Source organism: Pseudoalteromonas sp. P1-8, assembly GCF_001399985.1.
Classification (GTDB): domain Bacteria; phylum Pseudomonadota; class Gammaproteobacteria; order Enterobacterales; family Alteromonadaceae; genus Pseudoalteromonas.
The window spans coordinates 203,704-261,374 of the sequence record NZ_LJSO01000004.1 but is presented as its reverse complement, the minus strand read 5'-3'; the positions used below and the strand labels follow the sequence as shown (position 1 = coordinate 261,374).

General features: G+C 42.2%; 50 protein-coding genes (2 of these 50 only partly in view). 32 read left to right on the top strand and 18 right to left on the bottom strand.

Features of this window, described 5'->3' with window-relative positions:
- Positions 1-1,066: the 3' portion of an NRAMP family divalent metal transporter gene (locus AN213_RS08070; RefSeq protein ID WP_408002931.1), read on the top strand. Its footprint begins 107 nt before the window's first position; only the last 1,066 of its 1,173 coding nucleotides appear in the window; its start codon lies off the left edge, out of view; it ends in the stop codon at positions 1,064-1,066.
- 137 nt (positions 1,067-1,203) lie between these two features.
- Here AN213_RS08070 and AN213_RS08065 read toward each other — a convergent pair whose 3' ends face one another.
- Genes AN213_RS08065 through AN213_RS08055 form a run of 3 tightly spaced genes read right to left on the bottom strand, consistent with a single transcriptional unit; the run spans position 1,204 to position 3,527 of the window.
- A complete protein-coding gene (locus AN213_RS08065; RefSeq protein WP_055198217.1) occupies positions 1,204-2,391 on the bottom strand; it encodes a VWA domain-containing protein in 1,188 nt (395 codons plus the stop codon).
- Between the two features lies 1 nt (position 2,392).
- Positions 2,393-3,241, bottom strand: coding sequence for a MoxR family ATPase (locus tag AN213_RS08060; protein WP_055021018.1), 849 nt, complete (start codon positions 3,239-3,241; stop codon positions 2,393-2,395).
- A 52-nt stretch (positions 3,242-3,293) separates the two neighbouring features.
- Complete coding sequence (locus tag AN213_RS08055; protein ID WP_370626052.1) at positions 3,294-3,527, bottom strand: DUF1653 domain-containing protein; 234 nt, start codon at positions 3,525-3,527, stop codon at positions 3,294-3,296.
- Between the two features lie 63 nt (positions 3,528-3,590).
- Between AN213_RS08055 and AN213_RS08050 the strand changes: the two genes are divergently transcribed.
- Genes AN213_RS08050 through rpoS form a run of 11 tightly spaced genes read left to right on the top strand, consistent with a single transcriptional unit; the run spans position 3,591 to position 11,166 of the window.
- Positions 3,591-4,073, top strand: a complete 483-nt coding sequence (locus AN213_RS08050) for a DUF2947 domain-containing protein (protein WP_054560905.1) — start codon at positions 3,591-3,593, stop codon at positions 4,071-4,073.
- Between the two features lie 59 nt (positions 4,074-4,132).
- Positions 4,133-4,759, top strand: coding sequence for a hypothetical protein (locus tag AN213_RS08045; RefSeq protein ID WP_055198212.1), 627 nt, complete (start codon positions 4,133-4,135; stop codon positions 4,757-4,759).
- 27 nt (positions 4,760-4,786) lie between these two features.
- On the top strand, positions 4,787-5,077 hold the full coding sequence (gene ftsB, locus AN213_RS08040) for a cell division protein FtsB (protein WP_054560903.1): 291 nt from the start codon (positions 4,787-4,789) through the stop codon (positions 5,075-5,077).
- A complete protein-coding gene (ispD, locus tag AN213_RS08035) occupies positions 5,067-5,768 on the top strand; it encodes a 2-C-methyl-D-erythritol 4-phosphate cytidylyltransferase (protein ID WP_055198210.1) in 702 nt (233 codons plus the stop codon). The genes ftsB and ispD overlap by 11 nt, the downstream gene beginning before the upstream one ends.
- Positions 5,765-6,247 carry a 2-C-methyl-D-erythritol 2,4-cyclodiphosphate synthase gene (gene ispF, locus AN213_RS08030; protein WP_055198208.1) on the top strand — a complete coding sequence of 161 codons (483 nt, stop codon included), beginning with the start codon at positions 5,765-5,767 and terminating at the stop codon, positions 6,245-6,247. The genes ispD and ispF overlap by 4 nt, the downstream gene beginning before the upstream one ends.
- Positions 6,244-7,272, top strand: coding sequence for a tRNA pseudouridine(13) synthase TruD (truD, locus tag AN213_RS08025; RefSeq protein ID WP_055198206.1), 1,029 nt, complete (start codon positions 6,244-6,246; stop codon positions 7,270-7,272). Before ispF ends, truD begins: the two co-directional genes overlap by 4 nt.
- The gene (gene surE, locus AN213_RS08020; protein ID WP_054560899.1) at positions 7,273-8,037 is read left to right on the top strand and encodes a 5'/3'-nucleotidase SurE; all 765 of its coding nucleotides are present in this window, start codon (positions 7,273-7,275) and stop codon (positions 8,035-8,037) included.
- Positions 8,027-8,665, top strand: coding sequence for a protein-L-isoaspartate(D-aspartate) O-methyltransferase (locus AN213_RS08015; protein ID WP_054560898.1), 639 nt, complete (start codon positions 8,027-8,029; stop codon positions 8,663-8,665). The genes surE and AN213_RS08015 overlap by 11 nt, the downstream gene beginning before the upstream one ends.
- 11 nt (positions 8,666-8,676) lie before the next feature.
- Positions 8,677-9,255, top strand: a complete 579-nt coding sequence (locus tag AN213_RS08010) for a YqaA family protein (protein WP_054551145.1) — start codon at positions 8,677-8,679, stop codon at positions 9,253-9,255.
- A 42-nt stretch (positions 9,256-9,297) separates the two neighbouring features.
- Complete coding sequence (locus AN213_RS08005; protein ID WP_055021015.1) at positions 9,298-10,122, top strand: peptidoglycan DD-metalloendopeptidase family protein; 825 nt, start codon at positions 9,298-9,300, stop codon at positions 10,120-10,122.
- Positions 10,123-10,182: 60 nt separating this feature from the next.
- Positions 10,183-11,166 (top strand): RNA polymerase sigma factor RpoS, encoded by a 984-nt coding sequence (gene rpoS, locus AN213_RS08000; RefSeq protein ID WP_054551147.1) that lies wholly within the window; start codon positions 10,183-10,185, stop codon positions 11,164-11,166.
- A gap of 368 nt (positions 11,167-11,534) precedes the next feature.
- Here rpoS and mutS read toward each other — a convergent pair whose 3' ends face one another.
- Positions 11,535-14,108, bottom strand: a complete 2,574-nt coding sequence (mutS, locus tag AN213_RS07995; protein WP_055198204.1) for a DNA mismatch repair protein MutS — start codon at positions 14,106-14,108, stop codon at positions 11,535-11,537.
- Between the two features lie 21 nt (positions 14,109-14,129).
- Here mutS and AN213_RS07990 point away from each other — a divergent pair, with 21 nt between their 5' ends.
- A complete protein-coding gene (locus AN213_RS07990; protein WP_054560895.1) occupies positions 14,130-14,627 on the top strand; it encodes a nicotinamide-nucleotide amidohydrolase family protein in 498 nt (165 codons plus the stop codon).
- Between the two features lie 58 nt (positions 14,628-14,685).
- On the top strand, positions 14,686-15,732 hold the full coding sequence (gene recA / locus AN213_RS07985; RefSeq protein WP_054560894.1) for a recombinase RecA: 1,047 nt from the start codon (positions 14,686-14,688) through the stop codon (positions 15,730-15,732).
- 436 nt (positions 15,733-16,168) lie between these two features.
- Here recA and AN213_RS07980 read toward each other — a convergent pair whose 3' ends face one another.
- Complete coding sequence (locus AN213_RS07980; RefSeq protein ID WP_055198202.1) at positions 16,169-18,292, bottom strand: TonB-dependent siderophore receptor; 2,124 nt, start codon at positions 18,290-18,292, stop codon at positions 16,169-16,171.
- A gap of 191 nt (positions 18,293-18,483) precedes the next feature.
- Positions 18,484-19,650 carry a DcaP family trimeric outer membrane transporter gene (locus AN213_RS07975; protein ID WP_054560892.1) on the bottom strand — a complete coding sequence of 389 codons (1,167 nt, stop codon included), beginning with the start codon at positions 19,648-19,650 and terminating at the stop codon, positions 18,484-18,486.
- Between the two features lie 282 nt (positions 19,651-19,932).
- Between AN213_RS07975 and acs the strand changes: the two genes are divergently transcribed.
- Together acs and AN213_RS07965 are read left to right on the top strand one after the other, a co-directional pair.
- Positions 19,933-21,873: an acetate--CoA ligase gene (gene acs, locus AN213_RS07970; protein WP_054560891.1), complete on the top strand. Its 1,941-nt coding sequence runs from the start codon at positions 19,933-19,935 to the stop codon at positions 21,871-21,873.
- A gap of 96 nt (positions 21,874-21,969) precedes the next feature.
- Positions 21,970-22,620, top strand: a complete 651-nt coding sequence (locus AN213_RS07965) for a response regulator transcription factor (protein WP_054551155.1) — start codon at positions 21,970-21,972, stop codon at positions 22,618-22,620.
- Positions 22,621-22,672: 52 nt separating this feature from the next.
- Here AN213_RS07965 and purU read toward each other — a convergent pair whose 3' ends face one another.
- Complete coding sequence (purU, locus tag AN213_RS07960) at positions 22,673-23,503, bottom strand: formyltetrahydrofolate deformylase (protein WP_055198200.1); 831 nt, start codon at positions 23,501-23,503, stop codon at positions 22,673-22,675.
- Positions 23,504-23,843: 340 nt separating this feature from the next.
- Between purU and AN213_RS07955 the strand changes: the two genes are divergently transcribed.
- Both AN213_RS07955 and AN213_RS07950 read left to right on the top strand, forming a co-directional pair.
- Complete coding sequence (locus AN213_RS07955) at positions 23,844-25,205, top strand: hypothetical protein (RefSeq protein WP_054560889.1); 1,362 nt, start codon at positions 23,844-23,846, stop codon at positions 25,203-25,205.
- A 104-nt stretch (positions 25,206-25,309) separates the two neighbouring features.
- Entirely contained in the window at positions 25,310-27,913 is a 2,604-nt protein-coding gene (locus tag AN213_RS07950; RefSeq protein ID WP_055198197.1) for a DUF2339 domain-containing protein, read from the top strand.
- Positions 27,914-27,949: 36 nt separating this feature from the next.
- On the opposite strand, the gene AN213_RS07945 is transcribed toward AN213_RS07950, so the two are convergent.
- The gene (locus tag AN213_RS07945) at positions 27,950-31,390 is read right to left on the bottom strand and encodes a PAS-domain containing protein (protein WP_055021006.1); all 3,441 of its coding nucleotides are present in this window, start codon (positions 31,388-31,390) and stop codon (positions 27,950-27,952) included.
- A gap of 387 nt (positions 31,391-31,777) precedes the next feature.
- Between AN213_RS07945 and AN213_RS07940 the strand changes: the two genes are divergently transcribed.
- The 12 genes from AN213_RS07940 to AN213_RS07885 all read left to right on the top strand — a co-directional run bounded on the left by AN213_RS07940 (position 31,778) and on the right by AN213_RS07885 (position 45,271).
- Complete coding sequence (locus AN213_RS07940) at positions 31,778-32,041, top strand: DUF4212 domain-containing protein (RefSeq protein WP_054551160.1); 264 nt, start codon at positions 31,778-31,780, stop codon at positions 32,039-32,041.
- Positions 32,042-32,051: 10 nt separating this feature from the next.
- Entirely contained in the window at positions 32,052-33,776 is a 1,725-nt protein-coding gene (locus AN213_RS07935) for a sodium:solute symporter family protein (protein WP_054560886.1), read from the top strand.
- A 119-nt stretch (positions 33,777-33,895) separates the two neighbouring features.
- Positions 33,896-35,734: a DUF294 nucleotidyltransferase-like domain-containing protein gene (locus AN213_RS07930; RefSeq protein WP_055198322.1), complete on the top strand. Its 1,839-nt coding sequence runs from the start codon at positions 33,896-33,898 to the stop codon at positions 35,732-35,734.
- A gap of 8 nt (positions 35,735-35,742) precedes the next feature.
- Positions 35,743-36,366, top strand: coding sequence for a 3'-5' exonuclease (locus AN213_RS07925; RefSeq protein WP_055021005.1), 624 nt, complete (start codon positions 35,743-35,745; stop codon positions 36,364-36,366).
- The gene (locus AN213_RS07920; protein WP_055021004.1) at positions 36,363-36,824 is read left to right on the top strand and encodes an isoprenylcysteine carboxylmethyltransferase family protein; all 462 of its coding nucleotides are present in this window, start codon (positions 36,363-36,365) and stop codon (positions 36,822-36,824) included. The genes AN213_RS07925 and AN213_RS07920 overlap by 4 nt, the downstream gene beginning before the upstream one ends.
- Positions 36,825-37,120: 296 nt before the next feature.
- Positions 37,121-38,137: an erythrose-4-phosphate dehydrogenase gene (gene epd, locus AN213_RS07915; protein ID WP_054551164.1), complete on the top strand. Its 1,017-nt coding sequence runs from the start codon at positions 37,121-37,123 to the stop codon at positions 38,135-38,137.
- Positions 38,138-38,179: 42 nt separating this feature from the next.
- Positions 38,180-39,355 carry a phosphoglycerate kinase gene (locus AN213_RS07910; RefSeq protein ID WP_054551165.1) on the top strand — a complete coding sequence of 392 codons (1,176 nt, stop codon included), beginning with the start codon at positions 38,180-38,182 and terminating at the stop codon, positions 39,353-39,355.
- Between the two features lie 197 nt (positions 39,356-39,552).
- On the top strand, positions 39,553-40,617 hold the full coding sequence (gene fba / locus AN213_RS07905; RefSeq protein WP_054560883.1) for a class II fructose-bisphosphate aldolase: 1,065 nt from the start codon (positions 39,553-39,555) through the stop codon (positions 40,615-40,617).
- A 419-nt stretch (positions 40,618-41,036) separates the two neighbouring features.
- Complete coding sequence (locus tag AN213_RS07900; protein WP_055198196.1) at positions 41,037-41,987, top strand: porin; 951 nt, start codon at positions 41,037-41,039, stop codon at positions 41,985-41,987.
- Positions 41,988-42,133: 146 nt separating this feature from the next.
- On the top strand, positions 42,134-42,823 hold the full coding sequence (gene phoB / locus AN213_RS07895) for a phosphate regulon transcriptional regulator PhoB (protein ID WP_054551169.1): 690 nt from the start codon (positions 42,134-42,136) through the stop codon (positions 42,821-42,823).
- A gap of 56 nt (positions 42,824-42,879) precedes the next feature.
- Positions 42,880-44,211, top strand: a complete 1,332-nt coding sequence (gene phoR, locus AN213_RS07890; RefSeq protein WP_055021003.1) for a phosphate regulon sensor histidine kinase PhoR — start codon at positions 42,880-42,882, stop codon at positions 44,209-44,211.
- A gap of 91 nt (positions 44,212-44,302) precedes the next feature.
- On the top strand, positions 44,303-45,271 hold the full coding sequence (locus tag AN213_RS07885; RefSeq protein WP_054560880.1) for a PstS family phosphate ABC transporter substrate-binding protein: 969 nt from the start codon (positions 44,303-44,305) through the stop codon (positions 45,269-45,271).
- 52 nt (positions 45,272-45,323) lie between these two features.
- Here AN213_RS07885 and mdoH read toward each other — a convergent pair whose 3' ends face one another.
- The 10 genes from mdoH to sfsA form a co-directional block, all read right to left on the bottom strand.
- Positions 45,324-47,306: a glucans biosynthesis glucosyltransferase MdoH gene (mdoH, locus tag AN213_RS07880; protein WP_055198194.1), complete on the bottom strand. Its 1,983-nt coding sequence runs from the start codon at positions 47,304-47,306 to the stop codon at positions 45,324-45,326.
- A complete protein-coding gene (locus AN213_RS07875; RefSeq protein WP_055021002.1) occupies positions 47,278-48,996 on the bottom strand; it encodes a glucan biosynthesis protein in 1,719 nt (572 codons plus the stop codon). Before AN213_RS07875 ends, mdoH begins: the two co-directional genes overlap by 29 nt.
- A 346-nt stretch (positions 48,997-49,342) precedes the next feature.
- Entirely contained in the window at positions 49,343-49,543 is a 201-nt protein-coding gene (locus AN213_RS07870; protein ID WP_370625252.1) for a hypothetical protein, read from the bottom strand.
- A 96-nt stretch (positions 49,544-49,639) separates the two neighbouring features.
- Positions 49,640-50,491, bottom strand: a complete 852-nt coding sequence (gene panC, locus AN213_RS07865) for a pantoate--beta-alanine ligase (RefSeq protein WP_055021001.1) — start codon at positions 50,489-50,491, stop codon at positions 49,640-49,642.
- On the bottom strand, positions 50,492-51,286 hold the full coding sequence (panB, locus tag AN213_RS07860) for a 3-methyl-2-oxobutanoate hydroxymethyltransferase (RefSeq protein ID WP_054560876.1): 795 nt from the start codon (positions 51,284-51,286) through the stop codon (positions 50,492-50,494).
- 29 nt (positions 51,287-51,315) lie between these two features.
- Positions 51,316-51,804, bottom strand: coding sequence for a 2-amino-4-hydroxy-6-hydroxymethyldihydropteridine diphosphokinase (gene folK / locus AN213_RS07855; RefSeq protein ID WP_054560875.1), 489 nt, complete (start codon positions 51,802-51,804; stop codon positions 51,316-51,318).
- A gap of 2 nt (positions 51,805-51,806) precedes the next feature.
- Positions 51,807-53,093 carry a polynucleotide adenylyltransferase PcnB gene (gene pcnB / locus AN213_RS07850; RefSeq protein WP_236702902.1) on the bottom strand — a complete coding sequence of 429 codons (1,287 nt, stop codon included), beginning with the start codon at positions 53,091-53,093 and terminating at the stop codon, positions 51,807-51,809.
- 292 nt (positions 53,094-53,385) lie between these two features.
- Positions 53,386-54,330, bottom strand: a complete 945-nt coding sequence (gene gluQRS / locus AN213_RS07845) for a tRNA glutamyl-Q(34) synthetase GluQRS (protein ID WP_055198192.1) — start codon at positions 54,328-54,330, stop codon at positions 53,386-53,388.
- Positions 54,331-54,350: 20 nt separating this feature from the next.
- A complete protein-coding gene (dksA, locus tag AN213_RS07840; protein ID WP_054551179.1) occupies positions 54,351-54,794 on the bottom strand; it encodes an RNA polymerase-binding protein DksA in 444 nt (147 codons plus the stop codon).
- Positions 54,795-55,046: 252 nt separating this feature from the next.
- The gene (gene sfsA, locus AN213_RS07835) at positions 55,047-55,766 is read right to left on the bottom strand and encodes a DNA/RNA nuclease SfsA (RefSeq protein WP_055198318.1); all 720 of its coding nucleotides are present in this window, start codon (positions 55,764-55,766) and stop codon (positions 55,047-55,049) included.
- 149 nt (positions 55,767-55,915) lie between these two features.
- Here sfsA and pepB point away from each other — a divergent pair, with 149 nt between their 5' ends.
- Positions 55,916-57,211, top strand: a complete 1,296-nt coding sequence (gene pepB / locus AN213_RS07830; protein ID WP_054560873.1) for an aminopeptidase PepB — start codon at positions 55,916-55,918, stop codon at positions 57,209-57,211.
- Positions 57,212-57,410: 199 nt separating this feature from the next.
- Positions 57,411-57,671, top strand: the beginning of a protein-coding gene (locus tag AN213_RS07825; RefSeq protein WP_054560872.1) for a phosphoribosyltransferase. Its footprint extends 306 nt past the window's final position; the window shows 261 of its 567 coding nt (coding positions 1-261); it begins with the start codon at positions 57,411-57,413; the stop codon falls past the right edge of the window.

Genomic DNA, 57,671 nt, shown 5'->3' with positions numbered 1-57,671 from the left:
GTATCCGTTCTTTCGATTTGGCATGGAGTACACGCTCGCGACTAAACAAAGTTTAGTTGAGGGCTACAAGCAAAAAGGGCCGGGGTATTTCTATAGCTTTATTGCGCTTAATATAGTCGCCGCCGTAGTGAATACTGCGGGGGTTTTATTATTAACGGCCAGCCTACTGCACTATGCATTACCTGTCACAATTTCTGTGACCTTATTATGCTGGCTGATTTTAGCTGTGTGTTTGCTTATTTTGTTGTTAGGGCATTTTAAAGCGCTCGATAATGTCTCAAAGCTCATTATGGGGCTGTTAACGGTTACAACTGTGGCAGCGTTGGTAGTGGCAATTAATAATGGTGCTATGGCGCCAGTTGACTATGTGGGTCCGTCGCCGTATGAGCTTGCTATGCTCGGCTTTATGGTCGCGCTTATGGGCTGGATGCCTGCGCCTATCGAAATATCAGCAATTAGCTCATTGTGGCTAAAAGAAAAGCAGCACCAACAACCAGTGACAAAACAACAAGGCTTGTTTGACTTTAATTTGGGCTACTGGCTTACCGCAGCACTTGCGCTCGTGTTTTTCTCGTTAGGTGTGTTAGTACAATATGGCCAAGCACAAGCTGTGCAATTAGGTGGAGTCGCTTTTGCAAAGCAGCTAATTGATATGTATGCCCTTACTGTGGGCGAGTGGGCAAGACCGCTGGTTTCAGGTATTGCTTTTTTATGTATGTTTGGCACTACGCTAACTGTGCTTGATGGCTACGCTAGAACATTAAATGAGTCACATAAACTGCTACCGATTAAACAATCTAAACACAGTTTAAATATGTGGTTATTACTACAAGCATTTGCAGGTATGGCAGTGATTTTATTCTTTAAATCAGCCCTTGGCCCAATGCTTACTTTTGCTATGACCCTCGCTTTTGTAACCACTCCCGTATTTGCATGGCTGAACTTTAGTTTAGTACGCTCAGAACCCAGCATTCATCACTCACCTTTATTACGCACCCTCAGCTGGCTAGGTTTGCTTTATTTAGTGGGCTTTGCGCTGGTGTTTTTAGTTTGGAAACTCGCTTAGTTAGCGAGTTACAAGGGGAAAGAGTAAAGTTAGAGCTGTCAGATTGACAGTTAGCGAGTTACTAGGGGTAAGAGTAAAGTTTTCGAGCTGCTTGACTTAGATAGTGGCCAGTTTAGGGTTTCTAACTTTCTAACTTTCTAACTCAACTCCCTAATCGCATTACTAATCCCATCTAGCGTGAGTGGGTACATGCGGTTGTCCATTAACTGCTTTATAAAATCAATTGATTGATAATAGCGCCAGTGTTCAACGGGTTGTGGGTTGAGCCAAGCGACTTTATCAAAGTGATTGGTTATGCGGTTTAGCCAAGCGCTGCCGGGCTCTTCATTCCAATGCTCAACGCTACCACCAGGGTAGGCTATTTCGTAAGGGCCCATGGTGGCGTCACCAACAAAGATCACCTTGTAGTCGCTGGTGAACTTGTTAATCAAGGTCATGGTATCAATGACGTTAGAGTGACGACGTTCGTTGTCTTGCCAAACATGCTCATACAAACAGTTATGAAAATAGTAAAACTCAAGGTGTTTAAACTCGCTGTGGGCGGCACTAAATAACTCTTCGCAGGTATGAATGTAATCATCCATTGAACCGCCGATATCAAACAGCATCAATACTTTTACCGCATTATGGCGCTCTGGTGCCATTTTTACATCGAGCATGCCGCCTTGTTTTGCAGTAGCGCGAATTGTTTCGGTTAAATCGAGAGTATCGCTGGCGCCAGTACGGGCAAATTTACGCAGTTTTTTTAGAGCAAGTTTAATGGTGCGCGAGCCGATTTCACGGTCACTATCAAGGTTTCGGTAGCTGCGTTTATCCCATACTTTTACCGCACGGCGATGTCGGTTACCGTCTTGGCCTATGCGAACACCTTCAGGGTTATAGCCATAGGCACCAAATGATGAAGTGCCACCGGTACCCACCCACTTATTACCTCCAGCATGGCGCTTTTGCTGCTCTTCAAGGCGTTGCTTGAGGGTTTCCATGAGTTTATCAAGGCCGCCCATGGCTTGTAATTGCGCTTTTTCTTCTTCGCTTAGGTGCTTTTCAAACTCTTTGCGTAGCCAATCATTAGGCAAGTCGTGTTGCTGTTTTAAACTTTCGAGCAGATCAAGGTCGGCCACGCCACTAAAGTAATCTGCAAAGGCTTTATCAAAACGATCAAAGTGGGTTTCGTCTTTTACCATGATGGTACGCGCCAAATAATAAAACGCGTCAACGTCGGCAAAAATAACCCCTTGCTTGAGCGCATTGATCAAATCAAGTAGCTCTCGCAAACTAACAGGTAAGCGGTATTCGCGAAGCTTGAAGAAAAACGCAATTAACATATTAACGGCGGCTCATAAACGCAAGTTTTTCGACTAAGCTAATGTCTTGCTCGTTCTTTAATAACGCGCCAAACATGGGCATTAAGCCGCCTTTTTGGCTTTTATCATGCAGTGTTTTAGCGTCTATATCTTCGGCCATCAGTAGCTTTAACCAATCAAGCAACTCGCTGGTTGATGGTTTTTTCTTAATGCCATTAACTTCACGTAGATTAAAGAACACCTCAAGTGCTTGGCGAACTAAATCTTGTTTAACGTGAGGGTGATGCACATCGATAATTTGTGCCATTTCTTCACTACTTGGAAAATCAATGTAATGGAAAAAACAACGACGTAAAAAGGCATCTGGCAGTTCTTTTTCGTTATTCGACGTGATGATCACAATCGGACGTTGCTTTGCAATAACTCGCTCGCCGGTTTCATAAACGTGAAACTCCATTTTGTCGAGTTCTAATAGCAAGTCGTTGGGAAATTCAATATCGGCTTTGTCTATTTCATCAATCAATAGTACAGGACGTTTGTTATGTTGCTCACCATAAGTAAAGGCTTGCCATAATTTCCCTTTTACAATGTAGTTGCTGATATCGTGCACACGCTCATCACCTAACTGGCTGTCGCGAAGGCGCGATACTGCATCATATTCATACAGACCTTGCTGCGCCTTAGTGGTTGATTTGATGTGCCATTGAATTAGCGTGGTGTCTAAGCTTTTCGCAAGCTCTTCGGCCAGCATGGTTTTACCTGTGCCGGGTTCACCTTTTATAAGCAGCGGCTTTTCGAGCAAGATCGCTGCGTTAACCGCTTGTTTTAATGAGTTACTGGCAATGTAGTTATCGGTTGAATTAAAAAGCACGATGTCACCTTATCTGGTCTGAGCAGTGATTAATAACGTCATGATGCCACAGTTAGTCGGCGTCTGAAAGGTATGCAAAACGCGGTACTGTTTTACCCTCGACAGTGACGGTTTCTGTAAACATACTAAGCGGGCGTGCCCACATGCCAAATTCGCCATATAGCGCTTGATAAATTACCAGTGGCTCATTCGTTTCGCTGTGGGTGGCAACATATTCAACTTTGTATTTTGGACCTTTGTAATGTTGGTAAATACCGGGTTTGATTGTCATGTGTTTATCTCGCATCTTGGAGTCATTTGGGTATAATTGCAGTTTGCACATTTTACGCTGAAACAAACTGCCTAAACTATGAATTATATTTCGTTAGATGAATACAAAAAAGCCTGGGTTTTTCGTCATAAAGATATGCCGATAAGCAGCGAAGACGCAGCACAAATTAAACCAATGAGCGCTGAACGCGCTGCGGTTTTATGGACTACTATGGTGAGCCGCGAGCATGATCACCCTGACTTTTTTGATAAAACAGATTGGTGCGGCAAAGACGACAGCTTTTCAGAGACCATTAACTGGGAAAGTGCATGGGAAGCGGGCGATGAGCAGTTACCAGAAGAAATCCTTAACCACTTAGAGTGGGAAGCAAACACCACTGTTTATTTTTGCATGGCTCGCGACAACATCATTGAAACCAGCTTTGCTGTTTTTAAACGTTGTTGGCAAAACTTTATGTTTTTAGCTGATGGTAGTTTGCTACTAGGTAAAAAGCGTGATGCAATGGTGCAGTTTTTAGAAACTGGTAATGCAAAATTGGGTAAAAAAGGCGCAGTAAAGTAGCGCTCAATAAACGCTCTATGCTATAAAACAGTCAAGCAATTGTTTTATAAGAGCGCGCATTGTCTAAACCAACTCCACAGAGCGAACACTCGCAACAAGCCGAAATTTGGCAAACTGATGCCGAGCGAGCTTTGTATGCGCAGTTATGTAATGCATTTTATGCTCGTGAGATCCCGCGTTTAGTTGATGAACCTGATACAGCAAGGCTAAAACGTTTATTAGCAAGCCTGCCTTACTATATTGAGCGTTTAGCTATGCGTATTGTCAGTGGTGATGCGCCACTACAGCTCGATTCACAAAATGGCAGTTGGCTTGAAAAACAAAAAACAACGCCGCCTGTTTATAATAAAAAAGACTCAAAAGACTTTTATAGTCAATATGCTAAGCGCGGGTTAATTGTTCCCGTGCTAATTAATGACAAGCAATGTACAACCGTGCGCATAGACAGCTTAGATCAAGTAAGCGACAATAAGGTACATTGCAACGAGCTTGGTTGGTTTGATACTTCCGGTGAATCGCTAGAAAACACGCATATTCAATTGCTTAAGCCTGCAAAGGCGGTGATGGCAGCGGCGTGTTGCGGTCATCAATGGCAATTTAATAAACGCATCACACCTAAGCGTTTGTCATTAAGAGAAATGCTGTTAGCAAGCAATATAAATTGGCGTAATTTAAACGCCCTTTGACTTAATTTAACCGCGAAGGAGTGTTCAATGCGGGTTTTTCAATTCGCCTTGTTGTGTTTGGCTTTATTTATTCAGTACCGCTTATGGTTTGGCCATAATGGGGTGCAAGACTACACTCGTTTAAAACAAGCGGTTACCTCTCATCAAGACACCAATGCGAAATTATTAAAGCGCAATAAAGTGCTCAAAGCCGATATTGAAGACTTAAAGCTCGGTCAAGAGGGCATTGAAGAACGGGCGCGTAATGAATTAGGAATGATTAAACCTGGCGAAACCTTTATTCGCGTATTACCAGGTCAACAGCAAAATGAACACTAAGCAATCTATCACCGCCATTGTTCCCGCTGCGGGAGTAGGGAGTCGAATGCAACATTCGGTGCCAAAGCAGTATATTGAACTTGCGGGTAAAACTATTTTAGAACATACCCTAAGTAAACTTGCAGAACTTAACGAATTAAACACCATCAAAGTAGCAATTAGCGATGATGACGGCTACTTTGCTGATTTACCACACATAGATAAGCGTATTGAGCGCGTGTCTGGTGGTAAAGAGCGCGCTGATTCTGTGCTTAACGCCTTGCTATCACTTGCTGGAAACCCACCTGATTGGGTGCTTGTTCACGATGCGGCAAGGCCGTTAGTGTGTCTTGCTGATATTCAGCGTTTAATAACTGAATGTATCGCTGCCAATGAAGGCGGTATTTTAGCGTCAAAAGTAAAAGACACCATTAAGCGCGGTCATACCCACAGTGAGCAAACGGTGCCACGTGATGATTTATGGCAGGCACTCACCCCTCAGCTTTTCCCTTATCAAGCGCTGACTAATGCGCTATCAAGTGCCCTTAAAAATGGTGTGACTATCACTGATGAGGCATCGGCAATTGAATGGGCTAAGCAGCCTGTTAAGCTGGTTGCAGGTCGCAGTGATAATATTAAAATCACCACCCCAGAAGATTTAGATTTAGCAGCATTTTTACTGCAAAAACAACAAAACGAGAGTACCTCATGATTCGAATTGGCCATGGCTTTGATGTACACAAATTTGGCGGCGAAGGCCCGTTGGTAATTTGTGGTGAAAAAATAGATTACCCACAAGGCTTTTTAGCTCATTCAGATGGTGATGTTGCCATTCACGCATTGTGCGATGCTATTTTAGGCGCATTGGCAATGGGTGATATTGGCAAGCATTTCCCTGATACTGCTAGCGAATACGAAAATATTGATAGCCGAATTTTACTACGCCACGTGGTTGGGCTTGCTAAAGAGCAAGGTTATGTACTTGGCAATGCCGACGTCACGATTGTTGCGCAAGCACCAAAAATGTTGCCACATATTCAAGCTATGCGTGAAAACTTATGCCAAGACCTTGAAGCTGATATTTCACAAGTTAATGTGAAAGCAACAACCACTGAGAAGCTTGGGTTTGAAGGTCGTAAAGAAGGTATCTCAAGCCACGCAGTGGTGATTATGAGCAAACAAAGCGCATGAGTGAGTTAAACTACCTATACGGTAAACCTCTTTCTAAGGCTGACTTTAAAACTCACGCCGAAGACTTCATGGTTGATGAAGATTTAGGTATTGAGTTTACCGGTTCTGGTGAACATGTTTGCTTGCAGGTTGTAAAAAAAGGCGAAAATACTCAGTTTATTGCGAAACGCATTGCCGAAAAAGCAGGGGTATCTCCACGTGATGTGAGTTATGCAGGCTTAAAAGACCGTCATGGCGTGTGTACCCAATGGTTTAGCGTGCCAGTTCCAATTAAGAAGCACATAGAATTTAGCGAACTGAATAACGATCAGTTTTTTGTAATATCGCAACAGCGCCATAACCGTAAGCTCAGAACCGGTTGTCATAAAGGCAATCGCTTTACCATTACATTACGTAATGTAACTGAGCCGCTGGATATTTTGTGCCGTATCAACGCGGTGCGTGCAGGGGTGCCTAATTACTTTGGTGAGCAGCGCTTTGGCCATGGTGGTCACAACCTTGAAATGGCAAAGCGCATGTTTGCTGGAGAGCGTATCCGCGATAAAAAATTGCGTGGCTTAGTTATTTCAGCTGCGCGCTCTTATGTATTTAATGAAATCGTGAGTATGCGGGTTGCCGAGCATGGCCTTGCGAAAACAATGCACCGCGAAGTGTTTATGCTCAGCGGCAGCAATGCTTTTTTTGAAGACAACATTAGTGATGACAATATTGCGCGCTTAGCGTCTGGCGATATTGTGATGTCGGTACCTATGGTTGGTAAAGGCGAAAAAGGCCTGACCGAAACTGAAAAAGTGTGGCTCGAACCTTATCAGCCTTGGATAGATGGCCTTAGCGAACTTGGCCTTAAGAATGAGCGTAGAATGTTACGACTTATTCCTGACTCATTAGCTGTTGAAACGATTGATGAAACTACTTTAAAGTTAAGTTTTGGTTTACCAAAAGGCTGTTTTGCTACCGCCCTGCTGCGTGAGCTGGTGGACTATCAAGATGCAAGCCCCAGAGAACAAAAACAAAAGGATGCGTAAATGAAAATCTTATTGAGCAATGATGATGGCGTACATGCTAAAGGGATTGCGGTTTTGTATCATGCATTGACGCAAATAGCAGATGTGACCTTAGTAGCGCCAGATCGTAATTGTAGTGGCGCAAGTAATTCATTAACGCTCATGAATCCACTTCGTGCAACCACCCTTGATAATGGCTTTATTTCGATTAATGGCACGCCGACTGACTGTGTGCATTTGGGAGTTAATGAATTAGTCGAGCAGCAGCCAGATCTAGTGGTTGCAGGAATAAACCACGGCGCCAACCTAGGTGATGATACCTTGTATTCAGGTACAGTAGCAGCGGCCACTGAAGGGCGCCACTTAGGACTGCCGGCGATTGCTGTGTCGTTATGCTCTAAAGAAGGAAATCACTTTGAAACTGCTGCAGCGGTTGCGGTGAGTATTATCAAAGAGTTGGCATCGCACCCGTTACCGAAAGATCAAATCATCAACTTAAACGTGCCAGATATTCCGCTTACAGAGCTTAAAGGAGTTAAGGTAACCCGTTTAGGTTCGCGTCATAAAGCTGAAACCATGACGAAACAACAAGACCCATGGGGCCGTGACATTTATTGGTATGGTACCCTTGGTGCTGAAAGTGATGCAGGTGAAGGCACTGATTTTTATGCCATTAATAATGGTTATGCATCAGTGACCCCGCTTAGTGTTGATATGACGGCGAAAGAGAGCTTACAAGCCGTCGATAGCTGGTTAGCAAATATGGAGATTAATAGTGCTGACTAATTATAATCGTAGTGCACTGGCATTAGCTGAACTATTAAAACGCGAGGGTGTAGAAGATAGTACTGTGCTTGAAGCGATAGCCTCAACACCCAGACACATTTTTATCGATGATGTTTTGCAACACAAAGCTTATCAAAATACCGCACTGCCAATCGGTCAAGGACAAACGATTTCGCAGCCATATATTGTCGCACGTATGACTGAGCTGCTCCGCTTAGCGGGTGTACGTGATAAAGTGCTCGAAATTGGCACAGGCTCTGGCTACCAAACAGCAATACTGGCAAAAACCTTCACTAAAGTGTGCTCGGTAGAGCGTATTAAAGCATTGCAATGGCAAGCAAAACGTCGTTTGCATAAGCTTGATTTATATAATGTCACCATGAAACACGGTGACGGTTGGCAAGGCTGGCAGTCGCAAGCTCCGTTTGAGGGGATTATTGTCACAGCAGCTGCGGCTACTATGCCAAAAGGACTTCTGGCACAACTTGCTGATGGGGGCGTTATGATTGCACCTATCGGTGAGCAAGATCAGCAATTAATGATGGTCGTTAGAAATGGCGACACTTTTACAGAACATAAAGTTGCACCAGTACGATTTGTACCTTTGGTACCTGGTGATATTGAATAGGACGTTATACTTTGAAGTTGTTTACTAAGTTATATGATATGGCGCTGGTATGGGCTAAACACCGTCATGCGGAGCGTTATTTAGCAGGGATGAGTTTTGCTGAATCTGTTTTTTTTCCGGTGCCACCGGATGTCATGCTAGCCCCTATGTCGCTTGCTCAGCCAGATAAAGCATGGCGCTTTGCCAGCTTTACGACTATTGCTTCAGTGATTGGTGGTATTTTAGGTTATTTACTTGGCTTTTGGTTATTCGAACCGGTAGTTGAACCGCTGATTGCGCAAATGGGTTGGCAAGCTAAATTTGACACAGCGCTAAGTTGGTTTGAAAACTATGGTGTATGGGTGGTGTTTTTAGCGGGCTTCTCTCCTATACCTTATAAGGTTTTCACCATAGGTGCAGGTTTGATGCAAATGGCATTCTTGCCATTTTTAATTGCCTCGGCAATAGGTCGTGGCGCGCGTTTCTTCTTAGTGTCGGCTTTAATGAAGTGGGGCGGCGTTAAAATGGAGCAAAAATTACGTCAATATGTTGAAGCGCTTGGCTGGGGATTAGTTGTTTTAGTTGTGGTTGCGTACTTTTTACTACGATAACCCGTAAAACCATTAAACTAGTACGATAAGGAGCATTTTACGATGAGCAGGCAGTTAACAGTCTATGTTACTTTGTTTCTTAGTATTTTGCTCTTTGGTTGTACTTCTCGCGAAGCACCGGCACCGGTTAGTAGTTTAGATAATAAAGTTAAACCCGCCACACGCAAAGTAAATATCTCTGGCTCAAAATATGTAGTCAAAAAGGGCGATACTTTGTATTCAATTGCTTTTAGCGCTCAGCAAGATTTTCGAACGCTCGCAAAAATAAACGATATTCCAGCACCTTATACGATCTTCCCTGGGCAGAGTATTTCGCTCACAAAATCGGCACAAAAATCAAAAAAGACGAAAAAGTATACGAATTCGAGTAAAAAGTCTACTGTTTCTATACAAAAAAATAACAAAAAATTAAAGAAAGGGCTTGATCAGCCAAAACAACGAGAGTATGTTCAGAAACAAGCCAACAAAATAATTAGTGAAAAAAAGCGTAATTCTAATGCTAAAGTTGTATGGGGCTGGCCTGCAAAAGGTAAAGTCACAAAACGCTTCTCTAACAAAGAGAATGGCTTTAAAGGATTACAGATCACTAATAAACAAGGGGCTTCTGTTTTAGCTGCTGCACATGGAACTGTGGTATACGCGGGCAACGCATTGAGGGGATACGGTAATTTAATCATATTGAAACACAATGATGATTACCTAAGCGCTTACGCGCACAATTCAAAGTTGCTTGTAAAGGAAAAACAGGAAGTAAAGGCAGGGCAGAAAATAGCAGAAATGGGCAGTTCAGACTCTTCGGTTACGGCTTTGAGATTTGAAATTCGTTATCGGGGTCAAGCAGTCAATCCTGCTAAGTATCTACCTTAGCCATTTAGGGTATTGATAAAGTGATTTAGCTCAATCACATATTTGCTCGGGAGGACGCTTATGGGTCACACAGCAAAACTAGAGAAAAAAACTGACGCGATTGACGATAAATTTGATGACACGGTAGTCGAAGAAGAGTCTTCTGAATTACTTGAAGAAGTCGACAACGAAGATGAAATTTTTGCAAAAGAAGAAGTTGCCAAGAATTTAGATGCTACGCAGCTGTATCTTGGTGAGATTGGTTTTTCTCCGCTGCTAAGCGCAGAAGAAGAAGTTTATTTTGCTCGAAAAGCACTGAAAGGCTGCGAAGCCTCTCGCAAGCGAATGATTGAAAGTAATTTACGTTTAGTGGTGAAAATTGCCCGCCGCTACAACAACCGTGGCCTTGCGCTACTAGACCTTATTGAAGAAGGTAATTTAGGCCTTATCAGAGCCGTTGAGAAATTTGACCCAGAACGTGGTTTTCGTTTTTCAACTTATGCAACTTGGTGGATACGTCAAACCATTGAACGTGCCATCATGAACCAAACACGTACGATTCGTTTACCTATTCACGTGGTTAAAGAGCTTAATGTTTATTTAAGAACAGCCCGTGAATTAACGCAGAAACTTGACCATGAACCAACCGCAGAAGAAATTGCAGAGTGCTTAGATAAGCCGGTTGAAGATGTCACTAAGATGCTGCGTTTAAACGAAAAAATCACCTCGGTGGATACACCTATCGGCGGTGAAAATGACAAAGCGTTACTAGATATTATCGCCGATGAAAAAGACTATGGTCCAGAAGGCGAAGTACAAAATAATGACATCAACAAGCACATTGTTGATTGGCTTGGAGAGTTAAACCCGAAACAGCGTGAAGTACTTGCTCGTCGTTTTGGTTTACTAGGCTATGAGCCATCAACCCTTGAAGATGTTGGTCGTGAAATAGGCTTAACACGTGAACGTGTAAGACAAATTCAAGTGGAAGCATTACGTCGCTTAAAAGACATTTTGCAACACGAAGGGTTAAGTACAGATAGCCTATTCGACCAATTCACCTGATTTGACAACAATGTATACCCAAACCACCTCAAGGTGCGAGTTTCAGTTGGAAAAGCGATTTAGGCAAGGCATTGATTGCAAGTAATAGTGGTTCTATTGCTAAAATCAATAACGCAGTATAAATCGCTTTTAAACCAACCCGTTGGGCGCTTCACAGGTACTTACTCTCATCGTTGTTACTTCTTAAAAGGGAATGCCATTCCTGCAAAGTAACGCCTTGATATTAAGCACCTGTGACGCCTTGATATTAAGCACCTGTGAAACGCTGAATTCTGCATCTTGAGGAGGCTTGGGTATTAGGCCTTCGGGTCTAGAACACACAAAAAAGCTGACATTACGTCAGCTTTTTTTATAGCTCTTTTATTGCACTACAGTAAATCTTTTAATTGATACAGTAGTTGGTGTGCTTGTCTTGGCGTTAAGCTGTCTGGATCAAGCTGTTTTAAGGTTAATTCAAGCTCAGAAGGCTCATCATCAAAACTTAACGTTTGTTGTTGTTGCTCAATGGGGGCAGTAACAGGTTGATGGTTCTCAAGCATTTTAAGCTTTTGTTTTGCTTGTTGGATCACCGCTTTTGGTACACCAGCCAAGGCAGCAACTTGTAAGCCAAAGCTCTTGCTTGCTGCGCCTTCAAGCACGGTATGCATAAAGGCAATGGTGTCGTTGTGCTCAATGGCATCAAGGTGCACATTAACCAATCCCGTTTTTTGTTCGGCCAGTTCGGTTAGCTCAAAATAGTGGGTAGCAAATAAGGTTTTAGCGGCAATTTTTGATGCTAAGTAATCAGCCGTTGCATAGGCAAGCGATAAACCATCATAGGTCGAAGTACCGCGACCAATTTCATCCATCAGGACTAGTGATTGCGCTGTGGCGTTATTTAAAATTGTTGCTGTTTCGGTCATTTCAACCATGAAGGTTGAGCGTCCTGATGCTAGGTCATCACTTGCGCCGATACGCGTAAAGATACGGTCAATATTACCAATCTCTGCACTATCAGCAGGAACGTAACAACCAATGTGAGCCATTAGAACAATAAGTGCAGTTTGGCGCATATAGGTCGATTTACCACCCATATTTGGACCTGTGATAATGAGCATTTTACGGTCGTTATTAAGCTCCACAGGGTTAGCTATAAACGGGTCTTTCATTACCTGCTCTACTACCGGGTGGCGACCTTGCTTAATACTGATATTATCGTTATCGCACAAAGTTGGTTTAGCATAATTAAGCGCTTGCGCACGTTCGGCTAAATTGTTCAGTACATCTAAATCTGCTAAAACAGCTGCCATTGTTTGTAGCTGCTCAATGTGCGGAGCAATAAACTCAAAGAGTTGCTCGTAAAGCTGTTTTTCAAGCGCTAGCGCTTTTGACTGGCTACCAAGTACTTTATCTTCGTGCTCTTTAAGCTCAGGGATAATATAGCGCTCATTATTTTTTAGCGTTTGACGGCGAATATAATCCGCAGGAACCAAGTGCGAGTTCGCACGGCTTACTTCAATAAAAAAGCCATGCACCTTATTATAGCCAATTTTTAAGGTGCTAATGCCTGTGCGTTCACGCTCACGTTCTTCAAGCTTATCGAGAATATCGGTTGCGCCTTGGCTTAGGGCACGCCATTCATCAAGCTCACTGTTATAACCTGGGGCAATAACACCCCCATCACGAATAAGCACCGGTGGGGTTTCGATGACAGCACGTTCTAGTAAGTCTTGTAGATCAGGTAATTGCTGCGACTTTGCAATAATTTGGCTAATACGCGGATCGTTGGCGTCCAAAAGTAATTCGTGTAATGGTGCCAGAGCTTGCAGTGCACTACGTAGGCGCGTTAAATCACGCGGGCGTGCTGTGCAAAGCGCTAAACGGGCGATAACACGCTCAATGTCGCCAATTTGCTTTAATGACTCTTGTAGCTCACCACATAATTGCGCATCGATAATTGCACTAATTGCGTTTAGTCGAGAGTTGAGCTCTGTTTTGCTGCGCACAGGGGTATGAATACGACGCTTTAATAAGCGTGAACCCATCGCAGTCGCTGTTTTATCAAGTACTTGTGCAAGTGTGTTTTCGTAACCGCCCGATAAATTAACCGTTAGTTCAAGGTTTTTACGAGTTGCTGCATCTAAGATCACCGCGTGTTCGTTTTGCTCAAGGGTGATTGCACGAATATGCGGCAGGGCTATGCGCTGAGTGTCTTTTACGTATTGCATTAAGCAGCCTGCAGCCACTAAAGCCGCGTGTGCTTTGTCTACTCCAAAACCAACTAAATCTTTGGTGCCAAATTGGTCGCAAAGTAAATGCTGCGCAGTATCTAGATCAAATTCCCATTCCGGGCGACGACGCGCGCCTTTGATATGCTCAATTAAGTGCACATTTGCAAATGTTTCACTGTAAAGCAGCTCAGCAGGGGCTAAACGCTGTAATGTTGAGCTAAATGCTTCATCGGTATTAACTTCTAACACATTGAATCGGCCAGAGTTAATATCTAAGTAAGCAATACCATATAGGCCTTGTTTATTTTGCCATACACTGGTTAGTAAGTTGTCTTGGCGTTCTTGTAATAACGCTTCGTCAGAAATTGTGCCCGGTGTAACAATACGTACAACTTTACGCTCAACAGGGCCTTTGCTAGTCGCTGGGTCACCAACTTGTTCACAAATAGCTACTGACTCACCCATTTGTACAAGGCGAGCTAAATAGTTTTCGACTGCGTGATAGGGTACGCCCGCCATTGGAATGGGGTCGCCACCGGCTTTACCTCGATGGGTTTGAGAAATATCAAGAAGTTGCGCTGCACGCTTGGCATCATCAAAGAAAAGTTCGTAAAAGTCGCCCATACGATAAAACAATAAAATATCCCGATGCTCGGCTTTTATTTTTAGATACTGCTGCATCATAGGGGTTTGTTGTTTTATAGTGTGCGGTGCATAAAGATCAAACGACATGTATTTACCCAAAGGCTGAATATGGAATTACATCAAGAGATTAAAACACTTGCTGCGAAATTAGGAGCTATTTTAACGGATAAACGCTTATGGATCACTACCGCAGAGTCATGCACTGGTGGTGGAGTGAGTTATGCACTAACCGATACCCCAGGCAGCTCTAATTATATTGACCGAGCGTTTGTCACTTATAGTAACCAAGCAAAACATGAGCTCATTGGCGTTAGCGAGCAAACCTTAAACAGCTTTGGTGCGGTGAGTGAGCAAACCGTTGTTGAAATGGCATCGGGGGCGGCAAAAGCTGCAAACGCCGATATCGCAATAGCTATTTCGGGGATAGCAGGCCCCGGTGGTGGAACACTGGATAAACCTGTGGGATTAGTATGGTTTTGTATTCATTTTGCTGGTCAAAACTACCCAAGTCAGCAAGTTTTCTCTGGCGATCGAGCTGAAGTTAGACTACAAGCTATTGTTTATTCATTAAAAAATATAATTGAATTGATAAAATCTGAAAATTAGCTTGATACTGTGATTTCATACAGTATACTGTCTGCATTAGCCGGATTTGGAGAACAGAATGAACGATAACAAACAAAAAGCCTTAGACGCTGCTTTATCACAAATTGAGCGTCAATTTGGTAAAGGCTCAATTATGAAACTGGGCGACAATAAAGCCCTAGATATTGAAGCAATTTCAACTGGTTCACTAGGTATCGATATCGCACTAGGTATTGGTGGTTTACCTACGGGTCGTATTGTTGAAGTGTATGGTCCTGAATCATCAGGTAAAACAACGCTTACTTTACAAGTTATCGCTGAAGCTCAAAAGCAAGGTAAAACTTGTGCATTCGTAGATGCTGAGCACGCTCTAGATCCTGTATACGCACAAAAATTGGGTGTAAACATTGATGACTTACTTGTTTCTCAACCAGATACTGGTGAGCAAGCATTAGAAATCTGTGACATGTTAGTTCGTTCAAGTGCAGTTGATGTTGTGATTGTTGACTCGGTAGCAGCTTTAACACCTAAAGCTGAAATCGAAGGTGACATGGGTGACTCACACATGGGTCTACAAGCTCGCTTAATGTCACAAGCTTTACGTAAGCTTACAGGTAACATCAAGCGTTCAAACACACTTTGTATTTTCATCAACCAAATCCGTATGAAAATTGGTGTTATGTTTGGTAATCCTGAAACAACAACAGGTGGTAACGCACTTAAATTCTACTCTTCAGTACGTATCGATATTCGTCGTATTGGTTCTGTGAAAGAAGGCGACGAGGTTGTTGGTAACGAAACTCGCGTTAAAGTTGTTAAGAACAAGGTTGCTCCGCCGTTTAAACAAGCTGAGTTCATCATCATGTATGGCGAAGGTATTTCGAAACAAGGCGAGTTAATTGACCTAGGTGTTAAGCATAAGATTGTTGAAAAGTCAGGTGCTTGGTACAGCTACAATGGCAGCAAAGTTGGTCAAGGTAAAGCAAACTCAATTAAGTTCTTAAAAGACAACCCAGAGATCGCAGATGAGATCGAAGGTAAGCTACGTGAGATGCTATTACTTCAGGCAACAGAACAACCAGAAGATGGTGAAGATGCAGGCCTATTAGCTGAAGACGAGCTATAAACACCGCAAAAGAGTACAGTTAAGCGTGATTTGACCCGCACTTAACACAAAAAAGACCGCTACACAGTTAGCGGTTTTTTTATGGGTAAAAGTTAGCGAGAGTAAAGTTAGCGAGAGTAAAGTTAGCGAGAGTAAAGTTAGAAAGGGTAAAGTTAGCAAGAGTAAAGTTAGCAAGGGGAAAGTTACAGGCATTATCGAGTGTTCTGACAGCTAAAAGCGAAACGAAACCATTGAATACCACCAACAATGTAGTGATTAAACGCGATATAAAATCGCTGCTACAAACTACTGCCTGCTCCTGTAACGGCGGTTTGCACCGCTTCAAAACGCTTTACTCTCGCTAACTTTACTCTTGCAACTCTTTCATGAAAAAGCCGCATATGATGCGGCTTTTCATGTACTTAAAGCTTAAAACTTTAAGCTTCTAGCTCAAAGCTTACAGCTGCCAGTTGAAAGACACTGAGTAGTTACGTGGTGCGCCGTAATAACCTTGTGCCCAGAAAAGACTGTGGATGTACTTTTCGTTGGTCACGTTATTAACGTTCAAGTTAACGCTCATATTGTCATTAATATCGTAGGTTGCCATTAGGTTTAATAGGCCGTACGCATCTTGCGTTGTGGTGATAAGTGCAGCATTTGTTGCCGCATCACGCACTTGTACGCGCTTTGTATCGTCTTGCCAACGATAGTTTAGGCCAAAGGTTAAACCATCAATCTCAGGCACTTTATGAGTTACAGCAAGTTTGAACTGGTTTTCAGGTGTGTAGTCTTTTACTAACTCATCACCATCAATGTTTAGATTACTGTAGCTGAAGCTTGCACTTAGTGTTTCGTTGATTTGACCACTAAGCTCTACTTCAATACCGTCGCTGTTAATACCATCTGCGCCATAGTAGCGAGTGTCGTCAGGTAATGAATCAGGGATAGCAACGGCAAGGCCAACTTGTTTAGCATCAAAGTAGGCAAGAGTTACAAATAAATCGTCATCAAGTAGCTGAGCTTTCACACCAATTTCACTGCTTTTACCTGTGATTGGATCTAAGTAATCGCCATTGATGTCACGCTCTGTTTGCGGTACGAAGGTTTCTGTGTAGCTTGCATAAGTTGAGAAGCTTTCGTTGATATCATACACAGCACCGAAGTAAGGCACAGTTTGGTCGCTATCTTTGTCTTTTGCAACGCCGTAAGAGGCACCTTCAGTTTCCCAATTTACTTGGCTCACACCTGCTAAAATGCTGAATGCGTCAGTTGCACGAATGCGTGTTGAAATATATGCAGAGCGTTGACGGCTAGTGATATCAGCACCTGTTAAACCATCAGTAAGTGTTGGTACTGGCGCAACACCGTCCCAACCACCTAGCTCAGGCATTGCAGGGAAACCATTGCCTGTAGTGTAGTCATACAATGATTTATCTTTGTTATCCATATCTGCTTGGTTTACACCAAACGACAGATCATGTTCCATACCAAATAAATCAAATTTACCTGTTGCGTAGATATCTAAAATGTCGTGCTTATCTTTGTGGTCATATTCACTGGCATAACCAGTTAGGCCAAGACCTGTTTCTCTGTCTGGTGTGCCGTAAACATAGAAAAGCTCAGAATCTTGCTCATTTTCTAAGTGCGCGTAGCTTGCTTTTAAGAACCAAGTATTGGTGATTGCTTGCTCAATTGATAAGAACAGCTGCTCAGTTGTGTTATTCCAGTATGACCAATCAGACGCTGTGCTAGTTGAAGCGTCAAAGTTTGTTGCTGAACCATCGCTGTAATAAAGCGGTAAGGCACCCCACAGTGGGCTATCAGCATCTTTCTTTTGATTTACATAGTTTGCAGTTACTACTGTGCTGTCAGTTAGCTGGCCTTCGTAGGCTAGGTAATAAATTGTTTTATCTTGCTCGTAACGGTCAAGGTATGACTCAGTTTTGTGCTTGGTGAATACCGCACGTACAGCGTGGTTTTCGTTGATAGCAGTTGAAGCGTCAAGCTCTAAACGCTTATTGTCCCAAGAACCGTACGATACAGACGCATTTACTTGCGTTTGATAAGTAGGGCGCTTTAGAACCATGTTGACTGTTGCTGATGGGTTACCAGCACCTGTCATTAAACCATTGGCACCACGTACAATTTCAACACTATCGAAAATAGAAGTATCTAGAGTACCTTGGATTGAACCGTTGTCTTGCGGCATACCCATGCCATTAACTTGGAAGTTGGTGATCTCAAAACCACGAGCTTTAAAATAAGTACGGTCAGTTTCGATTTGCTCAACAGTGACGCCCGGTGTACTTTCAAGTACAGCGTTTAGATTATCGAGTGAGAAGTCATCCATTAACGCACGTGAAACAACAGAGATTGACTGTGGTGTTTCTTTAATTGTTAGCCCTAATTTGGTTGCCGACTGTGCTTCTTCAGTGATGTAGTTTTTATGATGCTGGCCATACACGGCAATTTTTTCAATTGCTTGTTCTTCTTTTTGTTGTTCTGCAAAAGCGTGGCCACTTAAAAGTGCTGAGGTCACAAGGCTTAATTGAGATAAGCGCAAAAATTTTGTTGATGACATGCAAAGTTCCAATTAGTTCAATGAATAGTGAAATTAATGCGTAATTTAATCTAAATGAAAATAATTTGCAATTAGCATTTGTGTTTTGGTGAATGATTGTTTGCAAAAAAGTTTAAAGGGCACAGAAATATAAAAAGGAGATATAAAAAAAGCGGCCGAAGCCGCTTCAGGAAGTAAAATAAGTTTAAATCTTAAAATACGTATTTTGCAGAGAACTGCAGACGGTCCATATCGCCGTCAGCACCGCTTTCTAGCTCACGCTCAGCATGTTTGAATTCAACACCAAAGGTAAGCTTTTTAACAGGCGAATATAAAAGGTTGGCACTATAGCTTTGGCTCATTTCTGTAGGATCGCCAGTCACAGCAAGTAAATCTGTGTTGTTATCTGCTGAGAAGAATGAATAAAGGAAAGTTGAGCGCCATTGGCTGTTCCAGTGTTGTTGGTAGGCAATAAAACCTGATGTTGAATCAATTGCATCTAAATCATCACCGTCAAGCACCGCACCATGAGCCACATTTAAACCAACATAACGGCCTAAACCTGTGCCTTGAGTTAGCATAAATTTAAGGTTGTTTTGGCCAAAATTTACTTTACCTGAGGCGCTGATACCGAACGATGATGTATCTGCATCAATGCCATTTTGTTTATAAGTTAACTGGCGAGCAAGACCGGTAAATACTAATTCACCCCAATCAGCTTTATGCGCATAACGTGCTGTAAAGTCAGGCATTGATGCATCATCAGTGGCAACACGTGCACCGCCAACTGTGACTGTGCTCTCTGGGTTTTCGATAGAGAATGACCAATTACCGGTAGTGTAACGTGCCTGTGCTTGACGTACGAACACAGTACCTTCAGCAGGACCGACGAAATCAAGTGTTTCTGGTAATGCGCCAACGTTTTGGAAGTTTGACCAGGCTTGACCAAATAGCCAACCATCATAAGTTACAAATGCTTGACGAATACGAGGCGCGTAAGAGTTACTAACGCGTTCGTTACCGCCAGGTGCTGAAGCAATAAAGTCTATTTCAATTTTAGTTTTGATGGTTTTACCGTCGTCTAATTTTGTTGCTGTACCTAGGTTAAAGCGAGATTGGCGTGCATGCATGTCAAATACTGCATCGCTGTCGCTGTCTGCGCCTACAGGTGTTGTACCTGGTACATAGAAGTCACGGCCAATGCTGCCGCCAGCTGGTACGCCTGCAGAGTAATCACTCCACATAGCATCAAGTTTTACATAGCCACCATAAGAAACGTCTGTGTTACCGATGGTTGCGGCGTTAGCGGTACCTGCAAGTGCACATAAAACAGCTGAAGCTGTGAGTGTTTTTAATGCGGTTACTTTTGTTGTTGTCATAATGTGTATTCCTGTCGAAGCTACTTGTTGATTGCATTAATGTTGTTGTATCACTGTTGTTTAAGAAATGACTTCTCTCAATTATCTATTGGTCTATTAGACTAAGGTGGAATGGGTAGTTAAATCGCATCCAACCTAACATTGGACTAGATTATAGAAGGCAATTTTAAAGTTTTTTGTTAAATGACAAGATATACAACTAAGGTCTAATACTTTCAGGGGCTTTGCTGAGTGATCCTTGAAGCAGGCCGTAGGCAAGTAATTAAAATGGAGACGACAACAATGTCAGAAAGTATCTATCCAGTACCAGCGCATATCAAGAATGCAGCACTAGTTGATAACGATAAATATAATACACTGTACAAGCAATCTATTGATGACCCTGAAGGATTTTGGCGAGAGCACGGTAAACGCCTTGATTGGTCAACTCCTTATAACAAAGTAAAGAACACCTCATTCGACAAAGGCCACATCAGCATTCGCTGGTATGAAGACGGCCAACTTAACGCATCTTACAACTGTATTGACCGCCACCTTGCCACTAAAGCCGATAAAACAGCCCTTATTTGGGAAGGCGACAACCCTGAACACAACGAAAATATTAGCTACCAACAGCTTCACGACGAAGTAGCTAAGCTAGCCAACGGCCTTAAAAAATTAGGCGTATCAAAAGGTGACCGTGTTGCTATTTATATGCCAATGACACCGCAGGCTATTTACGCTATGCAAGCGTGTGCGCGTATTGGTGCGATTCACTCTGTAGTATTTGGTGGTTTCTCTCCATCAGCGATTGCTGACCGAATTAATGACTCAGGCGCTAAAGTGGTAATTACTTCAGACGAAGGTCGCCGTGCTGGCAACTGCGTACCACTTAAAGCAAATGTTGATGAAGCGGTATCACAAGACTCAGTAACCACCGTTGAGCACGTTATTGTTCATCAGCTAACGGGTGGTGAAGTTGAATGGAATAGTCATGATGTTTGGTGGCATGAGCTTGTCGCTGACTTACCAACTGAGTGCGAACCTGAACCAATGAATGCAGAAGATCCGCTTTTCATTCTTTATACTTCAGGCTCAACGGGTCAACCAAAAGGGGTGGTTCATACTACCGGTGGTTACCTTGTTTATGCATCGATGACACATGAATATGTGTTTGATCTTAAAGAAGACGATATTTTCTGGTGTAGTGCCGATGTGGGCTGGATCACAGGTCACAGCTACATTGCTTATGGCCCATTAGTGAATGGCTGCACGCAAGTCGTATTTGAAGGTGTACCAACTTACCCAACAGCGGGGCGTATGGGTGAAGTAATTGATAAGCACAACGTGACTATCCTTTACACAGCACCAACTGCTATTCGTGCTCTAATGGCGAAAGGCGATGAGCCAACAGCGACTTCAACTCGTAAAAGTCTTCGTGTTATGGGTTCTGTAGGTGAGCCAATTAACCCAGAAGCGTGGGCATGGTATTACGAGCATATTGGTAACGAAAACTGCCCAATCGTAGATACCTGGTGGCAAACTGAGACTGGCGGCATCATGATCACACCATTACCAGGTGCAACAGATATGAAGCCAGGCTCAGCAACACGTCCATTCTTTGGTATTGCACCAGCACTATTTGATGCTGAGGGTAATACACTAGAAGGCGCGGTTGACGGTAACCTTGTTATTTTAGATAGCTGGCCATCACAAGCACGTACAGTTTATGGCGACCATGAACGCTTTGAACAAACCTATTTCTCAGCATACCCAGGCGTGTACTTCACAGGTGATGGTTGTCGTCGTGATGAAGATGGCTACTACTGGATCACAGGCCGTGTAGATGACGTACTTAACGTATCAGGTCACCGCCTAGGTACTGCAGAAATCGAAAGTGCATTGGTTGCTCACGAAGCAGTAGCAGAAGCTGCAGTAGTAGGTTACCCACATGATATTAAAGGTCAGGGCATCTATGTTTACATCACTCCAAATGAGGGTGTTGTAGTGAGCGATGAACTAACAAAAGAGGTACGTAACTGGGTTCGTAAAGAGTTAAGCCCAATTGCATCACCAGATATGATCCAATGGTCTCCAGGTTTACCGAAAACTCGTTCTGGTAAGATCATGCGTCGAATTTTACGTAAAATTGCGGCAAATGAGCACCAACAGCTTGGAGATACTTCTACACTAGCCGATCCGAGCGTTGTTGATGAGCTAATCGAAAACCGATTAAATCGTTAAAATCGCGTTAAAAACTTGATTAGAAGTTGATTCTAAACGTAGTATATCGGCTGTCACTTAGAAATAGGTGTCAGCCGAATTTATTAGGAGTGAACCATGAGTCAGTTTTTAATAGCGGACGATCATCCGTTATTTCGTGAAGCGCTGAAAGGGGCATTGAGTGCTAAGTTCGCTGATTTAGAAGTGTTTGAATCGGAAAACTTTGATACCACTTTGCAGGTGCTGAGCGAGCAAGAAGATCTTGATATCTTACTACTAGACCTTCACATGCCAGGCAATGGCGATTTATACGGCCTTATTCGCATTCGCGAAGACTATCCAAGCTTACCAATAGCTGTTGTTTCTGGCAGCGAAGACATCAATGTAGTTTCTAAAGTAATGGGTTATGGTGCGATGGGATTTATTCCAAAATCATCTTCATCAGATGATATTGCGCTGGCAATCAACCACATACTTGAAGGCGATGTTTGGCTTCCACTTGAGCTTAAAGATAAAGTGGCTGCCGTAGATGGCGAAGACAAAGAAATTGCTGCGCAAGTGGCTTCACTAACGCCGCAGCAATACAAGGTGTTGCAATACTTACACGAAGGCTTGTTAAACAAACAGATTGCTTACGAGTTACATATTTCCGAAGCAACCGTTAAAGCACACATTACAGCAATTTTTAGAAAGCTAGGTGTGTATAATCGTACTCAAGCGGTATTAATTGCCTCTAAGTTACAATTAGAGCCTATTGAGTCGGCATAACAAAAGATAATAAAAACAATAAAGAGGCCATTCAGCCTCTTCATTTTATTGCTTAAGCGAACACCACGGTTCGATTACCATTGATAAACAGTTTATGTTCAGATGCGAGCTGCAACGCTTTGCAGAACACTGTTTTCTCTACATCTTTACCCATTTTTGCCATCATCTCTGCGGTATCCGCATGACTGACATGCGTCACATCTTGTAAAATAATCGGCCCTTCATCAAGCTCATTATTAACAAAATGAGCGGTCGCGCCAATAATTTTTACACCGCGCTCAAATGCCTGATGGTAAGGCTTTGCGCCAATAAAGGCTGGCAAAAATGAATGGTGAATATTAATAATCTTACCTTCAAAGCGCGCCACAAATTCAGGGCTTAAAATACGCATATATTTAGCAAGGCCAATAATGTCAGGCTGATAGCTGGCTATTAAATCACCGACTTGTTGATCATGCTCCGCACGGCTTAAGCCTTCGTGCGATACCACATGAAATGGTACACCAAAGCCTGCAGCCAGTGGCGCTAAGTCGGCGTAGTTGGCAATCACAGCCAGTACTTCGATGTTTAAGGCTTTTTCGAATTGCTTTAGTAATACACCACCTAAACAGTGCGCTTCTTTGGTAGCAAGCAATACCACTTTGGTTCTTTCGCTGCTGTGCAGGGCAAGCTCTGCGCCATCAGGAAGTAGCTCAGCAAGACTTGGTAAAAAGTCATCTGAAATAACGCCGCTTAACTCTGTACGCATAAAAAAGCGTTTAGCGTCTTTATCTACAAATTCGTTATTACGTGTAATATTTAAATTATGCTGATGACAAAGGCCGGTGATCTTGGCAATTAGACCAACATCATCATCGCATTGTGTGGTTAAAATCGTGTTCATAGTCCTCATTCTAATCCCGTTTGTGTGAACACCATTATTTGCTAATTTTTTTGTGCTGCATAGCGCAAATTTGACTATCTAATAATTTATCTGATTTGATTGTATAAGCGTCTAAAATGTAATCATTATTTACTTTTCGTGTAAAAGTAAGTTGCTTTCACTATAAATGTGATTTTCTGTCCATAATTATGATTAATTAAGTGCTTTTCTACATCATTTTCTACACTTTTTAACCTTATCGTAAGTAACTGTAAGTGAAGGTAATAGTTTGTAAAACATAGAATTTTTTCGCACTATTCGAGTCAGAATGGGGTATTACAAACAATAAGGAAAAAATTCCATGAAAAGCACTCTGCTTAAAACAATTGTTGCCTCAAGTTTGCTTTCGGTACTGGCTGCCTGTTCAAGCGATGACAGCAGCAGTAGCAACAGTGGCTATGTGCAACTGTACAATGGCTCTTACAACAGCCCATACACGCGTTTATTTGTTGATGACACTGAACGTTCGGGGGCAGATTTTGGTGATGTATCAACTCGTCATAACTACAGTTCGGGGGAGTATGAACTCAGTTTTGAATATGTTGATGCAAATGATAGTTATATCACCATCGACGAAGAAACCATCAAAATTAAAAATGATCAAACTCAGTTGCTAGTAATGAATGGTGATTTTGCTGAACCAATTTTTACTGAGCTAAGTGTTCCGACGTCAAGCGATGAAGATGAATTCAATGTTGGCTTTTTTAATATCGTTGGCGAAGATAACCTTTACGATGTATACGTTGCCACTGACGACGGGTTATTTGATACCGCTGAGTTATTAATGACTTCGCAATACCTCGTTGAGCCAGAATTAGCGACGCTTGAGGAAGGTTATTACACTATTTATATTACCGCTAGCGGCAGCACTGATGTGATTTTTGAATCACCAACCGTGTACTTTAATGATGAAGCAACGTACATGGCGATGATCCGCCCAAGTTATGCAACAGAAGAAGATGGTATTACGCTTGATGTCGTGACGGCAAGTAGCTCAGTAACACAACTAAACCACCAAGACGCGCAAGGTCAGCTGCGTTTTATCAATACCATCGATGATTACACGCAAACCCAGTTTAAAGTAACCCGAGGCACAACGGCGACCAACACCGAAGTTGTTAGCAACGATAGTTACTCTGAATACATGAGCATGTCACCAAATAGTTATAGCGTCGCTATGTTAGACGAAGCGGGTGACACAATTGTCGATAACTTCTTAATGACATTAGAGCGTGAGCAAAGTGCGGTTGGTCTTTTCTACAATGACAAAGATTACGGGCCTCGTATGATGACCATTGAAGAAAACCTAACTCCAAGCAGCTACAGCCACGCAGTTACTGTGGTTAACTTAATTGATAGCTATGCAGGGCAAGAGATTGACGAAGTTGATGTGTACTTCACCCTCAATGGTGAAACGGTTGAAGATACCAGCAATGTTGTTGAAGGGTTAGATCAATACGACCAGCAAGAACAGGTGGTTGATAACGAAGTTTATACAACCTATGTGGTCTATGAAGACAATGGTCAACAGATTGTGCTATTACAACAAAGCGATATGGATTTTACCGAAGAAGGTAACTATATCTTAGTGATTGAACACGATGAAACCACAGACTCAGGTTTTAAAATGACCTTAGAGCGTACGGTGACTGAACAGTCTTAACCGGCTAAAACGCAATATCGTTGTTTATTTACTCTTGCTAAGTGTTTATTGTATAAACAATTAAGGCTTTTGCTTTTTGTTTAAAGCGTACACAAGGAGAGAGTATGGATGGCGGTATTGCGTTACTAATATTACTAGCACTAGTTGTTGTAGGTGGCTCCATTGCGGGTATTTTTGCCTTTTTTCAACTCTCCAGTTTAAAGCGAGAAGTAGCTGCTCTTCGAGTCAAACTTAACGCGACATATAGTCATAATCCACAAGCAAATACTGCAAATCAGTTTGATAATTCAAACGACGAACTGACTGACACAGCAAAATTTGAACCAGAGCCTGTAATCATTAGTAAGCCGATTGAGGCTATCCCTAAAAAGCCAGAGCAAACAAAACCCAAGCCTGCGACTTTAAATCCGCTAATAAGCCAACTCGTTACACAAATCAAAGCTAATTGGTTAACTTGGGTAGGAGCGGTTGCACTTGCCTTTGGCGGTATCTTTTTAGCCCGCTATTCACTGGAGGCAGGCTTATTATCCGAAACCATGCGACTCACGCTTGGCGCTATTTTTGGTTTGAGCTTAATTGTTGCGGCTGAGGTTTTACATCGTAAAGGTATTATTTTTGATGGGTTTAGCAACTATATTCCCGCAGCGCTGGCAAGTGGTGGTTTTATTAGTTGTTTTGCATTGACCTTGCTGGCCTATAGCCATTATGGCTTACTGCAAGCTTTACCGGCATTTAGCATTTTAACCTTAGTTTCTGTAGCAGCAAGCTGGATGGCACTGCGTTTTGGTCCTGTGCTTGCGGTCATTGGTGTTATTGGTGCCTACAGCGTGCCGGTTTGGGTCAATAACGGGAGTAATGACTTTATAGCACTGCTAACCTATGTTGCGTTTGTCAGTGTATCGGCTTCGCTAGTCGCGCATTACGTAAAACGGCATTGGTTGTGGTATCTGTTATGGGCAGGTCACTTAGGCTGGTATTACTTAGTTGCAATGGGTGCAGCTAAAAATCTGCATTGGTTTATTAATCTTTATGCTCTATTTAGCATCGTATTGTTAATTGCGATTCCACGCCTAGGGCTGAGTATTAAACAAATAGAATACCGTCCACATCGCTTTAAAACACTACTTAAGCAACTGCCCGACAACCCTCTGTTGATAGCTGTTGTCTTGCCACTTTATCTTTTACTCATGAGCAGTAACCAACTGCTTACTTGGCAGCTTAGTATATTGTCGTTAGTGGCTTTACTGCTTCTTTTGGTATTAAAAAACAGTGCATGGGATCACTGGCTGATGCTAGCTGTGGTGAGTGTGGTGTGTTTGCTTACAGGGCAACATAATGCTGTTGATTACTCTGAGCAGCTTTTTGTATTTCGGCAAAATTACGGAGCAGGGCTGTTTTTTATTGCTTTGTTCGCGGGTTATGGGTTTTTGTTTGGTCGTAAATACCCTAAACGCTTAGGTTTTGCTTTACTCGCTTCACTTTCAAGTTTTGTGATTATTAGTTGCTTATATGTTATCACTCCCGATCATGCCTTGATGACGGCGTATCCGGTTTGGTGCTTTGTATTATTGGCTCTGTCTGCTTGGTTATTTAAGCTATCAGTCAATAGCACTAACCCGATGCGGGTATTTAGTTACTGGCTTGGCGGTAATGCCAATATTAGCTTAGCGTTAACCATGCTCCTTGAAGGCAGCAGCTTGACCTTAGCGCTTGCTGCGCAAGTGTTGTTGATCAGTTTTTATGTCAATAAACAGTCACTCAGCATACCTACTTGGCCGCTTAAGGGCTTAGTTGGCGCTTTACTAGTTAGGTTAAGCTTTGCACCTTGGTCAACTGATTACAGTGATGCGTTGCTGCTCGGTGTGCACTGGAGTTTGGTTGTATACCCAGTATGCGCTTGCTTATTTTACTTTGCAGCGAGGCACTGGCAGCAGCAATCTGTTCGGGTGTGGCTAGAAGGTGCAACGCTTCATTGCATTGCTTTATTTATTACCACAGAGACGAGCTATCAGTTGGTGGGGCACTACCCAGACTTTGAGAGCTTGTCTGTGTATGAGCATATTTTATTAACCTGTAACTGGGGTATATTAGGTTGTGTTTATTTACTGCGTTCACGCTTTACTGCGCAATTGGCAAAACTCTATCAAGTAGCAGGTTTTGCGTTATTAACACTGAGTGGCTTACTAATACTGAAAAGCTTTACTGCTGTAAATCCGTTTTTTGAGCCGATAAATATAGGCAGTTGGCCGATTATTAACTGGTTACTATTACTTTGGTTAGTCCCCGCCTGTATTGCAATTTGGGCAAGCCAACTGACTAAATCTCAGCACTATTTACAAAAGCTGTTTACAGCACTTGCAGGTGTGATAAGTGTTTTATATATCAATGCGGAAATTCGCCATAACTGGCAAGGCGAGTTTATAAATATTGCTTTGCCAACTTCAGATGCAGAGCTTTACAGTTATTCTTTAGTTTGGCTTGTTATCGGTGCCTTGGTGGTTGTGGTGGGGCAGTTAAGAACCATTACGGTATTACAAAAGCTCGGCCTTGGCTTATTGGCGCTGGTGGTGTTAAAAGTGTTCTTGATTGATATGGCAAACTTAACCGGGTTGCTGCGGGCTATTTCGTTTATCGGCTTAGGCTTGTCGTTAGTTGGGCTTAGTTGGTTGTTCCAAAAATTTAAGGCAAAGCCTACTGCTTTGCCTTAAATCGGTGTTGTTAAAAACGTTGGTTAAGCACTATTGTTAAGTACTGTGGTTAAGCAGAGCTTTGAGTTTTGCGGGCTTAACGGGTTTACTAAGGTAATGAATTTGCTCTTCTTTGGTTTGCTGTTTAAGGGCTTCATCACGCACCGCTGTGATTAAAATGGCAGGCACTGGGCTTTGCCAAATTTCTCTTAGGGTTTTAATAAGCGTGATGCCATCGCAATCATGACCCAGCTGGTAATCCATTAAGATCACATCGGGCGCTCGGTGCTCTTTGGCATAGGCCATCACGGTTTCAACTTGATCAAAGAGCTGATAATTTGCCTGCCACTTTTGCAATAGGCTTGCCATGGCATTAAGGTTTTCAGGGTCATCATCCACTGCAATAATGTTCATCGCACTGCGGTTCTCAACCCCTTTTTTAGGCGTATCTTTTTGTTGAATAAATTGGCTTTCACCATAAGGTACTTCAATACTAAAGCGGCTACCTTTGCCAGGCGTTGAACTGACATCTAAACGTAAAGAGAGTAAGTCGGCCATTCGTTTTACAACTCCTAAGCCAAGGCCAACCCCTTTGTTATCACCGGCTTCAATACGGTAAAAGTCATTGAAGATTTTCGCTTGCTCTACTTCTGTAATGCCAGGGCCTGTGTCCCATACTTCAATTCGTAAATGGTGTTTGCGTTTGCGACAAGCAATTAAAACTCGGCCACTATCGGTGTATTTAACCGCATTTGACACCAAATTTTGAATAATTCGTCGTAAATAAGTGATATCACTGTGAACGATAACTCCCTTTGAACGTACCGTCAGTTTTAAGCCTTTTTCGCTCGACATAATGGCGTATTCATTTTTCAGCGGGGCAAGTATGTCATCAATACTAAAGTGACGCGGAGTAGGGGTCATTGCTCCTTGCTCGAGCTTGGCAATTTCTAACAGCGCCGACATCAAATGCACCGTTGAATCTAAGCTTGCACCCAGCTTTTCAAAGTTATTTAAGTTGTTGCTCGAAAGGGATTTATCATCAATAGCTGCAAGATATAAGCGCGCCGCATTCAGCGGTTGTAAAATATCGTGGCTAGCCAAGGCTAAAAATCGCGTTTTACTGTCATTAGCTTGCTCAGCCTCTTTTTTGGCTAAAGTAAGTGCTTGCTCAGTTTGTACTCGGCTATCGATTTGTGCTTGTAAATCTTTATTGATAGTACGGATTTCTTGAGTACGCGCTTCAATGCGGTTTTCAAGATCCATGTTTACTTCTTCAAGCGCATTTTGCGTTTCGATATGCGTGGTAATATCAGAGAAACTTGTTACAAAGCCGCCATCTGGCAGTGGGTTACCTATCATTTCGAACACTTGGCCATTACGGCGGTGGCGAATAAAGTGATGGGGCGAGCCGTTTTTAAGATGCTGCACGCGCTTTTCTACATGGCGTTCAACTTCACCGGGGCCACATTCACCGCGTTCGGCATTGTATCTAAGCACATCTTCAATTGGTTGGCCTACTTCGAGAAAGTCATCTGGGTAGGCAAACATCTCTGCGTAGCGCTTATTCCATGCCACTAAATTAAGTTCTTTATCAACAACCGAAATACCATGGCTGAGGTTTTCGAGAGAGGTAAATAATAAGTTTTGATTAAATTGCAGGGCTTGTGTGGTTTCATCAAAAAAGTTAACCACTTCTTCAAAGGCCATACGTTTACCAGAAGCAACCGTGTGGATCAGCGCTTGTGCTGAAGAGGCACCAAGCACACCGGTTAAGGCGCGCTCACAATAAGCAATAAACTCAGGTTCTGGGTGCGCGTTGTTGTCATCTAAGTTATGCGACAACGCAAAGTGAGCCAGCACTTGCTGCGAGCGCTGCACACCTAAGAAGGTTTGTAGCAGTACTTTAAAGTCGTAAACAGTGGCTTTTACGTTTTTATTTAAACGTCTGGCGAATACCGCTTGCTCTTTTGGATTAACAAAAGCAGCTGCTTGAATTTTATCAATTAAACGCTCATCTGCACCGAGCGAAAAACTAATGTAACAGCCAATATTGGCAAATAAGGCGATTAGGGTGCCACGAGTAATAAGTGTTTGTTGCAGCTCTGCGTTTAAGGTATTGCCTGCATCTAAAATAGGCAGCATTAAGAACAAAACCCAGCAAATAAAGCCTGCTAATAATCCGGCATAAACCCCATAAGCATGGCCTTTTCGCCAATATAGGCCACCCACAATCGCAGGAAGTAATTGCGACACTAAAGAAAAGGCCACTAAACCCATACTAGCCAATGCTTTACCATGGCCAAACCATTGCTGGTAGAAATACGACAAAATCAAAATGCCGGCAATCGTGAAGCGTCTTACTAACAGGATTTGCGACTTATAACTGCTAGTGATGAGGTTACGTTTAAACTTACGACGCAGCATTAGCGGCAACACTACATCGTTTGAAATCATAGTGCTGAGCGTGAGTGTGGCTACAACAATCATCGCTGTAGCCGCTGATAGACCCCCGATAAATACAAAGGTCGTTAAAAAGGCGTTTTCGTGCATCAGTGGTAGGGCTAATACAAAGCTATCTGGTGAGAAGCCACTGCCAATGCCTGGGTGTATAGCTGCCGTTGCAATAGGGAAAATCATTGCAGCAGTTAGTAACAAATACAGGGGGAATGCCCAGCGGGCAGTATAAAGGTGGCGTTTATCTTGGTTATCGACCACAGTCACGTGGAACTGCCTTGGTAAACAGATAATCGCCGCTGCCGCCATTAATGACTGGCCGATAAAGTTAAAGCTAAAAAAGTCGAAGTTCTGCCAGTGCTTCCAAATAGAGCCCGTTAGCTGCTCGGTTTGCACCGTAGTTAAATTAAATAATGTGTATAAAGCAAGCCCCGCAACGGCCACTAAAGCTAATAACTTAATCATAGATTCAAAGGCGACAGCGAGCATAAGCCCTGAGCGATATTCGGTTACATCGACTTTACGAGTACCAAAAAATATCGCAAACATCGCCATAATGAGTGTTGCCGAAAGGGCGAGCATAGAGCCCGAAATACGATCGTCGTTTTGTAGCAGTAAGAAGCTGCTACTCAGTGCTTTTAATTGCAGTGCGATATACGGAATAGTCGCCAATAAAGCGATAATTGTCACCATAATGGCGGTGGTTTGCCGTTTACCATAGCGAGCTGAAATAAAGTCGGCGATGGTCGTGATATTTTGCTTTTTACTGACCAGTACTAATTTGCGTAAAAACCCTTGGCCAAAGAAAAAAAGCAACGCAGGGCCAATTAAAATAGGTAAGTAATTCCAACTGCTGGTGGCTGCTGTACCAACTGAACCGTAGTAGGTCCAAGACGTACAGTAAATCCCTAATGAAAAAGAATAAACAAATGGGTGGTGACTAATTCTTTTAGCAAGAGGAGTGGTTTTGTCTCCCCAATTTGCCAACCAAAACAACACGCCAATATAGGCGAGTGCAACAAATAAAAGCGCAGCTGTCATGTTTAAATTCAGTAATTATTGTAATAACACTACCTTACCAGAATTATGCGCGATTTCGATGGCAAGATTTTTTGCAATAATAATTAATAAAATGCAAGTTATTGAAAATTAATAAATAGTACTGTTTTATGTATCTTTATTAGACTAATGTCGCAGATCATTCGTTTTTACTATTTTCGTTATTTCGTAAATTTATCTTTGTAGGTTAAGTTGTTGTTAAATATTGTTTTTTACCATTCGTTAACAAATGATGTTTTGCAGTTTACGTAAACGTAAACTAGCTGTTACGACTATGGTCTCAATTCCATAAATCAGAACCCTTGCTAACTTAGTTAATGACAACTAATACCACTCATTACTTTCTTGTAATGCATAAGGGGATAAAAAATGGCTTTTAAAGATGAAGAACAAGCAAAAGCTTATTGGGCGGAAAACCTCGCACTGCTATTTAAATTATTAGCAATTTGGTTTGTCGTGTCATTTGGCTTCGGCATTTTACTGGTAGACGTACTTAACGAGATACGTTTCTTTGGGTTTAAACTCGGCTTCTGGTTCTCCCAGCAAGGCGCTATTTACACCTTTGTTGCTTTGATTTTTGTTTACGTTTTCAAAATGAATACGTTAGATAAAAAATACGGCGTAGACGAATAGGAGCTAAGCAATGGATGTTCAAACACTCACGTTTATTATCGTCGGTTTAAGCTTTGCGCTTTATATCGGCATCGCAATCTGGGCTCGTGCTGGGTCAACAAATGAATTCTATGTTGCAGGGGGCGGTGTACCGCCGCTAGCAAATGGTATGGCAACCGCTGCTGACTGGATGAGTGCGGCATCGTTTATCTCAATGGCGGGTATTATCTCGTTTGCGGGCTATGACGGTGGTGTATATCTAATGGGTTGGACAGGTGGTTATGTACTACTTGCACTTTGTTTAGCTCCTTACCTACGTAAGTTTGGTAAGTTCACGGTACCTGATTTCATCGGTGACCGTTATTACTCACAAGCTGCACGTGTTGTTGCAATTTTATGTGCTATCTTTATCTGTTTCACATATATCGCAGGTCAAATGCGTGGTGTAGGTGTGGTTTTCTCTCGCTTCTTAGAAGTAGATATTGAGACCGGTGTTTACATTGGTATGGTGATTGTATTCTTCTACGCTGTATTAGGCGGTATGAAGGGGATTACATATACGCAAGTAGCTCAGTACTGTGTACTAGTATTTGCTTACCTTGTTCCAGCAATCTTCATTTCAATGATGATGACAGGTCACTTCTTCCCACAAACCGGTTTCGGTGCAACCCTTAGCGATGGCTCAGGACAGTTTGTACTTGATAAACTAGATGGGCTCAGTACCGAGCTTGGCTTTGCGCAGTATACCGAAGGCTCGAAGAGCATGATTGATGTATTCGCAATCACAGGCGCGTTAATGGTTGGTACTGCAGGTTTACCGCACGTAATCGTTCGTTTCTTCACTGTTCCACGTGTTAAAGACACGCGTATCTCAGCTGCATGGACACTTGTTTTCATTGCAATCGTTTATACAACAGCACCTGCTGTAGCGTCATTCGCTCGTGTAAACATGATTGATACAATTAACGGTAAAGACGGTAGCGGTACAGAGTACGCAGAGGCACCAGCATGGGTTAAGAACTGGGAAAGAACAGGCCTAATCACCTTTAACGATAAAAATGGTGACGGCAAAATGTTCTACTCAGCAGGTAAGATTGATGATCCAAACAGCGCAAACGAAGTTAAAGTTGACCGCGACATCATGGTACTTGCAAACCCTGAGATTGCAGACTTACCTGCATGGGTGATTGCATTAGTAGCAGCAGGTGGTATCGCAGCAGCGCTATCAACAACAGCAGGCTTACTATTGGTGATCTCGACCTCGGTATCGCATGACTTATTAAAACGCACCTTAAAACCAGATATAAGTGACAAACAAGAGCTACTTGCAGCGCGCTTAGCTGCGATGATAGCGATTGTGATTTCAGCTTACTTTGGTATTAACCCGCCAGGGTTCGTGGCTTCGGTTGTTGCCTTCGCCTTCGGCTTAGCAGCGGCGAGCTTCTTCCCAGCTATCATTATGGGTATCTTCTCTAAGAAGATGAATAAAGAAGGTGCGATTGCGGGTATGGTGACAGGTATTACATTCACAGCGGCTTATATTATCTACTTCAAGTTCGTAAGCCCTGAATTGAATGCACCTGCAAACTGGTTATTTGGTATTTCACCTGAGGGTATCGGTCTTATTGGTATGATTGTTAACTTTGTAGTTGCAGCTATCGTACTTAAACTAACGGCTGAAACACCAGTTGAAATCCAAGAAATGGTTGAAGGTATCCGTAACCCTAAAGGTTCGAGTGCAGCACACGCGCACTAATAAAACCATTTTATAAGAACACACTCTTGAAGTTCAAAAGCCCGACTTAAGTCGGGCTTTTTATTTATTTCAAACAGGGGTAGTGTAGATATTGTCTCTATTTTATAGCGAGAATGACCATGAATACCGAGCAACAGGAAGTCGCCCAATTTGTGATGCAACAAACGCCATTTAATCAGCTTGATGGCGCTGCCAGTGAGTATTTTGTAAACCATCTCGATATTATTTATCTGACCCGTGAGAATCAAAATCAGTGGTTAAGTTCAGATAATCTCAGATTATTTTTAATTCGCTCTGGCGATTATGATTTAGTCGACCCAAAAGGCGATGTGATTACTAAGTTATCGAGTGGCGATTACTTTGGTTTTCCTTCACTGTTAACTGGCGAAGCGATTCAAAATAGTATTTCAGTGCAAAAGGAAGGCATTGTTTACATGCTAAACCAAGCGGCATTTGATTACTTACGCCGAGAGTATAAAGTGTTTGAGCAATACTTTGTTCGCGCCCACAAAAACCGTTTATTGTCGTCTCATTATAAAAGTCAAAACGACAGTTGGTCGGAGAAGAAAATTTGCGAATTGATGAATCGCAAAGCCGTTACCTTGGCACCAGATGCAAGTATTCGTCAAACCGCTAAAAAAATGAAACAACAGGGTGTTTCGTCGATTATGTTAACGGAACATGATCGCCTCGTTGGGGTTGTCACCGACCGAGATTTACGCAACCGCGTATTGGCCGATGAGGTTGACCCTCAAGAGTCAGTAAGTAGCATCATGACGTGTAAGCCCAAGTTTATTTTTGAAAATAACCGCGTGTTTTCGGCGCTACACTTAATGCTTAAGCACAATATTCACCATTTACCTGTGCTTGATGAACATCACAAACCCCTAGGTATGCTCACCAGTACTGATTTGCTGCGTCAGCAAAAAAGCGACCCAGTACAATTGATTGGACGAATTTACAAAGCGCACAGCGTGGTTGATTTAAAGCGTTATTCGCAAGAGATACCCGGTTTATTAAAAGGTTTTTCAAACAATATTGATGACATCTCCTTGATTGGTAAATTATTAAGTGGCTTAACCGATGCACTGACTTCGCGTTTGATCCGTTTGTTCCAAGAAGATAATGGCGCGGCACCAACCAGCTTTAGTTTTATTTGTTTTGGTTCACAAGCAAGGGAAGAGCAAACACTGCATTCTGACCAAGATAATGGCCTGTTGCTACCTGATGATTTAACAGAAGAACAACACGATTACTTTAAGCGCATGGGCGAGTATGTCTGTGAGCATTTAATTGAGTGCGGTATAAAACGTTGCCCTGGCAATATTATGGCGAGCAATGCACAGTGCCGTATGGGCATTAATGCATGGACAGAAAAGTTTCATAAGTGGATCACCTCACCCACACCAGAGGCGATGCTCAATTGTAAGATATTTTTTGACCTACGTTTTATTGAAGGTTCCACTACCTTATATGCGCGCTTTTGTGAGCAGCTAAAACGCATTTCTAAAAACGACTTATTCTATGCGGCTATGGCCAGCGACATTAAAAATACGCCAGTGCCCATTGGTTTGTTTAATCAATTTAAATTAGAGAAAGACGAAAAGCAGCATAAGTATCTCGACTTAAAAAAACGCGGTGTGGTGATCATCAACGACATCGTGCGTTTATATTCCCTCAAAGCGGGTATTCAGCGCGCTAATACGCAAGAGCGTATTGATGCATTAATGAAATTTTCGCTACTCAATAAAGATGACTTGTATAACTTAAAAGACTGTTGGCGTTTTTTAACTCAACTGCGTTTAGGCACGCAAATTAACGAGGAAGGATTGCCTAGCAACTGTATTAACCCAAATGCTTTGAATTCATTAGAGCGACATCAATTAAAAGAAGCATTTTATTTGGTTAAACAGGCACAGCAAGCCGCCGCATTTAAATTTGCTCGCGGTAGTTTATAGGAGAGGGTATGGTTAAACGCTGGTTAAGTCGGTATTTGGCGCGCAAGCAACTCTTGGCAGCCGATGCCTATAAAGAGCGCTACGTAGTGATAGACATGGAATTAACGGGCCTTGATCCTCGCCAGCACGAAATTGTCTCGGTGGCGTGGGTGATGATAGAAGATCAATGCATTAAACTCAGCGGTGCACAGCACTTAATAAATAAAGACGTGCAAAGCTTAGAGCAAAGTCCGATTTATCATGGTATTGCAAAACAAGACATAGATACAGGTGAAAGCCTCGAAACCATTCTTGGCAAGCTGCATCAGCATTTTGGTGAGTGCATTTTAGTGTTTCATAACGCGGCACTTGATTGGGGTTTTTTAAAACAGGCCTGCAGAACGCTTGGCTTAGATGCAAAAGCGCGTTTAATTCTTGATACCTTTGTTATTGAAAAAAAACGCCTGCACCAGCAAGGCCACGAAATTGGCCACGATGATTTAACACTTAGCGAATGCCGTAAACGCTACAACTTACCGTATTACAGCTCGCACCATGCCCTTACTGATGCCATGGCAACGGCCGAGTTATTCTTAGCCCAGTGTCATCAAATTAGTCGTGGTAAGGCATTGAAAGTAGGGGAGCTTGTGTGAATCAGTTAGAATTAAAAATTCCTCCAGTCGCGCTGCTGCTGATCATTGCGTTGATGATGTGGGGCATAGCAGAGTTGTTTACGAGTTTTAGCTTCTCGTTTTTCGCATCATCTTTTGTAGCACTACTCATTGCATTTTTAGGTGTGGTGTTTGCTTTATTAGGTGTTTATCAATTTCGTAAGCAAGGTACGACTGTTGACCCTCGAATTCCAGAAAAGTCGGCGAGCCTTGTTACAAGTGGTGTTTATCAATTTAGCCGTAACCCAATGTATGTTGGTATGTTATTAATGCTAGTTGGTTGGGGAATTTATCTTGGTAATATTGCGAGTTTTATAATGCTGCCGGTATTTATTCTCTATATGAATCGATTTCAAATTATGCCAGAAGAAACGTTTATGGCAGAGAAGTTTGGTTCAGCATACCAGCAATACAAAAAATCTGTTCGTCGCTGGCTATAAAGGAAAAAAGTAAGATTGAGGTTGCTAACGCAGTTTTATTTATCTTGCTCTCTTATAAAAATGTCTAAGGTCGATTACCAAAACTGCGCCATCTAAAACATACTAAGCAATTTTTATTTTGGCTGACCTCTTATAAAAACTTCAAAGGTCGATTACCAAAATTGAGCCATCTAGGGTTGTTAAAGTAGTTTTATTTACCTTGCCCTCTTATAAAAATGTGTAAGGTCGATTACAATACCGCCATCTAAAAGGCAGTTGCCTTTATCTGCAAGCAAATAGAGTGGATTTTCTTCTTCATGGCAATCAAACTTGCAATTAATGGTTTTGGTCGAATCGGGCGCAATATCGTCCGTGCACTGTATGAATCAGGGCTTGAAGATCAAATCAAAATTGTCGCTATTAACGAATTAGCCGACCCTAAGGGCATTGCCCATCTCCTTAAATACGATACATCTCACGGCCGCTTTTCATTCCCTGTTAATCTTGGCGAAGATACTTTAACGGTTGCTAACGACTCTATAGCCTTATTTGCAGAAGAAAACCCTGCAGAACTACCTTGGCAAACTCTTGATGTTGATGTGGTTCTTGAATGTACTGGGGTGTATCACTCTCGTGAACATGCAGAACTACACTTGGCTGCTGGTGCAAAAAAAGTATTGTTTTCACAGCCTGCAGATGCTGATGTTGATGCCACAATTGTGTATGGTATTAACGATGATGAGCTAAAAGCTGAACATACGATTGTTTCAAACGGTTCATGTACCACAAACTGTATTGTTCCAGTAATTAAAGTGCTGGATGACGCATTTTCGATTGAATCTGGGGCTATTACAACGATTCATGCCTCGATGCATGATCAGCAAGTGATTGATGCGTATCATCATGATTTACGTCGTACTCGCGCTGCAAGCCAGTCTATTATTCCGGTGGATACAAAGCTTGCTCGTGGTATTGAGCGTATTTTGCCTAAGTTTCATAGTCGCTTTGAAGCCATTGCTGTTAGGGTACCAACTATCAATGTGACGGCGATGGATTTAAGTGTAACAGTGAATACCGATGTGAATTTAGCGACTGTCAATCAAGCACTTAAGTTAGCTGCAAAAGACCGCCTTGACGGTATTTTAAGCTATACAGAAGAGCCATTGGTATCGGTAGATTTTAATCATGACCCACATTCTTGTATCATAGATGGCACTCAGACACGTGTTAGTCATAAACGACTGATAAAGTTGTTAGTGTGGTGCGATAATGAGTGGGGCTTTGCGAATCGTATGCTCGACACTGCGCGTGCGATGATGGCTGTAAGCCAATAATTTATAAATATAATATTAGTATCGTTAACTAAGGAGAAGTCCATGTCGGTCATTAAAATGGCAGATTTAGATTTAAACGGCAAACGCGTGTTAATTCGTGAAGATTTAAATGTGCCTGTAAAAGAAGGTAAAGTGACCTCTGATGCACGTATTCGTGCAGCATTACCAACTATCAAATTAGCGTTAGAAAAAGGCGCTAAAGTAATGGTGATGTCACACCTTGGCCGCCCTACGGAAGGGGAATATGATGAAGCGTTTTCGCTTGCCCCTGTGGTTAATTATTTAAATGATGCCCTTGAGCAAACAGTTCGTCTTGAAAAAGACTACCTAGAAGGCGTAGACGTTGCTGATAACGAAGTGGTTGTTTTCGAAAACGTACGTTTTAACGCTGGCGAAAAGAAAAACGACGAAGCACTGTCTAAAAAACTAGCTGCATTATGTGATGTTTACGTAATGGACGCATTTGGTACGGCTCACCGTGCACAAGCATCGACTCACGGTGTGGGTTTATTTGCTGATGTTGCATGTGCAGGTCCACTGCTTGCTGCGGAGCTAGACGCACTAGGTAAAGCGCTTGATAACCCAGCTCGTCCTTTAGTTGCTATCGTTGGTGGCTCTAAAGTATCGACTAAGTTAACTGTACTTGATTCACTTTCTAAAGTGGTTGATCAACTTGTAACGGGTGGTGGTATCGCTAATACCTTCATCGCAGCGGCAGGTCACCCAGTAGGTAAATCTTTATTTGAAGCTGATTTAATTGATGAAGCAAACAAATTAAGTGCTGCGGCAAAAGCTAATAACGGTGAAATACCGGTACCAACTGATGTTGTTGTAGGTAATGAGTTCTCAGAATCTGCAGTGGCAACATTAAAAGATGTGAATGAAGTAACAGACGAAGACATGATCTTCGATATTGGTCCTGATACAGCAAACCAACTAGCAAAAATCATTGCTAATGCAGGCACTGTTGTATGGAACGGTCCAGTTGGTGTATTTGAATTTGACCAATTTGGTAACGGCACACGTGCTATTGCTGATGCGATTGCTAACTCAAGTGCATTCTCGATTGCTGGTGGCGGTGATACGCTTGCAGCGATTGATAAATACGGCATTGCCGATAAAGTTTCTTACATTTCAACCGGTGGTGGTGCTTTCCTTGAATTTTTAGAAGGGAAAAAATTACCAGCAGTTGCTATGCTTGAAGAACGTGCTAAGTAATTAGTGCGTTTGCCAGCGTAGTTATTAGGTAATTACGCTGGTTTAGCTGTTAATAAAATACCTCTCACCCTCGTTTTATTTACAGCTGTTACGGTAGGCGCGAGCTTTTCGTGATGCAGTGATGCATCAAAAAAATAACTTATCCGTTCAAACTAGATAGTAGGAAACTACTGTCGATACAATTTGGAGAATACCAAATGGCTTTAATCAGTATGCGACAACTTCTTGATCATGCAGCTGAAAATGGTTACGGCGTACCTGCGTTTAACGTTAATAACCAAGAGCAAATGCGTGCAATTATGGAAGCGGCTGACAAAACAAACAGCCCGGTAATTGTACAAGGTTCAGCAGGCGCACGTGCCTATGCTGGTGCCCCTTTTATTCGTCATATGATTTTAGCAGCCGTTGAAGAATGGCCTCATATTCCAGTTGTAATGCACCAAGACCACGGTACTTCACCAGGTGTATGTCAGCGCTCAATCCAGTTAGGCTTTTCGTCAGTTATGATGGATGGCTCATTAATGTCTGATGGTAAAACCCCTTCAAGCTACGAATACAATGTTGATGTAACACGTCAAACAGTTGAAATGGCACATGCTTGTGGTGTGTCTGTTGAAGGCGAGTTAGGTGTTTTAGGTTCACTGGAAACAGGTGAAGCAGGTGAAGAAGACGGCGTTGGTGCTGAAGGTAAATTGTCTACTGATCAAATGCTAACAGATCCTGAAGAAGCCGCTGATTTCGTTAGTAAAACTAAGGTTGATGCACTTGCTATCGCTTGTGGTACATCACATGGCGCGTACAAATTTACTCGTCCACCAACAGACGATATCTTAGCGATTGATCGTATTAAAGAAATCCACGCGCGTATTCCTAACACACACTTAGTAATGCATGGTTCTTCTTCTGTGCCACAAGAGTGGCTAGAAGTGATTAACCAATACGGTGGCGAAATCCCTGAAACGTATGGTGTGCCTGTAGAGCAGATCATCGAAGGTATTAAGTACGGTGTTCGTAAAGTAAATATCGATACCGATCTTCGTTTAGCATCAACAGGTGCAATTCGTCGTCACTTAGCTTTAAACCCAGCTAACTTTGATCCACGTAAATACTTAGCAGAAGCAACGAAAGCAATGACTGAGATCTGTGTTGCTCGTTACGAAGCCTTTGGTACTGCGGGTCAAGCTGGTAAGATCAAGCCTATCTCTTTAGATGATATGCACCTTAAATACTTATCGGGTGAACTTGATCCACAAATCAAGTAATTGATAATAAGTTGAAAAAGCCGGCTTTATGCCGGTTTTTTATTACATTCAAATAGGTATTAATAGTTAGATCAAGGCGGATCAGCGAAATACCTACTCGTGCTTTTCAGGATCACTGTTTTACTAACCTTCGCTTTCACGGATCATTATTTTACTAGTTGTATACTGATCACAGGCTTTTCTTTGCTCATCTTTTAAACGAAATGCTGAGCGTCTTAACATTAAATCAACAAGTTATCTTATTCTCTAAGTAAAAAACTGATCTGAAGTTGATCTTCTTAGTAAAAACCTGATCCTGATCTGATTAAGTTGGTAGATCAGTGATCCGTGATTTTTATGTGAAATATCTCCTCCTCGCCTTGACCAAAAGCCCTTTATGTTCGATTTTTAAGTTATTGCTTAAATTGAGGATCGCTACCATGAATAAACCTGCCATGATGTTGTCGAGCTTTGCAATGTGCTTTATTTCTTTTCATAGTGCTGCCGAAGCTGTAGATGTGTATGGTCGGGCCCATTTAGGGGTTGCTAATAGCGACACTGGCGATGGCAGCGAAACGTCTATTGAGAGCTATAACTCTCGTATGGGGATCAAAGGCAGCGGTGAAATAAGCGATGGGTTAAAAGCCGTATATAAGTTTGAATTTGCAGTAAATGCGGCAGATCAAGATAGCGATGGTAAAACTGAAGAGAATATTACCGCGCGTAATCAATATGTTGGTCTACAAGGCAGCTATGGGCAGGTAGTGCTTGGTCGTCACGATACGGCGTTAAAAGTATCGCAGGGTAAAATTGATTTAATGAACGACTTTAATGGTGATGTTAAAGCCTTATTTAATGGTGAAAATCGCCTTGGTGATGTAGTTCATTACAGTTCGCCAATTGTTGGCAATATGCAATTTGTGGTCACCTATATTGCTGAAGATAACTCCAAACAAGATAAAGAAACCGGTGTTTCTACGGCATTTATGTATGGTGATAGTAAATTTAAAAAAGCGCCTTACTTTGTAAGTGTTGCCCACGACAGTAAAGTAGCCGGTTATGATACAACACGGTTTACGGCGCAAGGCAAATTAGGCGATTTAACCCTAGGCGGTATGTATCAACAAAGCGAAAAAATCACAGGTTCTGACAAAGAAGATGGGTTTTTAGTGAGCGCATCTTACAAAATAGATAAATATAAGTTGCTGGCGCAATATCAAGATACTGATGGCAGCTTTGGTAAATTGAAAGATTCGGGTAGCGGTACTTCTGTTGGGGTTGAACGAAGCCTGTCAAAACAAGCGCGTATGTACATGTGGTATACGCAATTTTCACTAGATAATAATGCTGATGAAGATCATCTTGCAGTCACTTTAAGGTATGACTTTTAATCCAAAATTTACTATTTAAGCGTAAAAAATGGCTATTTTTGCTTTGATTTTTTTGCGCTTTTTCAATTACTCGTTAGACTTTCATAAAAATGTCATACTTAGTCATAATAATGAAACCAGTTCGCTAACGAAAGAGATAAATTGGAATGTCACGTAAAGTACTAGTCGTCGATGACGAAGCGCCTATCAGAGAGATGCTGGTTTTTGTTTTAGAGCAAAATGGTTTTCAAGCAATTGAAGCAGAAGATTATGACTCTGCGATTGAAGCTATGGTTGAACCATACCCAGATATGGTTTTATTAGATTGGATGTTACCTGGTGGTAGCGGTATTCAAATTGCTAAGAAATTTAAGCAAAACGAATATACTCGTCAGATCCCTATCATTATGCTGACTGCTCGCGGTGAAGAAGAAGACAAAGTACGCGGCCTTGAAGTAGGTGCTGATGATTACGTAACCAAACCATTTTCTCCTAAAGAATTAATGGCGCGCATTAAAGCGGTTATTCGCCGTGTTTCACCAACCTCATTAGAAGAAGCCATTGAAGTTCATGGCTTACGCCTTGACCCAATCTCACACCGTGTAACATCAGAAGGTAGTGAATTAGATATGGGGCCTACTGAATTTAGATTACTACATTTCTTCATGACACATCCTGAACGTGTTTACAGTCGTGAACAATTACTTGATCATGTATGGGGAACAAATGTATATGTAGAAGACCGTACTGTTGATGTACATATTCGCCGTCTACGTAAAGCGATTGCACCATTAGGGCATGACCGTTTAGTGCAAACCGTTCGCGGTGCAGGCTATCGTTTTTCAAGTAAATTATAAGTGTCATGGCAATGACCTTAACAAGCTAATTTACATACTTAAGGTAAAGTGAGTGTATGTATCGAGTAGTGAATAAACAGGCGTTAGCAAAACGCCTGTTTATGTATTTCTTACCCTTGTTATTAGTTGGCGTACTTGTAGGTGCGCCTTTTTTGCTTTTATTTTTAGGCTCTTTTGCACTTTTAATTTGGCATTATCATCAATTATATCGCCTCAGCGATTGGCTCCTTAATCAACGTAGTTTTAACCCACCCGAAGGGGAGGGAGCGTGGGAGCAAGTCTTTGAAGGGATCTATCATTTACAACACCGCAACCGTAAAAAACGCAATGAATTGGCAGACTTAATACGCCGTTTTCGTGATGGCGCCGAAGCTGTGCCTGATGCGGTGGTTGTATTACAAAAAGACCTAAGCATTATTTGGTGTAACCAATTGGCTTTAAAGGTTTTAGGTTTACAGTGGCCTACTGATCATGGGCAACGCTTAGATAATCTTATTCGCGATCCTAAGTTTGCAAAGTACATGCATAAAGCTTGTTTCGATGAACCGCTCGAGCTTGATGGTGGCCACAGCTACGATCAAACCTTAGAGTTTCGTGTTATGCCCTATGCAAGTTCACAGTTGATGATGGTGGTGCGTGATGTTACTCGCTTAAAGCAACTTGAGCAGATGCGTAAAGACTTTGTGGCCAATGTTTCTCATGAGCTGAGAACACCGCTTACTGTGGTAACCGGTTACTTAGAGATGCTTGATTCAGATAGCTTACCACCTCCTGCAATGTGGCAAAAAGCGCAAACAACCATGCTTGAGCAATGTAAGCGTATGGATAGCTTGGTCAATCAATTACTGTCTTTGTCGCGTATTGAAGGGGCACGTCGTCAAGATAACGATAAGCCTGTCAATGTACCGCAGCTACTTACCTATATTCAAACCGAAGCACAGTCATTAAACCAAGATAAAGGCCATGAGCTTATTTTTAATGTTGATGCGAGCTTAGACATTAAAGGGGCCGAAGATGAATTACGTAGTGCCTTTTCTAATCTTGTGTTTAACGCCATCCATTACACCAAGCCTAGTGGCAAGATTGTAGTTGATTGGCAGCTTAAAAATAACCAAGCCGCATTTAGTGTGACCGATAATGGTGATGGTATTGCCGCAGAGCATATTAACCGTTTAACCGAGCGTTTTTATCGTGTAGATAAAGCGCGTAGCCGTACGACAGGTGGGTCTGGATTAGGTTTAGCTATTACAAAACATGTACTTACAAGGCATGATAGTCGTTTAGATATCAGCAGTAAATTAGGACAAGGCTCGACCTTTGCGTTTGCATTTGGTAGCGAAAAAGTCGTGCGTATTGCAGGTAATACCAAAAAAACCGCAAAGTCATAAAAATGTCATTTAAGGGTAATCTAACTGTCATCTAGTGTCATTAGAGTAGACCGCAGTTAGGAAATGGGACGAACAAATCGGAGTAACCCCTATGAAATTCAAAAATCTCGTTGCCGCAATGGGTGTGGCTGTAACAACATTTGTATCAGCACAAGCAGCTGCAGTTGATAAAGATATGCCTGAGTACACTAAAACAAGTGGTATCTCTGGTAACTTTTCATCTGTTGGTTCTGACACTCTTGCAAACATGATGACGTTCTGGGCAGAAGAGTACAAACGCTTCTATCCAAACGTAAACATTCAAATCCAAGCAGCGGGTTCTTCAACTGCTCCTCCAGCATTAACTGAAGGTACAGCAAACTTCGGCCCAATGAGCCGTCGTATGAAGTCAAAAGAAATTGAAGCATTCGAAAAGCGTTATGGCTACAAGCCAACTGAAGTTCGCGTTGCAATCGATGCTCTAGCTGTATTCGTACACAAAGATAACCCAATCAAAGGTTTACGTATTGACCAAGTTGATGCGATTTTCTCTTCTACACGTAAATGTGGTGCAAGTGAACAAGTTAACCGTTGGAGCGAAGTAGGTCTTGAGGGTGATTGGGCTGCAAAAGATATCCAGCTTTACGGTCGTAACTCAGTATCAGGTACTTACGGTTACTTCAAGAAGAAAGCACTTTGTAAAGGTGACTTCCGTAACAACGTAAACGAACAACCTGGTTCTGCATCTGTAGTACAGTCAATCTCTTCTTCAGTGAACGCGATTGGTTACTCAGGTATCGGTTATAAAACATCAGGTGTACGCACAGTTCCACTTTCTAAGAAAGGCGATAACTTTGTTGATGCAACATTAGAAAACGTAGCAACAGGTAAATACCCACTATCTCGTTTCTTATACGTTTATGTGAACAAGCACCCTAACAAGCCGCTTTCACCAATCGATGCAGAGTTCTTAAAAATGGTTCTTTCTGTAGACGGTCAAAAAATTGTTGAGAAAGATGGTTATGTGCCACTTTCAGGTAAAATGGCAATGGCTGAACTTAAAAAGCTAGGCCTTCTGTAACAACCATACAGACATATATGAAAAAACCGCTCATTGAGCGGTTTTTTTTCGTTTAGCTTTTGGCAAAGAACTTGGCTTTAATACGTTGCTGAGCAATACGTACTTGCTTGCGCTTTTTACCCGAGGGTGCCTTAAAGCTTTGAATAGGCATTACCGTTGGGTATTCATTGGGTAATGCTGGTACATTAAAGTCAGCGTGTTCATCTTTTGGCAAGCCAATTTCTTGTTGATGTACACGAAGTGCCGCTAAGGTATCATCGTTTTCAACTTCACTTGGACATAAAAATAAACCCATTTTACGCATTTTCACTCCTAAGCCGATGCTGCTTGAATAGCGTACAATTGGCGCTGCTAAAATAAGGCCTACTAAAATAGGTGATAACCACCAAAAGAAGGTCGGTGTGTAATAGTAAGCAACCGAGCCCCAGATAATCGCGGTAATAGTCGAAAATAACGTATAACCAATCGCTTCTTTCCACGGTACCATTCTGCCTTCGCGAGGTTGTGCATCCCAGCTAACTTTTTTGCCTAAAAATACGCACACTACAAAGTAGCTATGAAAAACCATCATTAAAGGGGCAATCACAATCGCAAAAATAGTTTCGATGAGTGAACCGGCAATTAACTTCATCGTACCGCCAAAGGCGTTATTACGATGCACTAAAGTCACAATTACGCCCATTAATTTAGGCAGTAACAACAATACAGCTGTAATAAATAACAACGAATCAATTAAATCCGTTTTAGCAATTTGCCAGGTTGGGAAAAGTTGATAAGCATGGTTAAAGTACACGTCGCTATTAAGTGCACGAGTTACTGCATCTAAGGTACTTAATGCCAGCATCGATAACCAAATCAACGATGAAATATACGCTGTGGCTCCAAATAAAAAGTGCATTTTACTCATTAGCTTAAGACCTGATTTAGGCAGTAAACCTAAATGCTGGATATTACCTTGCACCCAGCGTCTATCACGAATCGCGTAATCGAGAATGTTACTTGGTACTTCTTCGTAACTGCCTTCAACATCGCTGAGCAGTAACACATCCCAACCACTGCGGTGTAGCAGAGAAGCTTCTACAAAGTCATGACTTAAGATCTCACCACCAAATGGGGCATTACCTTTTAGAACAGGTAGGCCGCAGCACTTTGTGAATGCTTCAACGCGAATAATCGCATTGTGGCCCCAGTAGTTTGCTTGGTTTGTTTGCCAAAAAGCAGAACCAGTTGCCAGCATTGGGCTATATAAAATTGATGCAAACTGTAAAAAGCGGCCAAAAAACGTGTCTTGGCGAACCGGAATCGGGATCGTCTGGATCAAGCCTGATTTTGGATTGCTGATCATGCTAGAAGTCAGTTCAAGCATACATTGACCCGTCATAATGCTATCGGCATCAAGCACAATCATGTGATCGTACTGGCTGCCCCAACGTTCACAAAAATCAGTTAAGTTACCCACTTTACGGTGTTTATTATCTTCACGGCGACGATAAAAAGTATGCTTTGCTAAATCACCTAAGCGCTCAGTAAGTGCATTCCACGCTTTAAGTTCATTACGTGCAATTTCAGGGTCTTGCGTATCACTTAGCAAGTAAAAGTCGTAATGCGGCATTTGCCCTGTTTTAGCCAGCGAGCGTAAACTTACTTCAAAACCGGCGATGACACGCTCTGTATCTTCGTTGTAGATAGGCATAACAATGGCTGTTTTAGTTTGGCTCAAGGCATGCTGATTAATCTCGATTGGCTTTTGACGTTTTAAGGTCAACGGGTCAATACGAAATAATTGCAGGATGAAGCCCATACAGCCACTACAAAAGGCTGTAACAATCCACGCGAAGGTAACTGTAAATAATGCCAGTAAAGCGTACTCAAGCGGTGTCATACCGTTAGAATTTAAAATATCGAACATGATCCACACGCCATAGGCGGTAATGGTAAGCGCTAGGCTTGAAAAAAGCCAAGCGCGGGTCTTCTTAAATGGCATTGCTGTTGCCTTTAATGCTTTACTATTGGACGTCGTTTGGATACCAGACATAGCTCCATACCTCGCTGATTTCTTTATCACGTAGTTTTAACGATAAGCGCATATCAACAGGCTTATCTCCCTCTGGCGCCACTTTAAATGCTACGCGCCATCCTTGATTGTTTGGTAACTGCTGTACCGTTTTATCGCTTATTTGCCCAGCAGAGAGTGTAAGATCCGCCTGCATGGCAAAATTAGCTGATAGTTGATTAATGGTTTCGCCACTAAAATCAACGGTAAATTGGCGGTGGCTTTTTGGTGGTGGATTGTCTTCACCAGGTAATGCTGCACTACCAATTCGGGTTCTTAACACACTCGCTTTATCTTGAGTTGCAAGCGTGGCATTGAAAGTCGACAGCTTGTAACTAAAGCTTAAGCTGTCACCAGCTTTCATAGGCTGCTCTGGCACCCAATAGCTAACAATATTGTCGTTGGTTTCGGTATCTGTAGGGATTTCTACTAACTCAACACGCCCTTTACCCCAATTACCCACTGGCTCAATCCACATGCTCGGACGGTTGTGATAATGCGCTTCGGTATCAAGGTAGTTATTAAAGTCTCGGTCTCGCTGTGCAAGGCCAAAGCCTTTAGGGTTCTCGTAGCTAAACGAAGTGACACTTAATTTTTTTGGGTTATTCAGTGCACGCCAAATCCATTGACCTTGTTCTGATTGCATTAATAGGCCATCAGAATCATGTACTTCAGGGCGGTAATCATCAAAAAACTTAGTACTATTTTCACCGTGGTAAAACATACTTGTTAGCGGGGCTATGCCGAGCTTTTTAATGTCTTTACGGGCAAAAATTTGCATCTCGGTTTTTACTTCTGTGTTAGTAGAAGGTGTTAGTTCAAAACGATAGGCTCCCGACACTGAAGGGCTATCTAATAATGCATAAAGCACGATGGTAGTATCTTCGGGTGCAGGTTTTACTAACCAGAACTCTTTGAAAACAGGAAATTCTTCGCCTGAGCTCAGTGCTGTATCAACTGCAAGACCTCGAGCTGACAGACCATATACTTGATGCGGGCCAACTAAACGAAAATACGAAGCACCTTGGAACACAGCTACTTCGTCTTTGTACTGGTTGTTGTTCAGTGGAAAATGCAAACGAAAACCTGCATGGCCAAGTTGTGTATTGGCAATAGCGGTGCTGATCTCTTGCTCTAACGGGGCAGCAGTTGCATCGTAACGATAGTAATCTGTTTTAAAAGGTAAACTTTTTACTTCGGCATTTTGCTCAAGAGTATTGATTGCAACTGGTGAGCGATATAAAAAGCCAGGGTGGAATAACTGCACTTCATACAGGCTTTGATCTTTCCAAATTGCTTGCTCAGTACGAAAACGAATCGCACGGTAGTCCTGATAACCAATATTAGTTAATGCTTCAAGCTCTAACTCTTTAGGCGCTACATACGGCTCAGAGGCTAATTTTTTCGCACGTGCAGTGATAACTTCAAATAGCTTTTCTTCTGGAATCGTGATCATTGCAGGCTTAAGCTCAACAGCAGCAGTATCCTCTACTTGCTGTTTTTCATTTTCGGTTGCTTGAACCTCAGCGGCTGTTTGTTCTGTTTCAGTTGCTTTTGGCTGCTCTGGGTCTTCAACTGCGTAACTATGACCTGCGCTCATGGCTAATAATACGCCCAAGAAGGTCTTCTTTTTAATAGCGCTGAAGAGCTTAGTTCGGGTTTCTGGTTTCATTCAATTTTCCTTTAGCCGTAAATCACAATAATTCTTTCATATCTCATAGCAATTGCTGGACCCAAAATAAAAATTAACAATCTCAATGGCTTTGAGTTGGTGCAGCTAAATGCGAAGAGTAAAATTTTGAAATTAGTGAGAAACAATTACACAGTTGCAGTTGTTTATTCGTCACCAATATGGAGAAGTTTAATGAACGAAAGCTTGCCCTAATATGAATAGCTTAAAGGGTAAACAAAAATATGAACAAAATTACCAGAGGCTTAATTGTGCGAGTGAAATTGTAATCGAGGAGGGGAGTGCAGGCACCGAATAGGTTTTCAGTGCCTTAAAAAGCGAGTCGTTGTTATTTAACTTCGCCTAACTTTTCTGCATTGGCTTTACATTGGTTGTAAGCTTCAATGCACTTGTTGCTACAGACTTTATGAACTAAGCCATCAGCGGTGCTTTGTTGCTCACAGCTCGCTTCGCATTGATAGTTTTGCTGAGCACATTGCTGCATTTCTGGGTTTTCAATTTTGTTTGAGCAGGCAGACAGTAATGTCATAGCAAACAATGTTGCTGCAATTGCTGGTAATTTTTTCATGCTTATCCCTAGTTTATGTCTTTTCTTTGCAATCCATCTTACCCAGATTGTTGCTATTTAATCCAGCTCAACTTGTAAATTGTCAATTAAACGTACTGAGCCCAAATAAGCAGCAGCTAAAATAACAAGTTGTTTGTCAGCCACGGTGGCTGGTTTTAGTGTTGAGCGCTCTGCAATCGAATAATAGTCAGGTTTTAGTCCTGCCTTTTCAAGCTGTGCTTTTGCATCTGCCTCAAGAGCTGCAATGTCTGCGCTGCCTTGTTTAAGTGCCGTTGCAGTATTATTTAGTGTGGCAAACAGTACTCTTGCAGTGTCTTTTTGCTCATCAGATAAATAGCCATTACGAGAGCTCATTGCTAAACCTGAGATTTCACGGCAAGTAGGAACGCCAACAATTTCAACTGGGATAGATAGGTCGCGCGTCATGGTTTTAATAACCTGTAGCTGCTGAAAATCTTTTTCACCAAAACAAGCAAAGTCAGGTTGAACCAAATTAAATAATTTAGTGACAACGGTTGCAACGCCTTTGAAGTGACCAGGACGCGAGCCTCCACAGTAACCCATAGAAACACCCGGTACATCGACAAAGCTTTGCTCGCCTAAACCATTTGGGTAAATCGTCTCAACGGATGGGGTAAACACGATATCAGTACCAAGATCTGCTAAACCTTGTTTATCTTCGTTTAGTGTACGCGGGTAACTATCAAGGTCTTCATTGGCACCGAATTGCATCGGGTTTACAAAGATACTCACAACCACTTTATCAGCCAATGTTTTGGCTTTTTCAACAAGTGAAAAGTGACCTTGGTGTAAATTGCCCATGGTAGGCACTAGCGCAATGCTCAGGCCCGCTTGACGCCAAGCTTTGATTTGGCTGCGTAACGATTTAATTTCAGTGATTGATTGCATTTATTTAAACTCGTGTTCGGTACTTGGGAAAGCACCACTTTTTACATCTTCACAATACTTTTGCACTGCTGCTGGCATATTGCCGGTTTCTAATAAAAAATTCTTTGAAAACTTAGGGATATAACCTGCCGAAATACCAACTAGGTCGTGCATTACTAAGATTTGCCCATCAGTTTGATTACCTGCCCCAATACCAATGGTAGGAATACTCAGTTCATCAGTAATACGTTTAGCAAGTTCACTTGGAATACATTCTAAAACAAGTAACTGTGCACCTGCCGCCTCAAGTGCTTTTGCATCGCTGACCATTTTATCGGCTTGAGATTGCTCACGACCTTGAATTTTGAAACCGCCAAATACATGTACTGACTGAGGTGTTAATCCTAGGTGGCCACATACTGGAATACCTTGTTGGGTCATTGCACGAATACTGTCGTGCAGCCATTCGCCGCCTTCAAGCTTAATCATGTTTGCCCCAGCACGCATCAGCTCAGCTGCATTTTTACAGGCATCAGCTGGGTTGGCATAGGTCATAAAAGGTAAGTCAGCAATCACAAATAATTCGCGGCTTCCGGCACGTACACAACGTGTATGATAAGCAATATCTGTGTTGGTTACTGCAAGGGTGTCATCAGCACCTTGCAGTACCATGCCTAGTGAGTCACCGACTAAAATCACCTCGACGCCATTATCATGAAACAATTTAGCAAAACTGGCATCGTAAGCCGTTAATGCGGTGATTTTTTGTTGTTCTTGTTTCATTTTATTGAGAGTTGAAACGGTGATTTTAGACATAATTTCCTCTAAGGCTTAGCCTTGGTTGATTACTGCTGAGGGAGTTGTTGTAAATCGTTTAAAGGCAACGTTTTTGTTATATCAGCAAGTGATTGATTATTCGGTAGTACAAGTGTTGGTGCAATTTCCAACAAGGGATAAACAACAAATTCTCGCTCTGTTAAGCCATAATGAGGCACAGTTAAGCGAGGGGTGTCTATCACGTCATTACCGAACAATAAAATATCTATATCAAGGGTACGCGGACCCCAGCGTTCTTCTTTTCTAACACGGCCATGCTCAAGCTCAATGGCTTGAGTTAAATCAAGCAACTGCTCTGGCTTAAGTGCAGTTTTAACACACGCGACTGCATTTACATAATCGGGTTGATCTTGTGGCCCCATTGGTTTGCTTGCGTAATCATGGGATACACAAACAAACTCAACGTCTTTTAATGCTTTTAGGGCAGTGACAGCAGCATGAATTTGTTTACGTGGTGTGTTTAAGTTGGCACCTAAACCTAAATAAACGGTATTCATACTTAGTCTACTTTTTTCTTGCGTGGGCGACGACGGCGCTTAGGGCCACCTTGGTGTCCTAAACTTTTAACCATTTCTTTTTGACCATTGATGTCTTGGCTTAGGTAGGTTGTCCACCAGTCAGCAAGCTCTTTTTGCTGCTCTTCGCCAGCTTGCACACGCAGTAGTAAGAAATCATAGGCAGCCTTGAAGCGAGGCTGTTGAGTGAGCCTGTAAGCACGCTGACCACCTCGTTTATCAAGGCGTTGCTGAATATGCCAAATATCGCGTGCACCCAAGGTGAAGCGTTTTGGTACTGCTACCTGTTGCGCGTTTTCACTCAGTACTTTGTTCATTGCTTGTGCAAATGCATCGTACTCTGAAAGTTGATCGCGTTGTTGTAACTTTTTAGTAATGCTCAGTAATGGGAACCACAATAAGGCTGCAAAAATAAAGGCTGGAGTGACTTTTTTATCAGCATTAATACGTTTATCGGTGTTTTTAAACATTTGCAGGATAAACGTATGTTCAAAGCCTTCAGGGTTAGCATCTAAGATTTTATCAAGCGCAGGAAATAATGCTTTGAATAAACCATACTGGCGGAGCATTAAGTAGTTTTCTTCTGCTTTGCCGTTTAAGAACAATTTGAGTGATTCTTCAAACAAACGAGCTGGCGGAATATGATCAAGTAAGTTAGCAAGGCTTTTAATTGGCTTTTCGGTGCCAGGTGCAATGCTCATTCCCAGTTTGGTGGCAAAACGCACTGCACGTAACATGCGCACAGGGTCTTCACGGTAACGTGTTTCTGGGTCGCCAATCAGCTCAATTTGTTTTGCTTTTATCGCGCTAATGCCATTGGCATAGTCATAAATACAAAAATCGTTAATTGAGTAGTAAAGTGCATTAATCGAAAAGTCGCGGCGCTCAGCATCTTCTTCGATGCTGCCATAGACATTGTCACGCAGGAGTTGGCCGTGTTCACTTGATTGGCTAATTTGATTTTTGCTTTCTTCGGCTTCGTGATGGCCACGCATGGTCGCCACTTCAATAATTTCTCGACCAAACACGATATGGGCTAAACGAAAACGGCGACCAATTAGGCGACAGTTACGAAATAGCTTTTTGATTTGCTCAGGGGTTGCGTTTGTTACAACGTCGAAGTCTTTTGGTTGTTGGCCTAACAATATATCTCGAATACAACCACCTACAAGGTAGGCATCAAAACCACCTTCTTTAAGGCGGTACAATACTTTGATTGCATTTGGGCTAAATTGTTTGCGCGAAATACCATGTTCACTGCGCTCGATCACCAAAGGTAACTCGCTCGTTGGCAAAGCATCACTTGATGTCGTGGCATTTGGGCCAATAATCTGCCGACAAAATTGAAAAAGCTTAGAAATAATAATCTGTCTCCTACGACGCGGACTTTGCGACTCATCAAGTATAGCGTTTGTTTGATACTTCGCCGATGTGAGATTGACGTGTAATCAGTGTGTTTTAAATGGCGCTAAATTAAGGTGTTGATGATTCGCACACTTTGGGTCGCTATCATATACCAGCAGGGCTGAAAAATTAAGTTACCCGGCCTTTAAAATTGGCAATTTATTTTTCAATAGTAACAAAGTTACAAAAAGGAGAGTTTGGATCCTCGCTAACTTGTATTTCTTGCACCTTTGGTATGTGTTCAAGGCGGTAAGTTTCAATAGCCCATGCTAACATCTGATCGATATTTAACGATAAAAGTGAGCTTTCTGGCTTTAAGCCTAAAAAGCGCAAGGCATCGAACAACGCAGGCTTTGGATCTGATTTTGCTATTGCCGGAGCGTAATTTTGTTTTGATAGCTTAAAACCGGGTTTAGCTACTGCTAAAGGTAGGTGGGCGTATTCTGGGGCCGGTTTATTTAGCTGCTTAAACAAACTGAGTTGTCGTGCGGTAGGTTCGAGTAAATCAGCGCCGCGAACGACTCTTGTAATATCTTGTGCAATATCATCGGCGACTACGACCAGTTGGTAAGCAAATAAACCATCGCTTCGCTTTATTAAGTAATCTTCTTTGGCAAGTTGGCTATCAACATACACTTTACCTTGAATTAAATCATGGTATTGACTGGTTGCAAATTGCTGGGTTAAACGTAGCGCTGAATCAGTTAAAGCGTGGTTTTTATACCGGCAGTGTCCTTGGTAAATGCCACCGATTGCTTTAATTTCTTTGCGCGTGCAATGACATGCATAAACAAGGTTCTGCGAAATTAACTCGTCAACAATGGCTTGGTATTGCTCATGACGCTGGGTTTGGTATATGACAGGCTCGTCCCAGTAAAGACCGTAAGCCTCTAAGGTATGTAATATATCTTCGCTAGCACCGCTTACAACACGCGTTGTGTCGATATCTTCAATGCGTACTAACCATTTTCCTTGATTGGCTTTTGCATCAAGGAAGCTCCCCACAGCCGCTATAAGTGAGCCAAAATGTAATGGCCCTGAAGGGGATGGCGCAAAGCGGCCACGATATTCACGCATTGGCGTGTTAACGGCTGTGGTAGACATGGGCTAATTAAAGGATGTAATTAACCGCGTCCAGATTGCTTTTCTTTGATTTCCGCAAGCGTTTTACAGTCTACACATAAATCAGCTGTAGGACGCGCCTCTAGGCGGCGGATACCAATTTCGATACCACATGATTCACAGAAACCAAAATCGTCTTCTTTGATTAATTGAATCGTTTTTTCAATTTTCTTGATCAGTTTACGCTCACGGTCACGAGTACGAAGTTCTAATGAGAATTCTTCTTCTTGTGCTGCACGGTCTACTGGATCCGGAAAGTTAGCTGCTTCGTCTTGCATATGCGATTTAGTACGGTCTACTTCGTTACGTAAATCGTTACGCCAAGCTTCTAAAATTGTTTTGAAATGAGCACGTTGTGCTTCATTCATATACTCTTCACCTGGCTGTTCTTGGTATGGTTCCAACCCGGCCTGAGCCAATAACCCTAGTCTTTTTTGGTCTGGCATAACTTTCTCCTAAATCCTTAATATTTTGCCCAGCGTTAGCCGGCGGCTATAAATAGCAGAATCATTAGACTGAGGCAAATTTATTTTTAATTAATCCTCTAGACCTTGCGCTAATGATTGCTCAAATAATTATGGGCGGTTTTGTAAGCCCTTAACTATCCATAAATTTTTTAAATTTGCTAAGTTATATGGGCAAAAAAAAATAATACAACTAAAATAGTGCTTTTATTGTCGTTTTAGTAAAAGAGTAGCTTAGTTCAGAAAATCACATTTTTCTTGCAACTTAATTTCTTCTGCCGAAATTTTTGCTTTATAAGCAATCACTTCAACACCATTATCTATAGCTTCAGTTAAAAGTTGGGCGTATTTTGAGTCGATATGTTTTGCCGCACTCACTTGATTGATACCTTCATGTAAAACGGCAAAAAATAGCACTGCACGATGTCCTTGTTGCACCATCTCTATTAGCTCTCGCAGATGTTTTTGGCCTCGCTCAGTTTTTGCATCCGGAAAATACCCTTGCCCAGATTGTGGTTCTGTTTGTGAAAGTAATGTCACAGATTTTACTTCTACATAGCAATGGGGTTTGTGTTCACCTGTTAATAAAAAATCGATACGGCTATTTTCTTGGCCGTATTTTACTTCTGCAGCAATTGTCTGGTAGTCAACAAGTTCAGCAATCGTGCCTGCATTTAAGGCTTCTTGCACAACTTTGTTTGCAATAGCGGTATTAACACATATTAAGTGATCGAATTGGTTCTGAGTTAATTGCAAGGATTGAGGAAACTTACGTTTGGCGTTATCACTGGTTGAATAAAACGCTTTAAATCCAGGCTCTGCACAGCCCGTCATTTTGCCGGTATTAGCACAGTGAGCTGTAAACTCTACGCCATCGGCAGTTTTTAAGTCGGCTAAAAAACGTTTGTAGCGTTTAATTAAGGTAGCTGTTTGTAATGCGGGAGTAAACTTCATGGCTCTTAGTAATTCGTTTTTCTTTATTGTAAGTGATTCATTACGAGGATTGAACCACATCTCATAATGCTATTTATCGCAAGCTGTTGGGAACTGACGTTGGCTGTAGTAAACTCGAGTAACATTTTTAGCGCAAAGAGTATTCTAACATGTCAGAAAAATTTCTAGTTCAACTTAGCGAGCAGGGCGCTGCCGCACATTGGGGCGAAAAAGCCGCTCTTTCTTTTACTGAACAAGGCGCAACTGTTCATTTAACTGAGCAAGATACACTTAAAAACGTACAAAAAGCAGCACGTACGTTAGCTAATCAAGGCTTAAAAAATATTGCCTTAGTGGGCGATGTTTGGTGTACAGAAACACAATGGGCTTTCTACCAAGGCTTTGTTTCACCAAAGAATTTAGATGCTATTGAGTTTGTTGAAAATGCAAAAACAGACGGCAAAGAATTGGCTTCTTTAAAGCAAGCTGCGACGTGGGCTCGTCAAATGATCAATGGCACAGCTGATGATATTTTCCCAGAGAGCCTAGCTGGTAAAGCAGCTGAGTTTATTCAGTCACTAGCACCTGAGCACGTAAGCTACCAAATTATTAAAGGTGATGCTTTATTAGAGCAACAATGGATTGGTATCCATGCGGTAGGCCGTGGTAGTGAACGTCCACCAGTATTATTAGCATTAGATTACAACCCAACTGGTGATGAAAACGCGCCTGTTGCAGCCGCTTTAGTTGGTAAAGGCATTACGTTTGATTCAGGTGGTTACTCAATCAAAGCAAGTGAAGGCATGTTAGGCATGAAATGCGACATGGGCGGCGCAGCAACTGTGACTGCAGGTTTAGCACTTGCTATTAGCCGTGGTATCAACAAACGCATTAAGTTGTTCTTATGCTGTGCTGAAAACTTAATTTCAGGCCACGCCTACAAACTTGGCGATATCTTAACGTATAAAAATGGTACAACGGTTGAAATCGTTAACACAGACGCTGAAGGTCGTTTAGTACTAGCTGATGGCTTAATGGCAGCAGGTGAGTCTGGCGCGCCATTAATCATTGATGCGGCAACCTTAACAGGCGCTGCGCTTGTTGCTGTAGGCCAAGAGTACAATGCATTGTTTGGTCTTGATAAAGAGCTTGTACGTGACGTACAAGACTTTGCAGAGCAAGAAATGGAAGCTGCTTGGCCATTACCACTTGAAAAATGGCACCAACAAAATTGCCCGTCGCCATATGCTGACACAGCAAATAGCCGCCCACAAAAAGGTGGTGGCTACGGTGGTGCTTCCAATGCGGCTGGTTTCTTATCACGCTTTGTGCCAAATGAAGGGAAAGGTTGGGTGCACATTGACCTTGCTGCTGCATTTAACATGGGTAGCACAAGCGAGTGGGCTGCAGGCGCAACAACACAAGGTATGCGTACCGTTGCAAGAACATTACTAGAAAAAGCATAAGCAATTATCTTTTTCATTAAGCCCCTTAACTTTATCTAAGTTAAGGGGCTTTTTTGATCTAAAGGGGAATTTTACAAACTGATACAAGCTTTTTTGAGTAAATTAGTATAAAATCACGCCCCACATTTTCTCATCCTGTGGTTAGTTTTTATTAAATTAGCTACACTTGAATGATCAATTCACACTGGGGTCTCTATTTATGTCAGATAAGTGCTATATCACTGCGCAGCAGCTTCTTGAAGATTCATTTCGTGTTGCGGCACAAGTTTATGAAGATGGTTTCCGTCCTGATTTCATCATTGGTATTTGGCGTGGTGGTGCTCCAATTGGTATCGCAGTTCAAGAATATTACGATTACAAAGGCATCGAAACTGACCATATCGCAGTGCGTACTTCTTCGTATTACGGTATTAACCAGCAATCTAAAGAGATCAAAGTTCACGGTTTGCATTACATCATT

Bases quoted from the DNA above. Each gene is read 5' to 3' on its own strand.
- AN213_RS07975 (WP_054560892.1), bottom strand. From the start codon at position 19,650: ATGACAACAACAAAAGTAACCGCATTAAAAACACTCACAGCTTCAGCT.
- AN213_RS07870 (WP_370625252.1), bottom strand. From the start codon at position 49,543: ATGACATTACTGTCTGCCTGCTCAAACAAAATTGAAAACCCAGAAATG.
- dksA (WP_054551179.1), bottom strand. From the start codon at position 54,794: ATGCCAGACCAAAAAAGACTAGGGTTATTGGCTCAGGCCGGGTTGGAA.
- AN213_RS07980 (WP_055198202.1), bottom strand. From the start codon at position 18,292: ATGTCATCAACAAAATTTTTGCGCTTATCTCAATTAAGCCTTGTGACC.
- AN213_RS08005 (WP_055021015.1), top strand. From the start codon at position 9,298: ATGAGCAGGCAGTTAACAGTCTATGTTACTTTGTTTCTTAGTATTTTG.
- AN213_RS08055 (WP_370626052.1), bottom strand. From the start codon at position 3,527: ATGCGAGATAAACACATGACAATCAAACCCGGTATTTACCAACATTAC.
- AN213_RS07945 (WP_055021006.1), bottom strand. From the start codon at position 31,390: ATGACAGCTGCGCTTTTATTTGTTGCACTCGCCTATATTGGCGTGTTG.
- gluQRS (WP_055198192.1), bottom strand. From the start codon at position 54,330: ATGTCTACCACAGCCGTTAACACGCCAATGCGTGAATATCGTGGCCGC.
- phoR (WP_055021003.1), top strand. From the start codon at position 42,880: ATGTATCGAGTAGTGAATAAACAGGCGTTAGCAAAACGCCTGTTTATG.
- AN213_RS07900 (WP_055198196.1), top strand. From the start codon at position 41,037: ATGAATAAACCTGCCATGATGTTGTCGAGCTTTGCAATGTGCTTTATT.
- AN213_RS07965 (WP_054551155.1), top strand. From the start codon at position 21,970: ATGAGTCAGTTTTTAATAGCGGACGATCATCCGTTATTTCGTGAAGCG.
- panB (WP_054560876.1), bottom strand. From the start codon at position 51,286: ATGTCTAAAATCACCGTTTCAACTCTCAATAAAATGAAACAAGAACAA.
- ispF (WP_055198208.1), top strand. From the start codon at position 5,765: ATGATTCGAATTGGCCATGGCTTTGATGTACACAAATTTGGCGGCGAA.
- AN213_RS08065 (WP_055198217.1), bottom strand. From the start codon at position 2,391: ATGTTAATTGCGTTTTTCTTCAAGCTTCGCGAATACCGCTTACCTGTT.
- AN213_RS07875 (WP_055021002.1), bottom strand. From the start codon at position 48,996: ATGAAACCAGAAACCCGAACTAAGCTCTTCAGCGCTATTAAAAAGAAG.
- fba (WP_054560883.1), top strand. From the start codon at position 39,553: ATGGCTTTAATCAGTATGCGACAACTTCTTGATCATGCAGCTGAAAAT.
- sfsA (WP_055198318.1), bottom strand. From the start codon at position 55,766: ATGAAGTTTACTCCCGCATTACAAACAGCTACCTTAATTAAACGCTAC.
- mdoH (WP_055198194.1), bottom strand. From the start codon at position 47,306: ATGTCTGGTATCCAAACGACGTCCAATAGTAAAGCATTAAAGGCAACA.
- acs (WP_054560891.1), top strand. From the start codon at position 19,933: ATGTCAGAAAGTATCTATCCAGTACCAGCGCATATCAAGAATGCAGCA.
- rpoS (WP_054551147.1), top strand. From the start codon at position 10,183: ATGGGTCACACAGCAAAACTAGAGAAAAAAACTGACGCGATTGACGAT.
- mutS (WP_055198204.1), bottom strand. From the start codon at position 14,108: ATGTCGTTTGATCTTTATGCACCGCACACTATAAAACAACAAACCCCT.
- AN213_RS07955 (WP_054560889.1), top strand. From the start codon at position 23,844: ATGAAAAGCACTCTGCTTAAAACAATTGTTGCCTCAAGTTTGCTTTCG.
- AN213_RS07925 (WP_055021005.1), top strand. From the start codon at position 35,743: ATGGTTAAACGCTGGTTAAGTCGGTATTTGGCGCGCAAGCAACTCTTG.
- AN213_RS08050 (WP_054560905.1), top strand. From the start codon at position 3,591: ATGAATTATATTTCGTTAGATGAATACAAAAAAGCCTGGGTTTTTCGT.
- phoB (WP_054551169.1), top strand. From the start codon at position 42,134: ATGTCACGTAAAGTACTAGTCGTCGATGACGAAGCGCCTATCAGAGAG.
- purU (WP_055198200.1), bottom strand. From the start codon at position 23,503: ATGAACACGATTTTAACCACACAATGCGATGATGATGTTGGTCTAATT.
- panC (WP_055021001.1), bottom strand. From the start codon at position 50,491: ATGCAATCAATCACTGAAATTAAATCGTTACGCAGCCAAATCAAAGCT.
- AN213_RS07950 (WP_055198197.1), top strand. From the start codon at position 25,310: ATGGATGGCGGTATTGCGTTACTAATATTACTAGCACTAGTTGTTGTA.
- folK (WP_054560875.1), bottom strand. From the start codon at position 51,804: ATGAATACCGTTTATTTAGGTTTAGGTGCCAACTTAAACACACCACGT.
- AN213_RS07935 (WP_054560886.1), top strand. From the start codon at position 32,052: ATGGATGTTCAAACACTCACGTTTATTATCGTCGGTTTAAGCTTTGCG.
- epd (WP_054551164.1), top strand. From the start codon at position 37,121: ATGGCAATCAAACTTGCAATTAATGGTTTTGGTCGAATCGGGCGCAAT.
- AN213_RS07885 (WP_054560880.1), top strand. From the start codon at position 44,303: ATGAAATTCAAAAATCTCGTTGCCGCAATGGGTGTGGCTGTAACAACA.
- AN213_RS07910 (WP_054551165.1), top strand. From the start codon at position 38,180: ATGTCGGTCATTAAAATGGCAGATTTAGATTTAAACGGCAAACGCGTG.
- surE (WP_054560899.1), top strand. From the start codon at position 7,273: ATGAAAATCTTATTGAGCAATGATGATGGCGTACATGCTAAAGGGATT.
- pepB (WP_054560873.1), top strand. From the start codon at position 55,916: ATGTCAGAAAAATTTCTAGTTCAACTTAGCGAGCAGGGCGCTGCCGCA.
- AN213_RS07940 (WP_054551160.1), top strand. From the start codon at position 31,778: ATGGCTTTTAAAGATGAAGAACAAGCAAAAGCTTATTGGGCGGAAAAC.
- ispD (WP_055198210.1), top strand. From the start codon at position 5,067: ATGAACACTAAGCAATCTATCACCGCCATTGTTCCCGCTGCGGGAGTA.
- truD (WP_055198206.1), top strand. From the start codon at position 6,244: ATGAGTGAGTTAAACTACCTATACGGTAAACCTCTTTCTAAGGCTGAC.
- AN213_RS07930 (WP_055198322.1), top strand. From the start codon at position 33,896: ATGAATACCGAGCAACAGGAAGTCGCCCAATTTGTGATGCAACAAACG.
- ftsB (WP_054560903.1), top strand. From the start codon at position 4,787: ATGCGGGTTTTTCAATTCGCCTTGTTGTGTTTGGCTTTATTTATTCAG.
- recA (WP_054560894.1), top strand. From the start codon at position 14,686: ATGAACGATAACAAACAAAAAGCCTTAGACGCTGCTTTATCACAAATT.
- AN213_RS07990 (WP_054560895.1), top strand. From the start codon at position 14,130: ATGGAATTACATCAAGAGATTAAAACACTTGCTGCGAAATTAGGAGCT.